Origin of the sequence: Companilactobacillus zhongbaensis (assembly GCF_003946515.1) — a bacterium.
GTDB lineage: Bacteria > Bacillota > Bacilli > Lactobacillales > Lactobacillaceae > Companilactobacillus > Companilactobacillus zhongbaensis.
Genome location: NZ_RHOM01000007.1, coordinates 1 through 57,671, shown reverse-complemented (window position 1 = coordinate 57,671; position 57,671 = coordinate 1). Strand labels below are relative to the sequence as shown.

Sequence of the window (57,671 nt, the reverse complement as noted above, 5' to 3'; positions counted from 1 at the left end):
AACCGTATTCTTATTGATGTCACGTAGCATCTCTGTTGAGATCTTACTTAATCTAGCTTCGGTATAACGCATGGCAGCTGGTGGATCACCATCCATCGACCCGTTATTACCGTGCATTTCGATCAAAGGTTCACGTAATTTCCAATCTTGTGACAGACGGACCATGGCTTCATAAATTGATGAGTCACCATGGGGGTGAAAATTACCCATGACGTTACCGACACCTTTTGCTGACTTTCTAAATCCTTTATCAAAGGTGTTTCCATCGAGAAACATTGAATATAAAATTCTTCGTTGAACCGGTTTCAGTCCATCGCGAATATCAGGAAGTGCTCTTTCCTGAATAATCGATTTAGAATATCTCTCAAAACGATCTCCCATGATCTTTTCTAATGGGATATCTTGGATTTTAGGAGAATTGTTTGCCAATATTTATCACCTATTCCTTGTTCAATAAATCATCAACAATTTGGCTATCCATGTGGTCGTTGTCATCGACTTTTTCCAAAATGTTGTCGCCTTCTTCAGTTCCGTTGAAGCGAACGTTTTTCTCGATCCACTCACGTCTTGGTTTAACTTTGTCACCCATTAACGTTGTGACGCGACGTTCGGCTAGAGCAGCATCATCGATGTTAACTCTGATCAAGATCCGATTTTCTGGATCCATAGTTGTCTTCCAAAGTTGGTCAGCATTCATTTCACCTAGACCCTTAAATCTTTGGAGGTCGTATCCTTTACCAGCTTCTTTGATCGATTCGGCTAACTCTTCTGGAGTCCAAGCGTAGCGATTATAGATCTTGCTACCACGTCCCTTTTGAACTCGATAAAGTGGTGGTAAAGCGATGTATACGTGACCTGCTTCAACTAGCGGTCTCATGTAGCGATAGAAGAAGGTCAATAACAAGATCTGAATATGAGAACCGTCATCATCGGCATCGGTCATAATAATAACCTTATCGTAATTACGATCTTCAAGTTTGAAGTCGGCACCAACACCTGCTCCGATAGTATAGATCATCGTATTGATCTCTTCATTTTTGTAAATGTCTTCTAGTTTGGCTTTTTGCGTGTTCAATACTTTACCACGCAATGGCAAGATAGCTTGGAATTTCCGGTCTCGTCCTTGTTTAGCGGAACCACCGGCAGAATCACCCTCGACTAGGAATAACTCATTCTTAGCGGAGTTTTTCGATTGAGCTGGCGTCAACTTACCTGACAATAAACCGTCATTTTTCTTGTTCTTTTTGCCATTTCGGCTCGACTCACGCGCTTTTCTGGCCGCATTACGTGCCTCACGCGCCTTGAGAGCCTTTTTCACCAATGTCTGGGCCTGTTCTCCATTTTCCATCAAATAAAAGCTCATCTGCTCGTATACTAGCTGATCTACAGCTGAACGGGCCTGGGGTGTTCCTAGCTTTCCTTTAGTTTGACCCTCAAATTGTAAGATCTCTTCAGGTATCCGAACCGAGATGATAGCTGATAGTCCTTCACGAACATCACTACCTTCAAGATTCTTACTATTTTCCTTGAGCAATCCGACCTTCTTTGCGTAGTCGTTGAAAGCTTTAGTCAAACCAGATTTCATCCCGGCTTCATGAGTACCACCATCAGCAGTCCGCACGTTGTTGACGAATGAGATGATATTTTCCGAATAACCGTCATTGTATTGACCAGAAAATTCAATCTCGATCCCTGAGTTTTCACCTTCAACGTAGAAAATACCACCTAAGGCGTCCTTACCTTCGTTTAAATATTTAACGAAAGATTGGATACCGTCTTCATAGTGGAATACTTCCTCACGGTCTTCTTCGCCGCGTTTATCGGTAATAGTAAATTTAACACCTTTAAGCAAAAAGGCGGACTCCCGTAATCTTTCTGCTAAAGTGTCAAAGTTGAATTTGGTCGTTTGGAAAATTGTTGGATCCGGCTTAAAGCTGATAGTTGTTCCACTATCTTCTTTAGTCTTTCCCGTCATCTTCAAAGTTCCTTTAGGATGACCACCGTTTTCGAAACGTTCTTCGTAAACTTTGTGGTCACGGACAACACGAACTGTCATCCATTCAGACAAGGCATTAACTACTGATGAACCAACACCGTGCAGTCCACCTGATGTCTTATAACTGTTCTCGGAGAACTTACCACCGGCATGCAAAACAGTCAGGATAACTTCAATAGTGGGTTTTCCTGAAGAGTGCATTCCTGTCGGCATCCCCCGACCATGATCGACAACCGTGATACTGTTGTCCTCATTGATTGATACATTAATCTCTTTACCATATCCTGAAAGAGCCTCGTCGACTGCGTTGTCGACAATTTCGTAAACTAGATGGTGTAAACCACGTGAATCGGTCGAACCGATGTACATACCTGGACGTTTACGTACGGCTTCTAAGCCTTCGAGGATCTGGATAGAAGAATCATCATAAGATGATTTAGGCATTTAAATCATTCCTTTTTAAATTAAGCTTAGTAACAGTGTTTAATTATAGCATGGAAATAAAAAAGTAAAACAAACATACGTTCTTTTTAAAAGTTAAATTTTGTTAAATTCCATTATTGTCTAAATAATTTTAAAAAAAACGGGTATGATGTACATTAGTAGTTTAAACTATTAGAAATAGATGTACACTTAAACAAATAAGAAATGAGAGTGATTTTATGTTAATTACCAAACTCGTTATCTGCATGATCCTAGCATACGTGATTGGTTCGTTTCCGACGGCGTACATCGTTGGTAAGGTTTTCTTTCACAAGAATATCTTTGATTACGGAAGCGGCAACGTCGGTACTACTAATGCTTATCGGGTCTTTGGTCCAATCGCAGGTACTGCAGTACTATTTGTTGACATCTTAAAGGGGACCTTAGGAGCTTTCTTACCGATTTTTGTCGGTATCGATCGTCCTTGGATGTTATTCGTTGGATTGTTCGCAGTGATCGGCCATGTTTTCTCGATCTTTTTGAAGTTTAGGGGTGGTAAAGCCGTTGCTACTAGTGCTGGGATCTTGCTAGCATATAGTCCCATTTTATTCATCGTTTGCTTCGCCTGCTTTGCTTTGATCGTTTACTTAACTAGCATGGTCAGCGTTGCAAGTTTGATAACTATCGTCGTTTTCACTGTGGCTTCTGGTTTTATGCACGACTGGATCTTAACTTCAGTCGCCTGCGTTGTCACTGTGATCATTTACGTCAAACACATCCCTAACATTAAACGTCTACTCAAGGGAAAAGAAAATCTTGTTGCTATCGGTTTAGCATATAAACGTCAACAGAAAAAACTTCAAGAAAAAGACGACCATTAAGGTCGTCTTTTTTTTATTGCTTATTTTGAATCAATATTACTTGATCGAAATACTGTAATAACCTTCGAATCTCTCATTCGGCTTTAATTGATTGATCCCATACTTACTAGTTAGTTGGTGATCAGTGTCGATCTCATCGGCAATGCCCCACCAAGGCTCAATACATACGAAATCACCTTTTTCGGGATATTGTGACCAAATACCAACAAACTTGGCATTTCCGGTATCCAATTTGATCTGGTGGTCAGTCTTTTCACTACTGATCTCGATCAAAGTTGGTTCCGTCAAACTATAAATGATTGCATCGTCGACAAAAGCCTCGTGAGTTAACGCAAAGTCTTGATTATCGACACGATGTTCTTGGCTTAGATCAATATTGCTATCCTTTAAAGATATCCGTGAATGAGTATCTTCCGGAGAAACCTTGATCTGATAATCTTCATAGTTAGTATTCTGAGCAAATGGTACCTTGAAACCAGGATGAGCACCGATCGAGAAGTATAAATCATTTTCTGAATCGGGATTATCAACGATATAACTGATCTGCAGCGAATCCTTCACTAATTGATAAATGATCTTCAATTGAAAACGGAATGGATAAATTTCTTGAGTCGATTCATCATCGACTAAGGTCAAAACTAGTTTATTATCATTTTGCGATTCCAAAGTAAATTCTTTATCACGAGCAAATCCGTGTTGATTCATTTGATATTTCTTATCTTGATAATAGTAATGATCGCCATTTAGGCGACCAACGATTGGAAATAATACAGGGGCATGGCGATTCCAAATATCAGGGTCGGCTTGCCAAATGTATTCCTCACTAGAATTATCTTGAATACTAATGATCTCAGCACCAGCTGATTTAACTTGAATTTTTAAAAAATCGTTTTGTACAGTGTATATTTCCATGACTTTCACCTCTATAGAATATAACGTGAAAGGTCTTTGTCGGAAACAATCTTGCCAACTTGTTCTTTGACGTATTCATGAGTAATTGTAATATCACCCATTTGCATATCTGGGCCTTCAAATAAAATATCACTTAAAATCTTTTCAAGAACTGTTGAAAGTCTTCTAGCACCAATATTTTGGTTAGTGTTATTTAAATCAAATGCCACTTTGGCGATTTCTTCAACTGCTTCTTTAGTGAATACTAAGTTGATGCCGTCTGCCTTAGTCAAAGCAACGTATTGCTTAGTCAAAGCATTATCGGGAACTGTCAAGATCTGAACGAAGTCGTCTTCTGTTAAGTCTTTTAGTTCAACTCTGATTGGGAAACGTCCTTGTAATTCGGCGATCAGATCACTAGGTTTACTTTCGGCGAAAGCACCTGAAGCAATAAATAACATGTGATCAGTTCTTACAGCACCGTATTTAGTATTAACTTGTGAACCTTCAACGATAGGCAAAATGTCACGTTGAACACCTTCACGAGAAACTTCACCAGAAGTACGTTTGTCACCAGGTGCGATTTTATCGAACTCATCGATGAAAATAATACCGTTATTTTCAGCACGGTCGATGGCACCTTGATAGATCTCGTCGTGGTCGACACGTTTTGATGATTCTTCACGGATCAAGACTTCACGAGCTTCTTTAACTGGTAAAGTTCTAGAGATCATCTTCTTAGGCATTAATTGATCCATCATGCCGCTCATATCAACACCCATTTGTTGCATTTGGTCGTTCATAGGAGCTTTTCTAGATTCTTGAACTTTGATAGTAACTTCTTTATCTTCCAAAAGTCCCTTATCAAGTTGTTCTTTAACTGACAAACGTTGGTCTCTAATGTCATCAGTTACGTCACGGCCCTCATCGGGATCTTCGTTTTCGGCTTGATCACCAGTTCTTAGCATGTCACCAAGATTTGATGAGTTGCCCATATTAGTCAACATTGACATGAAATCGTTCATGCCATTTTCTTGTTTAGTTTCTTTTTTGATAGCAGGCACTAAGAGCTTAACTAACTTCTTATCTACCTTACGTTTGACTTCAGGTCTGATTTCAGCAAACTTTTCGTCTTCTTCCATCGTTACTGATACATCCATCAAATCTCTAACCATTGATTCAACGTCACGACCAACGTAACCAACTTCAGTAAACTTAGTAGCTTCAACTTTAACAAAAGGTGCTTTAACTACCTTAGCTAAACGACGAGCAATTTCAGTTTTACCTACACCAGTAGGTCCGATCATCATTAAGTTCTTAGGTGTGATCTCTTTTTGCATCTTTTCGGGAACTTGCATTCTCCGGTAACGGTTATACAAAGCAATGGCCACAGAGCGTTTAGCATCGTCTTGTCCAATGATGTATTTATCTAGTGCTTGAACGATTTGTCTTGGAGTTAAATTTTCCATTTATGAATCTCCTCTAAAATTTGTCCGTAATGATATTAGTATTTGTGAAAATATCGATACCTGAAGCGATATTAACACCCTCTCGTGCAATTTCTTCAGCTGTCATATCAGTTGAGTGTCTTTGCATTGCTACCGCAGCAGCTTGAGCAAAGTTACCACCTGAACCGATGGAAATAACGTCTTCATCCGGTTCAATTACTTCACCACTACCAGAGATCAATAAGACTGTATCCTTATCTAAGGCGATCACCATAGCTTCGAGCTTTTGAAGTTGTGGATCTTTTCTCCAGTCTTGAGCTAATTCTACAGCAGCACGTTTCAAATTACCTGAATAAGCCTTTAATTTCTTTTCAAGCCAATCTTGTAAAGTGATCGCGTCAGCAACACCACCGGCAAAGCCGATGATTACTTGATCATCAAAAATTCTTCTGATCTTGTGAGCTGAACCTTTCATGATGAATTTCTCGCTAAGTGTGACTTGTCCGTCACCAGCAATAGCAGTTTTTCCATTGTGTTTTACAGCTAAAATAGTTGTCATTTATTATATCCTCTCTTATCTTGGAAAATATTTCTTGTAGTCTTTTTGCAAATGATCCATCGTTACATGCGTATAGATCTGGGTTGTCGATAAACTCGAGTGGCCGAGCATTTCTTGGACCGTTCTTAGGTCTGCCCCATTATCTAACAAATGGGTCGCAAAAGTATGGCGGATCATATGGGGATGAATGTCGGCAGTCAAACTAGTCTTTTTGATAATTTTATCTAAGATGTATTCGATGCCTCGACTCGTGATCTGTTTCCCTCGATTGTTCACAAACACGAAGTCGTGATGCTCTTGATATCTCCCCATCAGTTTCTGGCGTGATCCAGCAAGGTATTTCTTCAAGGCAGCTTGCGCATATTCGCCAAAGGGAACATAGCGATCCTTGTCACCCTTACCATGGATCAAGACGATGCCATTATTAAAATCTAACTGTGAAATCGTCAAATTGGCACATTCACTGACACGCATCCCTGTTGCATATAACAATTCTAACAAAGCTGAGTTTCTTAAGGAAAGAATGTCGTCACCTTGGACCGCTTCAAAAAGTTGATCCATTTCTTTTTCATAAAAAAATCTCGGCAATTTACGTCCTTTGCGCCGAAGTTGAACTAGCTCAAAAGGATTTTGCGATACGAAGTCATTTTTAACTAAAAAATTATAAAACGAACGCATTGATGACATTCTGCGTGCGATCGTATCATCGGCATAATTTTGCTCATCAACATAAGTCAAATAAGTTTCAACATCGAAACGGTCGACAACGGTAAAACCTTTAAATCCGCCGTTTTCATCCAAAGCCTTAACAAAATTGTTAATGTCCTCGAGATACGACTTCTTAGTCTCGTCAGAATAGTGACGGTTAACGACTAAGTAGTCCACGAATTTATCAACTAGATCTTGTTCGATCATTATTTTTGAACGGCTTCTTCATAGTCACCATTAGGACAAACGACTTGACGTCCACCTTTGACCTTCTTCTCAACTAAGTAATGTTGATCCTTAGGACAAGTTCTGTTGATTGGTTTATCCCATGAGACAAAGTCACATTCGGGATATCTTGAGCAACCGTAGAAGATCCGGTTTTTCTTGGATTTTCTTTCGATAACTTGACCTTTTTTACATTTAGGACAAGTTACGCCGATTTCTTTAACAATCGGTTTAGTATTACGACAATCTGGGAATCTTGAACAAGCGTAGAACTTACCGTAACGTCCTAATTTGATGACCATTGGTGCCCCACAAATATCACAGTCGATACCTGCTGGTTCATCTTTGATTTGGACTTTTTCGATCTTATCTTCAGCCGATTTCAGTTCTTTTTCAAATGGACGATAATAACGATCAACGACTTTGACCCAGTTTTCTTTACCTTCTTCAATGTGATCAAGTTCATCTTCAAGATTAGCCGTGAAGTCAACGTTGACGATATCTGGGAAATAGTCCTGGATCAAGTTATCAACGATACCACCGAGTTCAGTGGGTTCAAAACTCTTACCGTTCAATTTTACGTAATATCTTCGTTGGATCGTATCAATGGTTGGCGCATAAGTTGAAGGACGTCCAACACCATTTTCTTCCAAAGCCTTAACTAAAGAAGCTTCGGTATATCTTGCTGGTGGTTGAGTGAAATGTTGAGATGGGTCATTTGATTGAAGTTGGACTGTATCGCCTTCAGCTAAGTCAGGTAAGATGTTGTCCTTACTATTAGCTTCAGCAGTACTTTGGTATACCTTACGGTAACCTTCAAACTTCATCTTCGAACCATTAGCTCTAAACATTACGTTGTTTTGAGTAATATCAACTGACATAGTGTCGAAAACTGCTGGTGTCATTTGACTAGCAGCAAATCTTGACCAGATCAAGCTGTAAAGTCTGAATTGGTCACGAGACAAAATGTCTTTCAATGACTTAGGTGTCCGATAGATCGATGAAGGACGGATAGACTCATGGGCATCTTGTGCACCTTCTTGGTTCTTATCGTTACGCTTCTTGACTGCTGCGAATGGTTCACCATATTCTTCATGAATAAATTGCGATGCTTCATGGACGGCGACTTTAGAAATACGCTTCGAGTCAGTACGCATATAAGTGATCAAACCAACTGTTCCTTCTTTTTTACCAAGGTTGATTCCTTCGTAAAGTTGTTGGGCGATCATCATAGTCTTTCTAGTCTTGAAATTTAACTTCCGGTTAGCTTCTTGTTGAAGTGAACTAGTTGTGAAAGGTGCAGCTGGGAAGCGCTTGCGTTCTTTCTTAGTTACCTTTTCAACATCGAAGTCAGCTTTCTTATCGATCCGACTTAAGACGTCTTGCACAGCGTCATTGTTTTTAAGATCGACTTTCTTGTGGTTGATACCGTAAAAATTAGCTTTGAATTGTTTACGATTGTGTTTAAAAGTAGATTCGATCGTCCAGTATTCTTCTGGGACGAATTTCTTAATAGCATTTTCGCGTTCAATGACTAATTTCAAGGCGATCGATTGAACACGTCCAGCACTCAATCCCTTTTTGACCTTTGCCCAAAGAATTGGTGAGATCGAATAACCTACTAGTCGGTCAAGAACACGACGAGCTTGTTGAGCATCGACCAAATTCATATCGATACTACGAGGGCTCTTGAAAGCTTGTTTAACGGTGTCTTTGGTGATTTCGTTGAAGACAACTCGATTCTTTCCATCAACGTCTAATCCGAGTAAGTGTGAGACGTGCCATGCAATGGCTTCTCCTTCACGATCCGGATCGGCTGCCAGATAAACTCGCTTAGCCTTCTTGGCTTCTTTCTTAAGATCCTTGATTACGGGGCCTTTCCCACGAATTGAGATGTATTTAGGCTCATAATCGTGTTCAACGTCGACACCCATTTGACTCTTAGGTAAATCGCGCACGTGACCTAAACTAGCAACTACGTGGTAATTTCTACCTAGATATTTCTCAATGGTTTTTGCTTTAGATGGTGACTCTACGATCACCAGATTTTTTGATGATGGCACGTAGTGTGCTCCTTTCTACATAACGATAACTCAAATGAAAAACTGAACTTATATTAAATATCAATTTTTGTTTTGTCAATCAAATAATACAGTTAATTTGATAATAAAAAAAGCGTTCTCTAAATTTCAGTGAAATTTGTTAACGGTATTGCACCTTCTTTGATCAGCTGATTCGTCCCACTTGAATAAGTTGACATGATGGGACCAGGGATCGCATAAACATCCCTATTGGCATCTAATGCCATTTGGGCTGTAATCAAAGAGCCGCTTCTTTGTCTTGCTTCAGTAATGATGACCTTTTCTGACAATCCAGCAATAATTCGATTGCGCTGTGGGAAATGCCACGGTTGTGGGTGGTCGCCGGGAGGATACTCACTCAGCAAAAGTCCCGATGCTGCAATTTGTTCTTGCAAGGACCGATTTGCTGGTGGATAAAAATCTTCCAGACAATTTCCTAATACCGCTATCGTTTGACCGTGATTATCCAGGCAAGCTTGATGAGCCATCATATCAGCTCCTAAAGCGAGCCCGCTTAAAATAGTATATCTGTCTACAATTTGCGGAACAAGACCTCTAATGCAGTTATAGCTATATTTAGTCGCATTCCTAGAACCAACAATAGCCAAACATCGAGTTAAAAGCAAATTTTTATTTCCTTGATAAAACAACAAAGCGGGTGGATCGTAAATATTTCGCAGTTGGATCGGATAACAAGGATCCATGAATGAGAGCGCATTTACATTATTTAATTCTACACCTCTTATTAATAGTAGAAACTGGTTATATTTTTCTTTTCCTAAAGAATTCTGCAAATATCGACAACATTCTTGATAAAAATCGACCCGCTCAAGTGATATTTTAAGCATCTTTAAGAGGTCATGATTTGATACTAATCTAGTTAAACGACATTTGACTAAAAAATTTGTAATTTTATCCATAAAAAAACCACCTTCGTAAATAAATTACGCAAGTGGTTGATATAATTTCGAAATATTTTTGACAGGCGAAAAACTTTCGCGATGGATCGGTGTCTTGCCGCATTTCTCCAATGCTTCTAAGTGAGTCTTAGTGCCATAGCCATCATTATGCAAAAAGTCGAATTCAGGATATTTTCGATCATATTCTTCCATGAGTCGATCTCGAGCTACCTTCGCAATGATGCTAGCTGCACCAATGCTGAGTGACTTAGCATCCCCTTTGATCAATTTAGTTTGAGGGATGTTGACTGGTATAGTCATCGCATCAACTAAAATATGATCAGGAACTAAGTACATTTGATCAATGGCATCTTTCATGACCAACTCAGTAGCGTGATAAATATTTTCTTGGTCGATCAATCGCGGTGAACCAACGGCCACACTAATATCGATCGCTTGGGCACAAATTTGACGATACAATTCATTTCTCTTGGCGATCGACAATTTCTTCGAGTCATCGACTTCATAAAGCGTATTATCACTCGGTAAAGCAACCGCTGCAACAACAACTGGTCCAGCTAAAGGTCCACGACCAACTTCATCAACTCCGACAACGTATTGGCCATTTTGCCAAAAAGGTCGCTCGAGCGTTTGTTTTTTCTCAAAAGTAACTAATAACTCACGCTTTGCTTCTTGTCGTTTAGCATATTGGGCCAACAATCTTTGAACGCCTTTACGCTCATCAAGAGACAATTCATCTAACGTAGTTTGATCCACTGCTTGAGACAGTATTTCCTTAACTTCTTTGATGGTTTTATTCTTCATAAAATTCTCCGGGAACATCGAATGTCAAACGTCCAAATTTCAAATTACGAACGTCCATAATGACACGCCTTGCACCACGGTCATAATCTTCCTTAAATCCAAATTGTTTAGTTAAATGCATCAATAATTCAGCAGTCGTATGGTTGTATATGTCTGACTTTTCTAACTTGTAAAAATCAACGACCCGATCCAAGTAATTCGTCATCAAAAAGTTGAGCGCATAAATAGCAACATCATCAGGTGGATAAATTTTATCTTTAATAGCACCTGATAAAGCCAATTTCATGCCGACTTTAGGATCAGTGATCTTTGGCCACAAAATACCAGGCGTATCAAGGAGATCGATCCCATAGCTAGTTTTGAGCCAATTTTGGTTCTTAGTTACGCCAGGTTTATTACCTGTGACTGCAACATTTTTACCGACCATTTTGTTCAGAATGGTTGATTTACCAACGTTAGGGATCCCTACGCACATCGCCTTGATCTGGTAATTTTTTACGCCATTACGTTCGTATTTTTCGATCTTGTCAGATAATTCTGAACGGATCATGGTATTTAATTTCTCTAGACGATTATGCTTGGCATCAGATTCGATGGAAGCCGTTCCTTCTTGACGGAAGTTTAATTTCCAATCCTCTGTCAACTTAGGGTCTGCCAAATCAGCCTTGTTCAAAATAATAATGTGTTTCTTTTGATTGATAATTTGTTCCAATACAGGGTTTCTAGATGAATACGGTAATCGAGCATCCACTATTTCTAAAACTATGTCTACAACCTTTAAACGGTCTTGGACTTGGTTCTTCGCTTTGTTCATGTGACCGGGGTACCATTGTAACGCCATAATTATCACCTATTTTCTGTCAGTGTCTTGGTATTTTTCATAAATCTCATCAAATATTGTCATACTCGGCAAATAGCCGGCATTTAATTCAAGATACTCAGATAGTTTCTCATAATCAGTTTCTTGTTTTGGAAATGACTGATCGTGAAAAGCATTATTTGCAAATTGAGCATCTGGTTCAACGCTTTCCGCATTTCTCAATGTCATTAGAAATTCAAAAAAGCTTCTTCTCATTGTTTACCTCATTCCTTATTGATCGGTCGTCATCTTTTTGTTCATGACGTCAAACACGAGATTGTCATGTTTGAGATCGATCTTCTTAGCACGAATGCTATATCCCTCTTTAGTCGTGAATTTAGTGAACTTCAACAAGATCGTCTTGTCCTTACTATTCACATCGACCCATTTAGGAAACTTAAAGCTATTTTTAGCATAATTCATTACAAATTTTATTGGTAGTGATAACGCTCCAACTTTGATTTTTTTTGCTTTAAGCAAGACATCCCCATTAGTTTTGGCATAAGGCTTCATTTCAAGGTCGAAATGGATATCAGCTCCGAGGAACTTGACCTTACCAGATAATACGGCTTCGTCTTTCAATTTAAGTTGATATTGAGCCTTACCATTATTCAAGGTGTGCTTGAGGTAATAAGCTGACATTTCGTTAGCTTGTTTCTTGTTCATGTTAACGGTAAAAACTTTTTGATTCGGTGATTCGATCTTTGATGAAACTCGATAAGTTTCATTCGGTGCACTTAGGATCTTTGAGGTCAGCAAACCACCAAAAATCAAAATAACTCCGAGTAAAACTAAAAAGGCATACATCCAATAATTTTTCTTCTTCATATACTACTTATTGAGCCACTCTTTCTTGGTATTTTGCACTTGAGCAAAAATTTCATCTGTCATCATATCATAACCAGTTGCATTCGGATGGAAGTGATCTTGGTCTGATAAATAAGGATTAGTACCTGTCTTCTTCGACTTCTTTTCAACATATTTAGTCTGGTACAAATCGTTAATGTCAACGTAATAAGTATTATTGACCGACTTAGCTACTTCTTTGGAACCTTCGCCCCAGTCAATAAAAGCCTGCTTAGCGTTATCAACGTTGGATAAGTAAATGCTGAAAGGATTGTAGATCCCGACTAAATAAATTGGTGCCTCACTATTATAATGACGAATATCGGCTAATAATACGCCTAGACGACGGTCAAATGCAACTTGTTCTTTGGCAATATCTTTACTAGTAAGATCCATACCTTTTTTCTTGAGCAAGTGCATAAAGTCATTTCCACCTACCGTAACGGTAATAATATCGGCTTTAGGGAGCGATTTGTGCATCTTCTCATCAAAGGAGATCCGATCAATGATCTGACTACTAGTATCACCGGAAACACCATAGTTATCTGAGGTAGCCTTGACATCATAAGTCGAAGCCACTTTCTTAGTCAGACGTGTAACATATCCTCCACCGATCGACTTGGAATCACCGATCCCTTCTGTTAAAGAATCTCCTACTGCCACGATGTGGATCTTCGACTTCTTAGGAATGACTTTTTTCTTTTGACTCAATTTGTTAGTTTTTGGACTGTCTTTTTTTACTACTTGTTTTTGTTCAGCGGTAGTTGAACGATGATTAATGAAATAATAACCACCAGATCCACCGCCAACTAAAACAACTACTAATAAAACAATGATCCATAATTTCTTTTTCTTCATAAAAATCCATCTTTCAAAAAAAAGCTGATGTTAAACATCAGCTTTACTTGGTATAAAATTCGATTGCAAAAGCACCAGAACCAGCATGTGTTGCGATAACTGGACTAGTAACTCTAATCAAGAGTGGAACGTCCGGTACGATCTGCTTGAGATGTTCCTTGAGTTCGTTCACATAATCCATATTGTCAACATATGAGATCCCGATTGCTTGAATATCATCTTTTAATTCAGTGATTTCAGCGAGGACATTTTTCATGTATTTTTCAATTGTTTTACGTCCACGTCCACGCTTTGCGATGTCTAAACTGTTATTTTTTAATGTTAAAACGAGGTTGAGATTCAACAGTGTTGATAAAGTTCCAGCAAAGCGGCTCAATCTCCCACCACGTAAGATATTTTCAATGCTAGTTACGCCCATGTATAAATATGTATGGTCACGAACATTATTAATTGCCGTCTTAATTTCGTCAACAGATTTGCCTTCTTGCGCTAGCTTAGCTGCGGTAATAACTTGAAAAGCCAAAGCACGGTCGGTAAATTCTGTGTCGATTGCTTCAAAGTTACGGTCAGTCATATCACTGATCTGTCTAGCAGCGTTGATCGTTCCAGAAATAGCCTCAGTCATATTTAAAGAGAGAATGTCAGTATAATCTTCGGGAACTTCGTCGATTACTTTCATGAAAGTTCCAATCGAAGGTTGGGAAGTCTTAGGTAATTCCTTAGAAGAATCCATTTCTCTGACAAATTCCTCACGACTGATATCTTCCCCGTCGGTAAAAGTATTACCATCGATCTCAATCGTTAAAGGAACTACTCCGATATTGTACTTTTTAATTTCTTCATCCGTAATTTGAATAGATGAATCAGTGATGATTTTAACCTTGCTCATATTCTCCCTCTTTCATAGGGTTTTAATTGCTTAATTGTATAAATTATACCAGATTTATTAACAATGTATTAACATTAAGATAAAGTATTAATATGTACTTAAACAATCGGAAAGTTGGTATTCATTTTGAAAAATAATACTAAACAAAAAAACGATCCAACTCCAAAATTCTCACGGACTTACGAAATAATCAATGAAGTTTTCAGTGCCGTAACTCATGGGATCGGAATAGTTTTAGCGGTAATAGCAGCAATCTTTTTGTTGATCAAAGGTTTTAACACAGGTGATCCACTAACTATCACAGCTTTTTTCATTTATGCTTTCACGCTTTTTTTCTTATATTTAAGTTCAACTTTGTTCCACAGTTTGTACTTTACGAAAGCTAAAGGCGTCTTCCAAATATTTGATCACAGTTCGATTTTTTTGATGATCGCGGGGACCTACACTCCATACTGTTTGGTCGCATTGAAGAGCACTCCTTTTGCTATCACCTTGTTATCGGTCATTTGGGTCTTAGCCATCGGTGGTATTTTGTACAAGATCTTTAATGTTGGTCGTTACAAGTATTTTGAAACACTATTATACGTCCTCATGGGATGGGCGATCATCATAGCCATGAAACCCTTATATCAAGCCATTGGTGCGACCGGAACTTGGCTGTTGATTTTCGGTGGCATCGCCTTTACATTGGGGGCCGGTGTTTACTTGATCAAAAATTTGCGTTTTGTACACGTCATCTGGCACATCTTTGTCATGCTAGGTACAGCCTTGATGTTCTTCTCAGTTTACTTATACGTTGGTTGATCGTTCATAAGTTTCGAAGGTATACGGATAAATGTTTTTTTCATCCGTGGTACCTTCTTTTTTTTCGACTAATTTGAAATCAGCATAATTTAGTGGCGTCATTTTGGTGTCACCGGCGAAATCATGATGGATCTTAGTCACGTACAAAGTATCAACATCGTCTTTAAAAAGCTGAAAAATCGTGCTGCCGCCAATGACCATAATCTTATCATCTGGATCAACATGATTGAATAACTCATCTTTATGATTGATCAAGATCGCAGGTTTTTGGACTTGGTAGTTCTTGTCACGTGAAATCACGATATTTAACCGATTTGGCAACGGGCCATTAGGGAAACTTTCGTAAGTTTTGCGACCCATGACAATGACGTTCCCGGTCGTCAATTCTTTGAAGCGCTTCATATCGTTCGGCAAACTCCAAGGTAAATGGCCATCAACACCAATGTTGTGTGCTGAATCTTCTGCCCAAACAAATCCGATCATAAATAATCCTCTTTCTGGCTATTTAGACGGCAACTGGTGCCTTAATAGCGGGTAATGGTTGATAGTTTTCTACGACGATATCTTTCACGTCTAAGTCAAAAATACTTTTATCACTATTGATTACTAATTGTGGCGCTGCTTGTGGCTTTCTAGAAAGTTGTTCTTTGACCTGGTCTAAATGGTTCAAGTAAATGTGCGCATCACCAAAAGTATGAACAAACTCTCCTACTTCTAAACCAGTTTCACGGGCGATCAAATGCGTCAACAACGCATAACTAGCGATGTTGAATGGCACGCCTAAAAAGAGGTCAGCACTGCGTTGATACAACTGGCAAGAAAGCTTACCATCATTGACGTAAAATTGGAATAAAGTGTGGCATGGAGGCAAAGCCATCGTTGGCACATCTTCCGGGTTCCAAGCAGAAACGATCATTCGCCGCGAATCAGGCGTCGTCTTGATCATTTCGATCACGTCTTTGATTTGATCAATAATGCCACCATCTCGTTTTTGCCAATGACGCCATTGAGCACCATAGACAAATCCTAGATCACCGTATTTTTTTGCGAATTCATCATCATTTAGGATCGACTGGTCAAACTTCGACTTTTCTATTTTATATTGTTTAGCAAAGTCTTCATCTACTAAAGAGCGACGACCAAAGTCTGTCATATCTGGGCCTTGATAATCATTGCTTTCGATATATTTCTTAAAAGCCCATTCATCCCAAATATGATTCTTATGTTCTAATAAATATCTGATATTGGTATCACCGTGCAAAAACCAGAGCAATTCGCTCTTAATCAAGCCAAATGGAACTTTTTTCGTCGTCAATAGCGGAAATGACTTTTGTAAGTCAAATCTTGCTTGATAACCAAAAACACTAATGGTACCAGTACCTGTTCGATCGGACTTTTTATGACCGTGATCTAAGACGTATTGTAATAAATCTAAGTATTGCTGTTCGTTATTCATTGTTTTCTCCTATTCGAATTGACTCAAGTATTCCCAGCGTTCCATCATTTTGTCAGCTTCTTGGTTTGCTTCGTCTAGTTCACGTTGGTAGTCCATCAATTTCGTATAGTCGTTGCTATCGTTGTTCAACTGCGACTTAAGTTCAGAAATTTTATCATCGAGTTTCTCGATCTGTGGTTCTAACTTCTCGAGTTCTTTTTGTTCAGCATAAGTCAATTTCGTCTTTTCTTGTGGTTTCGACTCTTCGGCTTTTTTCTGCTCAGCAACTTTCTTCTCTTTGACTTGATGATGTTTTTCTTGTTCGAGCTGGTTCATCTTCTTGAGATAGCCAGAATATGAATCATAGCTTTCTTTGATGATCCCTTTCCCTTGGAAAATCAATAGCTTAGAAGCTACTTTATCGAGGAAATAACGATCGTGAGATACAGCTAAAACTGTTCCCTTGAATTCATCTAAATAATTTTCAAGGATCGTCAAAGTTTCGATATCCAAGTTGTTAGTAGGCTCATCCAAAAGTAAAACATTGGGTTGTTGGATCAAGATCGCAAGTAAGTACAGACGACGTTTTTCACCACCGGAAAGTTCTCGGATAAATGCACCTTGCATTTGGTGATCGAATTTGAACGTATCCAGCAATTGTGAGGCTGACATCCGCTCACCGTCAGTATTGCGAACATTTTGACCAATACCTTCCAAGTAACGAATGACCCGTTTATCAGGATCCATATCTTGTGTGTATTGCGTGTAGTAGCCTAATTTGACCGTTTGGCCTGTTTTGACTTCACCAGAATCAAGCTCCACTTTACCAGCTAAGACGTTCAAAAAAGTAGTCTTCCCTGAGCCATTTGCTCCAGTGATACCAATACGATCACCTTTAGACACTAAATAACTGAAGTCATCAATAATATCTTTATTTTCAAAATGCAACTTGGCATCTTCGATTGAAAAAACATCATTACCTAAACGTTGTTGAGCGATATCGATCGACATTTCCGACTGTTCTTGCGGTTTATTTTGCAAGTCGTCTTTTAAGTCCTTAAAACGATCAACACGAGCTTGTTGTCTCGTTCCACGAGCTTTAACACCCGCACGCATCCACTCTAATTCTTTCTTGTACAATTGTGTCTTATGTTGTTGAACAGCAGCCATCGTAGCTTCATTGGCTGCTTTTTGTTGAAGATATTTTTCGTAGTTACCAGAATATTCCGTCACATTTTGGTTTTCCAATTCAAAGATCCGATTGGCAACTTTATTCAAGAAATAACGATCATGGGTAACGAACATGACCGATCCCTTAAATTTGTTGAGATAGCCCTCTAACCAGTCGATAGCTTGATAGTCCGAATGATTCGTGGGCTCATCCAAAATCAACAGATCAGCGTCAGAGATCAAAGTCTGAGCCAAAGCAACACGACGTTGCTGACCACCAGAAAGGTCTTTGACTAACTTGTTTAATTCAGTAATCCCTAACTTGTTCAAAATAGCCTTCACGTCAGATTCCATTTGCCAAGCATCAGCAGCATTCATCTTCTCTTGCAATGCAAAAAAATCAGCCTGGATCTTATCATCATCGGGATGGTTGTTAAATTTTAACAGTGACTGTTCGTATTTACGGATCAACTTGAACAATTCATTTTCACCAGCAAAAACCGAATCAATGACCGACAAGTCTTCATCCAATTCTGGTTGCTGCGTCAAATAGTTGATCTTATAATCTTTGGGCTTTTCGATATCGATTGAATTGAGGTCTTCATTATGAACTAAGCCATCCAACAAAGTAGTCTTACCCACTCCGTTCAAGCCTAATAGTCCGATTCGATCATTTTCACTAATGGTAAAAGTAACGTCTTTAAAAAGCGTTCTTTCACCAAAATTTTTCGATGCATTAGAAACATTTAAAGTTTTCAAATAAACTCACCACGTATTTTCAAAGTTAGTTAATATTTTAGACGAAATTGACGATATATAAAAGGGAAATCTCTGCGGTTAAACAGTGTTAGTTGTTCTATTGAAGCGACGGAGACAGTGTTCAGCCACTCACATCAGAAAATCAAGGCAACAAAAAAGACCCTGATCGATCAGGGTCAATACAAATTGTGGACTATAGCTCATCCTTGTATACGTCGTAAACTGTCTTTTCTTTGTTAACAGTCAAGTATAACTTACCTGACTTCTTCGAAATAGCTGATGATTGATAAGCATTGTCCAAACCTTCAGCATCTTTTTGCTTGAATGGGAAGTAGATTTGCATTGGTTCTTTGCCTTCTTCATCGCCAAAAATGATGTCGACTTTTTCAAGGTCTTGATACTTGATGATACGATTGAACATACCATCAGCCATTGCACCTGTTGATACATCAGTGTCTTTGATGTAATCAGCTTCTGGCAAGATTTCTACTCTAAAACTCTTGCATGGGTGAATTTCTTCCATACGTCCACCGTTGATACGTCCAAAGCTTGTTGTAACACGAGAAATCCAAACGTCACTCATTTCACCGTGATTTACTGTCCAAGTATCATCATTTCTGAAATAAAACTTCAATTCCTTAAATACGTGTTTCATAATACCACCCTTTCGAAATACCATTTCTACACTCATATAATAACACGTGTGTTACATTTTTAACAAATATCTTTTTAGTTCTTCAAAAGAATTTTCGACTGACCTTGTAACGACGGCTTTCTCAAGCATAGTCATGTATTGGCCAATTTGTGGTCCGGGCTTGATCGATAAAACATCGATTACATCTTTACCTGTAATTTTCATATCATGTGAACTTTTTATCGGAATTTCTGAAACCGTTTTCTCTACTTCTTGGTTATTTATTTTAATTCCAAACAACTCACAAAGCGCTTCAACACGGGATAAATTATCAACATTATTTAAATAAATTGACCAGATGTCGAATTTCTCCGATTGAAAATCGAGCAACATTCTTTCAGTTGCCAAACAGTCTTCGCGAATCTTATTAGAAACCTTCCATTGTCGCATGAAATGATTGAACTCTTCATCTTCTATTCCCAAGACAAAACCTAGTGCGGTCCAAACCATCGTCTCATCAACAAACAACACGTCAGGTGTGTTCAGTAAGTTCTGAAGGTTAGCGGTTTGTCCGTTAAATCCTGGACAATGTTGCGATAAACCTAAATCACAAAAATTTTGGAGGCCCTTCTTCCAAGATTTCCCAAAAAGCATTTTGACGAACTCTTCGTGAATCCGCTCGATCGCGATTTTTTCTAATAAAGGAGCATTATCTTTGATCGCTTGTTTAGTCTTTTCTTCAATCTTAAAATCGAGCTGTGCTTGGAATCTAACTGCCCGCATCATCCGTAAGGCATCCTCATGGAAACGTTCTTCAGCCACACCAACAGCCTTGATCAGCTTATTTTCCAGATCCGTTAACCCATCAAATTTATCGACGACATTACCATTGTGATCGACAGCTAAAGCATTGATCGTGAAGTCACGCCTCTTCAGGTCATCAGTCAGGGAACGAACAAAAGTTACCTTGTCGGGTCGACGGTAATCTTGATAGCCGGACTCTGTCCGAAATGTAGTGATCTCATATGAATGGTCATCAACTAACACCGTGACCGTGCCATGCTTGATACCAGTATCGATCGTATGAGTAAAAATCGACTTAATCTCTTCCGGATAAGCACTAGTCGCAATATCAACGTCGTGGATCGGCAATCCTAAAATGTGATCTCGGACACTGCCGCCGACGAAATAAGCTTGAAACCCGGCGGCTTCAATACTTTTTAAAATTGGTAGTGCTTGTTGAAAATCTTCTGGAAGTTGTTTAAGTTGCATTTAATTACCCCATTTGGTCTAAAAGATCTTGCATATCCTCATCATCAGGATTTTTACGCAAGTATAATTGGAGAGCTGCTTTTAAAGCGTCTTGGTCGCCAGCGCTTCTTAAAATATCGATCATATCGTTCAAAAAGTCGAGATTATCTTTGTATTCATCAAAGACTAAACCAATATTTTCTTGAGCCTTGGCGATGTCATCTGTTTCGTAATAAGACTTAGCCAAGTTCCAAATAAGTTTTGGATTGTGGTTGAGATCTGCATTTTCCAATAAATCAAGGTTGTTTTTATACTGGCCGTGAGTAACGTAAAAATCACTCAGACGAATGATCAAGGTCAAAGGATGCTCGACCGTTTCGATACCTTTTTCGATGATCTTGATAGCTTCAGTTGGATCTTCAGCAATCCCTGAATCAAAAGCTGTCTCATAAAGTTTTTCATCTAATTCATTCAAGTTCAACCCTAATTGTGCATATTTGAAAGCTTGTTGGTTATCCTTAATATTCAAATAATCATCGGCTAAAACAACGTATGCAGTTGGATAATCACGATTAGTTTCCAGCAACTTCTCCAAAGTTGTAATAGATTTATTATAGTTCTTAACTTGATTATATAAAAATCCGAGTTGATATTGTGCATCTTCGTTGAGCTCAATAGCATTTAAGTCTTCAAACTCACTAATGGCTTCTTCGTATTTGCCCATTCCTGCTAATGAACTAGCTTTCCTGAGTTTTAAGGAGATCCCGGAGTAATCTTCGATTCCATCATCTAACAAAAAATTATAAAAGACGATGGCTTTGCTGAATTTATTCTCATCAAAGTACAATTCGGCAATGGCAAAGCGAAAGACATCTTCTTCAGGAAAGGTCCTAACGCCCTCTAAGAGCTTTTGTTCACTTACTTCATACATTCCTTGCGATTGATAAATATCAGCTGAGACTAATAAATTTTCAGCATATGAAGGAGAACTAGGGGTTATTTGTGAGATATAGTTCAAAGCTTTATCGCTATCACCATCTGAAACCGCAATTTCTGCGAGTCGTGACAAGATTTGGCCTTCATCAGGATATAACTCTAATAAGTGTTCATAAACTACTTTCGCTTGAACGGAAAGTCCACGACTCAGCAAAGTTTCGGCTAACGAAAACTTCGTTTGGTCATCGTCTTGTTGTAACGATTCGTTTATCAAGTGATCTACATTTGAAAAATCACCCGCGTCAATTGTTTCAATAACTTCTTCTGCTTTACTCAAATTCTTTCCTCCAAGCATAATTTTTTCGATAAAAAAAGCGGTCAACCGACCGCCCCCAAGAAATAACTATTATTTAACTGAGTCCTTCAAAGCTTTACCAGGTTTGAATGCAGGTACTTTGCTTGCAGGAATCTTGATTTCTTCACCAGTTTGTGGGTTACGTCCTTTACGTGCAGCACGTTGACGTACTTCGAAGTTACCAAAGCCGATCAATTGAACTTTGTTTCCTTCTGATAAGTTTTCTTGAATTGATTCAAAGACAGCATCTACTGCTGAAGTTGCATCTTTCTTTGTCAATCCTGTTTTGCTAGCAACACTATCGATAAGTTCTGCTTTGTTTGCCATATTTGATAACCTCCGGAGATAAAAAAATTTTTTTAGAAAATATGAACAATTGACGTGTGTGTTCATCATTCCAATTACAAAAATACCATAGCGACGGGCATTGGGCAAGCCTTTACCCTCTGAAAGTCTATAATTTATAGTTTTTTACAAGAATTTTGATGAAAAAACGACTATTTGGCCAAAAAAACTGCTATTTCCGCTTTCTTGGCAATATCTTGATAGGTGTACCTTCAAAATCAAATGTCTCACGCAATTGATTCTTCAAGAATCTTTCGTATGAAAAATGTAATAGCTCATTGTCATTTACAAAAACGACAAATGTTGGTGGTTGGATTGCTACTTGCGTCATGTAGTAAATACGCAATCTCTTACCATTAACAACTGGTGTTGGTGCAATCGATGTTGCTCGCAACAATAAGTCGTTAAGCATAGCCGATTGGATCCGACGATGACGGTTGTCATAAACCTTAGTTACTAATTCAGGGATCTTCTCGAGTCTTTGTCCCTTCACAGCTGATGTAAAGAGGATCGGTGCATAAGATAAATATTGGAACTCAGTTCTGATCTGCGTTTCAAAATCATGCATCGTGTGATTATCTTTTTTCAAAGTATCCCATTTGTTTACGACGATGATTACACCTTTACCGGCATTGTGAGCATATCCAGCGACACGTTTGTCTTGTTCTCTAATACCTTCTTCGGCATTCAAAACTACACAAACTACGTCTGATTTATCGATGGCACTCAAAGCACGAAGTACAGAATATTTTTCTGTATTTTCGTAAACTTTGCCTCGTTTTCTAATTCCGGCCGTATCGATCATGGTAAATTCTTTGTCGAGGCGCTCATCAAAATACTTCGTATCAATAGCATCACGAGTAGTACCTTCCATATTTGAAACGATTACTCGATCATCGCCTAAAATAGCATTGACTAGCGACGATTTACCGACGTTAGGACGACCGATAAAGCTAAACTTGATCGAGTCATCTTCCTCGTGTTTTTCGTCGTTAGGAAAGGCCTTAACGATTTCATCGAGCAGATCACCTAAACCAGTACCTTGAGAACCGGAAACTGGATTAGGATCTCCAAATCCTAATGAATAAAAGTCATAGATGTTTTCACGTTGCTCGGGATTATCGGCCTTGTTGACAGCTAAAATAACCGGTTTTTTAGTCCGATAAAGGATCTTAGCAACGTCTTCATCTTCTTTAGTAACACTATTTTGACCGTTAACGATAAAAACAATTACATCGGCTTCATCGATAGCGATCTCTGCTTGATTTTTGATTTGAACCGTCATCGGTTCATCTGACATATCGATACCACCAGTATCGATCAGACGAAATTCCTTGCCGAGCCAACTAGCACGAGCATAGATCCGATCACGGGTAACACCTGGTGTATCTTCAACGATCGATAAACGTTCGTTGATAATTCTGTTAAAAATCGTAGATTTCCCGACATTAGGTCTACCTACGAGTGCAACTACTGGCACTGCCATGAGCATGCCTCCTTATTTGTTTGCTTGAACAATTTCTAAAACTTTAGCGACTACTTCTTCAATTGTCATGTTTGATGTATCAACTTCGATAGCGTCGTCAGCTTTTCGAAGGGGCGAAATTTCTCGGTGTGAATCTTTATAATCACGAGCTGCGATCTCATCTTCTAAAGTCTTTAAAGAAGTGTTGATCCCTCGTTCGATGTTTTCTTTGTATCGTCTTTGTGCACGAACTTCGACACTGGCGATCAAGAAAATTTTAACATCAGCGTTAGGAAGAACGGTCGTTCCAATATCACGTCCATCCATAACGATGTCAGTATCACTTGCTAATTGGCGTTGCATGTCAACGAGCTTTTCACGCACTTCCTTTATAGCAGATACTTGTGAAACATTATTAGTTATTTCTTCACTTCTGATCTCATCCGAGACATTTTGATCATCTAATAAAACATCCTGACCTTCATCTTTATTAATGAATTTGATCGAATGTTCATCCATCAATTGTACAATACTAGACATATCACCATAATCTATTTGGTTATCTTTTGCAAGTAAAGTGACTGTTCGATACATTGCTCCAGTATCACAATACACGAAATTTAGTCGTTTGGCGATCAATTTTGCGATCGTACTCTTACCAGCTGAGGCTGGTCCATCAATTGCTATTTGCATTTATTTACCCCACTTAAAAAAATAAAAAAGACAGGAATACACCTGTCTTTTATTTTACATTATTTTGTCCGTAATTGTGTACCTGGAGACAAAGTTGATACTCCTGGATTCAATCCTTTTAATGCTTCAATCGACATTCCACTATTTACAGCGGCACGATACCAGCCTTCACCTTGTTTAACAGTGTAAGATGATGAACCTTGAGAAGCAGTTTGTCCCGTAGTTGAACCAGCTTGTGATGTTGTAGATGAAGCTGATTGGTCTGTTTGGGCTGTGTTAGCTGATGAAGAAGCGTTAGTATCTTGTGATTGAGTTGCTGACTCATTCGCGTTAGCAGCTTCATCAGTTTGATTTACAGTACCAGAATTGTCTGATTCAGACTTCTTCTTGTCACTGTTAGACTTCTTCTTCGTTGATGATTTCTTTTTAGAATCTGAAGATTTCTTATCAGATGATGACTTTGAATTTGATTTCTTAGCAGTGTCTTTATCTTGTTGTTCAACTGATTGTTCAGTTTGACCACTACCAAGGTTACTTGAATCGTCATCACCCTTGAAGAAATACATCGTTGCTGGAATAAACATCAAAGCAATCAAGATGATTACTAAAATGGCAACTAATGTATGATTACCTCGTTGTTTACTCTTGCTGACGGCACGTGAAACATGACCTGATTCATCCTCGTCAGAATCAAAGGTGTTTTCCCATGGTTTCTCTTCAGCGTCACGAGCACTATCTTCACGGCTCTTTGCTTCAGCAGCATTATTGTCGTGCATTGCTGATGCCATACCGGCTCCGGCGGTAGCTCCAGTAGCAACTCCAGCGGCCATGTTCTTTTCATCATTTTGCTTGCTAGCCTGCAAGTGATCGACATTTTCAGCAGCGGGTGCTGGTCGATTTGGTTGGCTTGGCTCAGAAGTTGGGACATTGTTGACAAAGTCGGAACTTGTGCCAACATCTTTACCCACAACACTATCAGAGTTTGCAGGTATTGATTCATTTTCTGAAGGTGCTAAGTTGTACTTTCTTAAATCTTCCGGACTAACTGAACCTTTACGGCTCAAACCTTCCGTTGATGCGGGGATTTTTGAACCAGAAGTATTCTTATTATTATTCTCGGGCATTAAAATCCAACCTCCTAATTTCTATCCTTTTAAGGATAGCATATTAAGTTAAATTTTTTCTTAAAAGATTTATAAATACACCTTAATTTAATGTTTGAAATTAAAATGTCCGTCGATCCGTGGATAAATGATCAATACCCCTACACAAGTCAAGAGCGACTTAATAATATTAAATGGCACTACTCCAGTAGCAACATATTTTGGTAGACTCATGCCCAGTTGCATACCGCTAACATTCATGTACAAAGGCATGACGATGAATAAATTCAACAATGACATAACTACTGTCATCACGATCACACCGGATACCACTGCCATAACTTTCTTACCTTTGTTCCAATAATATGTAAATGGCAAGACTAAACTGACAGCTCCAACAAAGTTGGCAAAGTTTCCGATCAAACCAGCTGCCCCAGATCCGGTGATGATCCAGTGACAAACTGATTTAACGAAAGCGATGGCGACTCCCCCAACTGGTCCAAAGATCAGTGAGCCGATTACCGTAACGATATCGCTCAGATCAACTTTCAAAAATGGTAGCCAGATCAATACTGGAAATTCAAAAAACATGATGATCACAGCTAAAGCCGAAAGGATCGAAACTCCTATCAATGTATGAAATTTATAAGTACTGCTTCCCATAAAATCAACCTCTCCCGTTGATTCCCGAAGAAAAAAGGCCCATTTTGGGCGTACCAAAACAGACCTTCTCTGTTTTCTTCCATCTAGACTCTAACTATCGGTTTAGGAATTTCACCTAATCAACCAGTAAAACTGGGTAGCGGACTGTACCGCCGGTCGGGAATTACACCCTGCCCTGAAAACCAACTATTTAATTTATATTTTCACTATAGCAAACTATTTGCGTTCCTTCAATAGTGCGACCTCTTGACGAGTTAAATCACGATATTTTCCTGATACTAATCCGTCTAGAGTAAGGAAACCATACTTTTCACGTGACAATTTAGTAACCGCATGACCAACAGCTTGGAACATATTTTTGACTTGATGATTGTGACCTTCGTGAATAGTTAAACGAACTAACGAAGTTTTCTTCTTAGCGTCTTTCGAAAGCACTTTAGCTTTAGCTGGGGCTGAAGTATAATCCTTAAACTTAATACCTTTTTCCAGCTTCTTGATTTCTTCAGTAGTCAAGACACCTTCGATCTTAGCCACATAAGTCTTATCAACGTGATAACGGGGATGCATCAATTGATTGGCAAACTCCCCATCATTAGTCAACAAGATCAAGCCAGAAGTATCGTAATCAAGACGACCAATAGGATAAACCCGCTCTTCAACGTCTTCTTTCAAAAAGTCAGTAATAACCTTACGATCCTTATCATCCTTAACCGCAGAAATAACCCCACGAGGCTTATACATCAAAATATAACGCTTCTTCTCCGAACGAAGAGGCATACCATTGACCTCGATCTTGTCAGAATGATCCACCTTAACGCCCATTTCCCTAACGATCTTACCGTTAACCGAAACTTCGCCATCAGCAATCATCTGTTCCGACTTACGCCGAGAAGCAACCCCAGCATCAGCCATAGCCTTTTGCAACCGAACCTTATTTGAATTCATCAAAAAATCTCCTTAATAAAACTAACCAATTTAAAAACACATTTAACCGAGAAAAATTCCATCTCGGAACTAATTTAATCTCGTTCCTTATTGTATAGATAGACAACCGGAAGTGCAACAAAATACAGAGAGAGCGGAGGCACACGGGCAGCTGCTGAGGATTAACGCGGGTGATCGAACAAGGTGCGGCGAAGCCGTGCCTCGACCACCTGTGTTAACCGGAGGCCGCTGTGTGCCGGAGCTCGTTTTCTCATCCTTGAGGATAGAAATAAACAGCTCAATCAAATCCATAGCAAGTTTATCGAATAAAAATGGCTAACACCATTACGTACATACTAAAAAGTACAGCATCCACCTGTGTTAACCGAAGACCACTATCCCCTGGGGCTCGTTTCAGCATCCTTGAGGATAAAAATAAACAACTCAATAAAATCTGCAACAAGTTTAGCGAATAAAAATGGCTAACACTATTAAATAACCACGTATGAGATCCATCAACAATTTTCAAACCAACAAAAAAAGCGTCCCACCAAAAGGCAGAAAAACGCTAAGCATCCCCCATTGAAACATCATCAAACAAATCAATATTGCCCTCTGGTGTTTCAAAATCTTCAATTTTAGGCAGTTCATTAATATCCTTGATCCCAAAATAATCATAAAAATAATCAGTAACCACATACAAATTGGGATGTCCAGGAACATCTTTTTTTCCAGCTTCTTTGATCAACTTACGTGCAATCAAGGTATTAACACTACCAGAACTTTGCACACCACGAATATCATCGATCTCGATCCGAGTGATCGGCTGTTTATAAGCAACGATCGATAACACTTCCAATGCAGCTTGAGAAAGTTTCGTCCCCAATCCTGACTTAAAGTAACGTGTCAAAACGTCAGCATATTCGCTCTTAGTAACTAATTTAAAAATCTTATTAAACTTGGCTAGTTGCAAACCTGAAGTTTCATCTGCTTGTAACTTAATTTCTAATTGTTCAATATTTTGTCTGACGGCTGATTTTTCGATCCCTAATAATGATGAAAGGTCAGCTTCTGTGATCCCCTGATCACCTGCCACAAATAATAAGGCCATAATTTCTGCTTGATACAATCTTAATTCCTCAATTCAATGAAAAGTTCACTTTGAAAATCTGCTTGGTGAGCCAAGACTTCTTGGTTACGAACCATTTCTAAAATCGCCATAAAGTCGGTCACCACTTCTTCGATCCCGTGACCGACCTTCAATAATGACTTAAAAGTAATAATTTTATGTTTTTTCAACTTAGACATGATAGTAGCCTGAGCCATTTCGATCGATATTTCTTCATCCTCGATCATTTCCGTCTTCGGCCCATGTTTAATTTGATTTTGCAAAATTTCTGAATAAACACTGGCTAAATCAGATAAAGCAATTGATCCCGGCAAGAGAAATTGCTCAAGCTGAGTGCTAGGCACACTTGGTTCTTTGTCAAAAGAACGTGCTCTTTGTTTTTCTTTATCACTAAAATACTCAGAAACTCGTTTAAAAGTTTGATAAGTCAACAATTGTGAAACTAACTGGTCCCGAGGATCTTCTTCAAAAACATCTTCTTCGATCTCATCGGGAGCCTTGGGCAAGAGCATTTTGCTCTTGATTGACATCAACGTTGAAGCCATGACTAAATAATCGCCAGCAATATCCAACTGCAAAACTTTCATGTTATTCAAATAATCCAAATATTGTTGAGTAATATCAGCTATCGGTATGTCATAAATATCGATCTTTGACTCTTTGATCAAATGCAACAATAAATCGATTGGTCCTTGAAAATCAGTCAGGACTAATTTAAGTTTTTCCATTAATTCTCTTCCACTTCGTCATGCTCGCTTTCGGTCCACTTGCGCAAATCAGCAACTAAATCAAAACTTCCTAAGATAGTATACTCCGGAAATTTCCGAGCGATATCATCAAAGATCTTAAAACGATTAGTTTGCGAACGATATGATGGTGAAAGCGAAATATATTCAATAAAAACTGTTTTTTTAGAAAAAGACAAGGCTACTACACCGGAAAAATCTTCCACGTTACTCTTCCACAAATAAAGCTGACGACTTTCATCTTCGTCGTACAGCCGCAATTCGTTTTCCAAGTTAGACATGTCTTTTAAATCGGAGATGTAAGAAAGAAAACCCATCGTGATCTTCTGATTTTCTTCCTTATTATATTTAGTTAACATAACTACCTCCTATGCTCGAGGATGAGCTTGTTCATAAACTTGTTTCATTCTAGTTTGATTAATGTGGGTATAAATTTGCGTCGTGGAAATGTCTGAATGCCCCAGCAATTCTTGGACGACCCGTAAATCGGCACCGTTAGCAAGTAAATTAGTCGCAAAAGAATGGCGCAATGTATGGGGCGTAACATCCTTTTTGATTCCCACTTGAGCGATATACTTTTTGATCATACGCCAAATGGACTGCCGTGTCAGTTGTTGACCGCGGAAATTCAAAAAGACGAAAGACTTTTGACCATACTTAGTCACCAAATTATTGCGCGTTTCATCAAAGTATTTATTGAGCCATTCGATAGCTGTTTTACCTATCGGCAATAATCTTTCCTTGTCACCCTTACCCAATGTCTTGATCAATCCTAAATCTAAATGCAGATCATCCATCGACAAATTAATCAACTCACTGACCCGCAATCCGGTCGCATACATCACTTCAAAAATAGCTCGGTCTCTAACACCCAAAGGCTTTGAAATATCAGGTGATTCGATCAAAGACACTACTTCATCCATTGATAAAACCACCGGCAAATGTTGAGCTTTTTTAGGGGCGTCCAATTGCGACATTGGATTGGTCTCAATATTACCGATCAATTCCATCCACTGATAAAATTTCTTCAACGTTGAAAAAATCCTGATCTCCGATGTTTTAGACTTACCAGCTTCATCTTGTGAAGCAAAAAAATTGGTAATTTGAAAATGATCTTCAGGATACTTTTTCATATCTTGGTCTTCTAAGCAATGACTAAATTCTAATAAATCTTGTCGATAGGACAAAATCGTATTTTGAGATAAACCGCGGTCAAGTCTCAAATATCGAGAATAATCATTAATAATATCTTTCATGTACTGGCAATCTACTTTAACCTTGTCGCTCACTCAAAACACTCCTAGCTCTACTTCAAATATGTGAAGCCATCCTTTTGTTCTATTTTGCCTTGTTTCATTAAGTTACCTAAAGCGCGCTTAAAACTACCTTTACTAATACCGAAGTATTCCTTGATATCTTCTGGAGCACTCTTGTCGGTATAAGGGATCTTCTTATCACGAGCATGTTCCAAAACCGCCATGATCATTTCGGCATCAGGTGTGATCTCTTCAAAAGCTCTTGGACGCATCGACAAGTTCAATCGTCTATGACTAGAACCAATAACTCTCGCAGTCAATTCTTGTCCAATGCGCAAAGGACCATCTTGTTCATTAGAATGAATGAAACCAATGTAATAACCATCCGTCATAACAAAAGTTCCAGAATTCCGAATGGCAATAACATGGCACTTCTCATCACGGTTCTTCTCTTTATCACTAGCACTACGAGCCAGCTGCATATAAAGATTAAGATCAGCCAACTTCCCCCAAAGGCGACCCTTATGATCAACAGAAAGTTCAACCATAACCTTGTCACCCTTCTTAGGCCATTCAGAATGTTCCAAAGGAAGATCATCCAAAGAAACAACAATATCCTTATCCTTCAAACCGGAATCAACAAAAACCCCCAAGTCAGTCCGAACATCGACAACTTCAGCATAATCCCAAATACCCTTCATAACCTTAGGCATAATAGAAGTAATCTTATTCTTGCGGCCCTGAGTTTCATAAACAAACCCAGCCAATTCATCCCCAATTTCAGGGATCTCATCCAGTTCAGAAAGATCCATAGCAAAAGTAATACCCTCGATCTGAACAAAAGCTTCATCTTTATTTAAGTCTGTAACCGTACCAGAAAGCACGTTACCATACATATCTGCCGTTTCCATAATTCACCAGTTTTCTTTAATTTGCTATTCCATTCTACCAATAAAATGCGGCAATTTCACAATTTAACGTAATTGTTAAAAGATATTAATATTATAAAACGATAAATCCAAAAATATAACCTCCACAAATATCTAAGAACAGGAACCACCGCGATTTTCACAGCGACGAAGGAGCAAGTGAAAGAGCAATAAAAGAGTAAGAGAAGAGTATGTAAAATGGAATACCTAAAAATAGCAACCAATTAAAAGAACAAAAATAAATCAACCAGATAAAACGAGAAATCAAAATCGTAGGAACGAACAAAAACTAAATCTCTCAAAAAAACACACAAAACCAAACCACTGTAAAAATAAGTACCGTATCCCCACCAACAAAAGGTTATTCCACCAACCTAGGTTCTGGGGGGTGGAGGGAATTCGACCGTCAGCCATGAAATTTCACTTGGCAATTTATTGCCTAGTGAAAGACCCAGCTTTGAACCAATCGAGTGGTCTCCTCGATTGGTTCAAAGTGGCGTCCATGGCGTTCCACGGTCGCAATTCCCGGAACCCCCCAGAACCGGGAACAACCATCAAAAAAAACAACCCAGAACAAATTCTGGGTTGTCTCAATAAGGGATAATACTTAGTTTTTAACAGCATCCATCGACAGGAAATCAGGATTAGGAGTTACGCCAAATGACTTAGCGAGATCTCTCAAATCATCGTCAGTGATACTTTGTTCAATGTTGCCGCCTTGACTCTTAATAGTTGTGTAGATCTGGCAAGCTTTTTCGACAGTTTCGATCAAGCCATAAACTTCATCCATGCTATCACCACAGGCGAAGATTCCGTGATGTGGCCACATAACTACACGATATTCACTCATTTTATCGGCTGTTGCTTGACCGATATCATTTGTTCCTGGAGTCATGTAAGGGATGATACCAACACCTTCTGGGAAGACTACAAGTGATTCAGCTTGCATCTTCCACAATAAACGACTGATCGATGCTTCATCGAGTTCATGTGTAAATGATAAGGCAATCAAATTAGTTGGGTGGCAGTGCATTACAACACGTTGATTAGAATCGATCTTTTGTCTTTGAATGTGTGTCATCAAGTGTGATGGGAATTCACTAGTTGGTTGTCCACCATCATTGAAGCCCCAAAGTAGATCTACTGAATTACCTTCATCAGTGATCCGTACTAATCCAGCATCACGTTCTGGATAATTGTGAACGTTCTTGAAATAACGTCCAGTTCCTGTTACTAAATAATATTGTCCAGCTAGAGGGGATGCATCAAAATCGATTGGAATATTTCTAATAGTCTTACCTAAGTCATCGAATTGATCTACTTCTTCTTGAGTTAAACGAAGACTGACATTTCCTCCGTTTCTCTCGTCCCATCCGTGTTTGTACAACTCGTTTGTTGTTTCAGACATCTTTTCAACAAATTTTGAATCAATAAATTTCATAATATAATAGCTTCCCTTCTAAACTTTCCCAATTATTTTTTAGCATAAATTATTTTTAGTCTGTTACTAAGTTTGTATCACGTTTGAATTGAACATCTTTTTCATATTGGTGAATATTGTTCAACCAGTCTGTTCCAACGGGTACGTTATTTTGGAGACAGAATTCATCCCAAACGGCACCGAATGGATATGACTTAAGTTCTTCAGTTTCAGCCAATCTTGTTGTGAAGTCGAAGTTTAATTCTGCTTTCTTCAATTGATCGATTGGTTCAAGCATGGCTTGCAAGATAGCCTTTTGTGTAGCACGAGCTCCAACGACCCAAGCTGCAACACGGTTGATAGTAGCATCGAAGAAGTCAAGTCCGATGTTGGTCTTGCTTAATTCGTTATCACGAACTAATGAACGAGCAATACGTACTAATGCTTCATCAAAGATAACTACGTGGTCAGAATCCCAACGTACAGGACGTGATACGTGTAGCATCAAGCCTTTACCAAATGGTAAGAAGGCTGAGAACTTATCAGAAACATCTTCTGTTGGGTGCCAGTGTCCAGCGTCAATTGTCCATAACTTGTTTCTGCTGATGGCGTAGTTGTTGTAGAACAAGTGTGAACCAACTGTGTATGATTCGATTCCTGTACCAAACAACTTACCTTCAAAGGCTTCGATAGTATTCTTTTCATCGTATTTCTTTTCGATGATTTGATCCAATGAGTCGATCAAGCGTTCACGAGGAGTAGCTTTGTCGATAGGATTATCCTTGAAGCCATCTGGGATCCAGAAGTTGTTAACTGATTGTTGACCTAATTCTTTACCAAAGTAGTTGGCAATTTCACGACTGATCTTACCATGTTGGATCCAGAAATCACGGACACCTTTGTCAGGACTAGCTAATGTAAAGTTGTCTTTGACCATTGGATGTGAGAAGAATGTTCCGTTCATATCCAAGCCAACGCCTTCTTTTTTAGCCCAGTCTACCCAGTAACTGAAGTCTGATGGTTCTAGTTCGTCTAGATCCTTCTTCTTATCAGTTACGGCGTAAATAGCGTGTAATTGAACTTTGTGATCACCAGGAATCAATGATAATGCTTCACTCAAGTCACCTGATAATTCATCTGGTGTTCTTGCGATTCCTGGATAGTTACCACTAACACCAATACCACCTGTTAATTCTTGGTTAGGGAATAAGAATCCATGAATATCATCGCCTTGCCAGCAATGAACTGAAAGTTTAACTTTCTTCAAGTCTTTCAATACTTTATCTGTGTCGACACCAAGTTCGGCATAACGTTCTTTGGCAACTTGATAAGCCTTTTCAACATTTTCTGATTTTGTCATTTGTAACTCTCCTCCATTTTTAATCTAAGTGAAATACTTCGTCTAAATCGACTGTAACGGGACTTTTATCAGGGTTTGTATCCATCAAAGGCTCCATGTATGCCCACCATTTCTTGGCAGCATCGGTTTTTGCGATATCGTTATATTTTTCGATGTTATCTACTTCCAAATATGCGAACAACTCACCATTTTCTTTGTTCAAAAAAATCGAATAGTTGTGTGCGCCAGCTTCTTTCAAGGCTTTTCTCATTTCTGGGAAAAGATTGTTGTGGCGCTTGGCATATTCTTCATATGCATCTTTGTGTAAATACATGATTTGACCTAATCTTTTCATTTGACCGTTTCCCTTTCACCATTATTAAGAAATTCTTGATAGCGTTTTAATACATCGCCATATTTATTGGTTTCTGGATGGAATGTTTTTAATCCAAACGAATCTCTGATCAACTTACGACCTTCAGCAATATTATTGACATCGTTCATCGTGATCATTTGAACGATCAAGTTACCGATGGCAGTAGCTTCACTAGGTCCAGCATAAACATCAATGTCAGCTAATGTAGCAGTCAATTGATTCATCAATTTAACATTTGATCCACCACCGACAATGTTTAATGCTTCTAACTTGCAGTCTAAAATCTTATTAAGTTCTTGGATCTCATTGGCATAGTACAAAGCTAAGTTGGAATAAATTGCCATGGCTAATTCACCAGTAGTTTCGGGAACTTTTTGTCCAGATTGACGACAATAAGTTTGAATCTCGTCGACCATGCTGTCAGGATTAGTAAATCTGTCATCATTAACATTGATAAATTGTTGGAAAGGTGTGACCTCTCCAGCTAATTTTGCTAAATCAGCGAAACTATATTCGTCGTTTAATTCATGCTTGAGACATTGAACCATCCAAAGCCCCATGATGTTCTTCAAGAAACGATAAGTTCCGTATGCACCCCATTCATTGGTGTAATTGCCTTTAAAGGCTAATTCTCCGTTTTCAGGGACATTTAATTCTGTTCCCAGTAATGACCAAGTTCCTGAACTTAGGAAGGCCCAGTTCTCACCTTCACCTGGAGTCCCGAGAACAGCAGATGCTGTATCGTGAGTAGCAACGGTAATTACTTGTGTTTCTGGAAGATCATAAAGTGTATGCCACTTGTGACGGATATTTCCTAAGATAGTTCCTGATTCGACCAAACGTGGGAATTGATCTTGTGAGACATTGACCTTATTCAATAAGTTCTTATCGAACAATCCTTCACGTAAGTTCAACATTTGAGTTGTGGAAGCATTGGTTACTTCAGTCACAGCATTGCCTGTTAAAACATAACCAATGTAATCAGGAATCATCATGATCTTGTCAGTTTTTTCAAGATCATCTTTACTTTCTTCATACAATTGATACAACGTGTTGAAGTTTAAAAATTGGATACCAGTTTTCTTGTAGATATAACTCTTTGGTAGATCAGAAGTTAATTCTTGCATGGCATTCTTAGTTCTAGCATCACGATAGCTAATTGGATTTTGAATCTTTTCACCATCCATACCAACTAGAACATAATCAACTGCCCAAGTATCGATCCCTAAAGTTACGTCGTCATAACCAGCATGTTTGATTTTTTCCAATCCTTTGAAGATTTCATCGAGGATGGAATCAATGGCCCATCTATCGTGACCATTTTCCTTGGAAAAACCATTTTTGAATCGATGCATTTCTTGAAGTTCTAATTTGTGATCCTTAATGGTACCTAACATTAAACGTCCACTAGAAGCACCAATGTCGACAGCTACATATGCTTTTGCCATTGATTAGACCCTCTTTTCCTGTGTTGAACTACTCATTGATGAAGTAGTTGTTGTTTTTTCGACTGATTCCTTGCCATATCTTTCTTCGGTGATCTCATCCAATGACTTGCCACGTGTTTGTGGAGTCCAAATTGTACCGATGACTAATGAAACTAAGAGTAATCCGATCATGAACATTCCGGCTGTCTTGAAACCCATTGTCGAAAGAATGGTTGGGAAGATAATTGACCAAACACCGGCTGAAGCACGAACAAGGAAGAACATAACACCTTGTGATCCAGCACGATATTTAGTTGGGAACAACTCGGTAGCCCATAATGCGTACCAAGCTTGTGCACCGATCCCGGCTGAAACACCCCAAAGGATTACGAAGAACCAAAGACTTGACCAACCCATTCCGGTAAATGTCAAGATGATCCATGAGGCAGCACCCATTGCGGCACCAACGAAATAAAAGATTCTGTGATTTGCTTTGTCACCGTATTTGGCGAAACCAAAGTATGTTGCTAAGGCTGTGAAGATCCAAAGAATAGCTTGCAACAAGTTAGCTTGCATATTTGTTAAGCCACCTGCTGTTTCGTATACGTAAGGCATAAAGAAGCCCATTGCTCCGGCAACCAAGTTCCAGAACATGTAAACACCAACTAAGAACAAGAGTGATTTGACACTGACTTTGCTTGAGAACAAGTCTTTGTAAGGATGTGGTTTTTCACCAGTAAGTTTCTCCTTAGCTTTTTGCTCTTCCCACTCTTCTGATTCGTGAAGCTTTCTTTGTAAGCTCCAAGCGATAAATGCAATGACAAACAAAATTCCAAATAAGATTCTGTTACCTAACAAACCAAGTGGCGAAAGGACAACACCTAAAATAAAGATAATGGCAGGTCCCATCGACCAAGCAAACTGTGAAATACCGATATTTTTGGCCCGGTCATTACTTCCAGAAGTTTCTGAAATGTATGTCCAAGAAGCTGGAACACCAGCACCAACGGCAACACCAGTTACGGTAAATCCTAATAGCAACATTGGGAAATTCATTGAGAACATGACGATCAATGCTCCCAACATGTAAACTAACATGTCATATGTATAAATGATCTTACGTCCATATTTGTCTGATAGATGACCACCAAACAAAGCACCGATAGCAGCACCGAATGCGTTAGCACTCAAAGCTCCTAAGAGACCGACTTGAAAACTGCTGAGACCTAATTCGCTAGTCCAAAGTGTTAATCCACTGGCACCAGCAACGATACAGCCAGAATCCAAGAAATTAGTCAATGAAACTGTAAACGTTGATTTCAATGACCCTTTTTTTGAATCACTCATAAGTACACCCCTAATTTCTTATTTTTGAAGAAAGCGCTATCACCAAATTGCAAATCTAATATAACCGCTTTCACCGGAGTGGTACAATGTCAGTTGAACAGTTTTTGAGTAACAAATTTACAGGAGGAATGTTCATGGATTCACGAATCATCGGACGTTTGAAGCAACACGAATTAATTGAAAATGAGCAATTAAAAACAGGTCACCATATCGATGACCTGCCTAACAAAGCTATTAGTAAAGGAAAATCGACCAAAAGAGTTAAGGTCTTAAACAATTATTTCTTTCGTAATCGTGAAGTCTATATCAGTAAGCATGACCGCTTTGCCGACTATCCAGAACACTCGCACCAGTTCTTAGAGATGAACTACATGCTCAGTGGCAGCTGTGACCAAGTCGTTAATGGAAAACCAGTTCATATGAACAAAGGTGACCTTTTGCTGATCGATGTTGGCTGTACTCATTCAATCAAAAAGCTAAACGAAAATGACCTATTGATAAATTTATTGTTTCGAGATCAGTCGATCAATATCAATTTATTGGACAATATGCGCCGGTCAAATTCAGTCTTATATGAATTCTTAATTAATCGTGTCTCAGGTGAAGGTAACACTTTACCATATATCCTTTTCCCGAATAATATCGATCATGATATTAAAAACACGATGGAAGATATTATCAATGAGTACTACTCTAAGCGAGAATTCTCGGATTCTATCATCCAATCTTATTTATCGATACTACTAACCAAATTAGTTCGCCATTATCACGTTCCTATCAATAAAAAGGATTCCAAGCAGTTATTGATGATCCAAATATTAAAAGACATTTCCACCGATTTTCGAACGATAAACTTAGAAACTTTGGCCAAGAAATACGGCTACAACAAAAACTACCTCAGTAACTTCATCAAAAAGGTATCCGGCAAGTCATTCAGTACCCTAGTCATGAATCAACGTTTGATCAAGGCTCACACATTGATCACTACTACATCAATGCCAATTTCTGAAATTATTTACGAAATCGGCATGAAAAATAAAACTAGTTTTTATAAAAAATATAAATCCTACTACTTAATGATGCCTGGTGATGAAAGAAAATAGCGAAAATGGGTTTGCATTTTCTGAATAAACGTGAAATAATTAACAGCTGAAGAAAGCGATACCATATTAATTTTAATTTGAGGTGGAATTTTATTATGAAAATCAAAGCAGCAGTTGTTGACAAAGTTAACGATCCATTCGTTATCAAAGATGACGTTGAATTAGCAGATATCCAAGACGACGGTTTACAAGTTAAACTAGTTGCCTCAGGTATTTGCCATTCTGATGAAGCTTTAAGAAAAGGTGACGCAGCCTTCAGTTTCCCTGTTATCTTAGGACATGAAGGTTCAGGTATTGTTGAAAAAGTTGGTAAGAACGTTAAAAACTTCGAACCTGGCGACCACATTATCATGTCATTTTACTCATGTGGTGAATGTGATAACTGTCTAAAAGGTAAACCAACACAATGTCGTAATTATGCAGCATCAAACTTGAGTGGTACACGTCCCGATGGATCAGATCACTTTACAGAAAATGGCCATCACGTTAGTGACATGTTCAACCAATCATCATTTACTACACATACAGTAATCAACCAAAGAAATGCTGTTAAAGTTCCTAAAGATCTTGATCTTAGAAAACTCGGACCTCTTGGCTGTGGATACGTTACAGGTAGTGGTACAGTCTTCAATACCCTTCAACCAAAACCAGGTGACACAATTGCCGTCTTCGGTACTGGTGCCGTTGGACTTGCAGCTATGATGGCTGGTAAGATCTCAGGATGTGTTAACGTTATCGCCGTTGATATCGTTGAATCACGTCTTGAATTAGCTAAGAAGTTAGGTGCTACTGACGTTGTTAATAGTTCAAAGGAAGATGCCGTTGAAGCTATCAAGAAAATCACTGGTGGCTTAGGTGTTGATTGGGCTGTTGATACAACAGGTGTTTCAAAAGTTATGATGGACTCGATCACTGCCCTAACACAGGGTGGTACTTCAGCTACTATTGCTGTTACACCACACAACATCGATTTGAGTACTTGGAACGACCTTTGTGTCGACGATAAAAAAGTCGTTGGTGTTAACATGGGTGACTCAATTCCTCAAATTGATATCCCTCGTTTGATCAAGTTCTATCAAATGGGTATGTTCCCATTCGATTTGACTGAGAAATTCTTTGATTTTGATGATATCAATGAGGCTGATGCTGAATCTGTTAGTGGTAAGACTATCAAGCCTGTTTTGATCATTGACAAAGACTATGAACCAGGCAAATAATTTTTCGTTTTTAATTTTTAGAATACATCGATAGTTTTATATATATTTGACTCCAATCTGTTATGGATTGGAGTTTTTTATTATGGTGGCAAAAATTGATTAAATGATCCCCTCTTTTTTATTATTTAATAGCTATCAAAAAACCTGATTGCTGTTTTTTTCTCTTTCGTTCTATCGCATTTTTCGTCAGATGTGATTATTTTTCTATGAACCAATACGGTTGTATTTGCATTTATTTTTGGATCTTACATCATTTGCAAATTAATATTTTAGATATGATTTTAATTTCTTTCTTACAATTTACTAAATTTCATTTTCATACTTTCATCGTACAAAAATAAGCCGCTAAACTTAATTAGCGACTTGTTTTTCGTATTGATGTTTTAGTTGTCTATTACTTCTTTTTCTTCTAATCTCTTCTTCAAAACGTCTCTGATTCCACTGACTTGTTTGTCACCATCTCTTTGCGATAGCCGATAACCTACGAAGTATGGAGATACGACGTATCTTGGAACTACTTTGCAGATTATTTTTGAATATTCTTTGTAGAAGAAAATGTTGTAGGAGTCGAACTTTCCTCCGTAAAAATCTTCTAATACATATTGAACTGTCGTCTGAACCATGTCTGCTAATTTGTCGATGTTTTTTGCATCGGTAATTATGATGTTAAATTCTACAAATCCCATGATCGGTTTTTTGGAGATATTTAATTCAATTTTACTGTCCTTGTATACTTCCATACCTGTGAAGTTTTCTGCCTCTACGTGTTTGTATCCGTGACTTTTTCTAGTCCAATGATCTGGAAGTGTGGATGTCTTAGGCTTCCTCCCGAAAGCGGACCGACATTTTTGTACATTAGAACACTGGTATATTTCCCGCATTTTAACATTTTGTTCCAGCATTCATAAATATACTCGAAAACTTCACGATTCTTAGCTTGGTTATATGTGGCAATGTCACCGTTGTGGTCGCTTGATTCTATTAAGACAGTTTGGTAAGTGTCTTTTAAAGTTCTAAATTTATTATCTAGCCAGATCATGTCTTTTCGTTGATCGATGATATTCACTAGATTATCGGTATCACAAAAAGGACAGTAGCCATCGGAGTGCTTAATGTTTTCTGGCTTACCTTTTGCTTGTTCGATTTCAAATACTAATACGTCTTTGTTTGACAAAATTACACCTCAAATTGTTGGCAATGCAATATCCATTACCCTCTTCTCTCAAAAAATGATAACTCAAATTGTATTGAAATGCGAAAACAATTTTCTAAAAAAGCATAAAAAAAAGAGGCTCGTCAGCCTCTTTTTGTAATGATCAATTATTTTGTATTAAAGTGAGCGTGAAGCACCCTTGTATACAACACCACGTCTTGAATCAACTGTGATTGTTTCGTTGTCTGAGATTGCCTTTGTAGCGTCAGTTGCGCCAACAACTACAGGTAGACCCATTGCGATACCAACTACAGCTGCGTGTGAAGTTAGACCACCGTTTTCAACAACTACGGCACTAGCTTTTTCAAGAGCTGGTAAGTAATCTTTGTCTGTTGTTTCTGTTACAAGAATGTCGCCTTCTTCAACCTTCTTGTTAGCTTCGTTTGCTGAGTGAGCAATTACGGCTTTACCGATAACTGATTCTTCACCAACACCTTGGCCTTTAACTAGTTGTGAACCGATCAATTGAACCTTCATAACGTTTGTGGCACCACTTTCACCAACTGGAACACCAGCAACGATAAGGATCAATTCGCCTTCTTTAGCAAATCCTAGTTCTTGAGCTTTGTTTGCTGCTAATTCGAACATTTCATCAGTACTTTGTGGTTTTTCAGTAACGATAGGATCTACACCCCAGTTAACTGTCAATCCACGTTGTGTCTTTTCGTCAAATGTGATAGCTAAGATATCAGCACTTGGACGGTATTTTGAGATCATACGTGCAGTATAACCTGAAGCAGTTGCTGTAACGATTGTGCCGATGTTTAATTCTTCAGCAGTTCTAACAACTGATTCACCGATTGATTCTGTAACGTTTGAACCTTTGTATTCTTCGAAACGTTGGATAGCTAATTGGTTCTTTTCATCCAATTGTTTTTCTGTACGTTCGTCAATGTTTGCCATTGCTGCAACAGCTTCAACTGGGTAGTCACCGTTAGCACTTTCACCAGAAAGCATAGTTGCATCTGTACCATCAAGAACAGAGTTAGCAACGTCAGTAACTTCGGCACGTGTAGGACGTGGGTTTTCTTGCATTGAGTCAAGCATTTGTGTAGCAGTGATAACTGGCTTACCTAAAGCGTTACACTTCTTGATCAAGTCTTTTTGTACGAATGGTACGTTTTCAAATGGAATTTCAACACCCATGTCACCACGAGCAATCATCAAACCATCTGAAACTTGCATGATTGAATCAATGTTGTCGATACCTTCTTGTGATTCGATCTTAGGGAAGATTTGAACATATTCACAATGTTTTTCTTCAAGAATTTCACGAATGTCAAGAACGTCTTGGGCTTTACGTACGAATGAAGCTGAAATAAAGTTGATTCCGTTGTCACAACCAAAACGAATATCTGAAGCATCTTTTTCTGTGATACCTGGTAGGCGGATTTCAACACCAGGTGCATTAACACCCTTTCTTGAACCGATCTTACCTTCGTTTTGAACAACTGTAACTAATTCACGGTGTTCGTCATCTTTTTCTGTGATCTTCAAGTCAACAAGACCATCATCGATCAATACGTGACCACCAACATGTGTATCATCGTATAGTCCTGGGTAAGTAACAGCGATCTTTTCAGGGTTACCTGTAAGTGTATCATCCATTGAAATACGGATAACGTCACCGATCTTAGCTTCGAACTTGCCGCCTTCTTGAGGTGTTGTACGGATTTCAGCACCCTTAGTATCTAAAACGATACCAACAGTCTTACCAGTGATTTTTTCTGCTTCATGAACCATCTTCATACGTGAAAGGTGTTCTTCGTGATCACCATGTGAGAAGTTGAAACGGAAAATGTTTGCGCCAGCTTCGATCAATTTTGTGATTGTTTCAACATCGTTACTAGCAGGTCCAAGTGTACTTACAATTTTTGTTCTTTTCATTAGAATCCTCTTTCCAATTATTATTAGATGAAATATTTAGTTATTTTATCTACTTAATGACTTGTTCAAATCATATAAATCAAGATCAGGTTTGTGCTTACCGTCGAATAAATCAAGCATGTTATGGTAAGTCAATTGGTTATTTTCGATACCAATAGCAACGCCACCCTTGCCTTCTTCCAGCAAGTCAACAGCAAATGCTCCCATCTTACTTGCTAAGACACGATCTCTGGCAGTTGGTGAACCACCACGTTGAACGTGACCTAACACAGTTGCACGGGCTTGGAAATCACCATATTGGTTAAGCTTGTCCATGAACTCATCAGCATGCATAACACCTTCAGCTAAAACTACTAGCATGTGTTTCTTGCCTTTTTCACGGCCACGCTTAATTCTATCAGCGATTTCAGAAACGTCAAATTCTCTTTCAGGAACGACGATCTCTTCTGCACCACCAGCAACACCGGCCCAAAGTGCGATATCTCCTGCACCACGACCCATTACTTCAATAACGAAAGTTCTTTCGTGAGAAGTAGCTGTATCTCTGATCTTATCGATCGATTCGATAACTGTTGAAACAGCTGTATCGAATCCGATAGTAAAGTCTGTATATGGAATATCATTATCGATAGTTCCAGGTAAACCAACTGCATTATAACCGTGCTCAGTTAAACGCAAGGCGCCATGGTAAGAACCGTCTCCACCGATAACAACTAACGCATCAATTCCGAATTTCTTAAGTTGTTCGATACCCTTAAGTTGACCTTCTTCTTGGGCGAATTCTGGATATCTTGCTGAATACAAGAATGTTCCACCACGTTGAATACGATCAGATACGTCTGAAGCAGTTAATGGAAAAATATCTCCAGCAACTAATCCAGCGTATCCATAATTGATACCAAACACTTCTAAGCCCTTATCAAGAGCTCTACGTGTGACTGCTCTAATAGCAGCGTTCATGCCAGGGGCGTCTCCACCACTGGTCAATATACCAATACGCTTCATTTATTCACACTCCAAATTTATTTGATTCTAAAACAAAACCTTATAAAATATAACATTTTTTTCACATTCTTTGTAGCGTTGAAAACGTTTTAAACAAAAATTAGTTACCTTTTTTAAGAAAAACGTTCTTTTGCCCCAAAAATTTGATCAATTTTGCCTGGATTTCATCATTAAAATTAATCCAGCGATTATTTTTTAATAAAACCGCTTGTTTTTTTGTTTCCCGATAAACGATCACCGGAACATTTCCCCGAGAAGTCTCGATCAAATTATACAGATCAGTTAATTTTTGAGGACTATCTAATTGTCGAGGAACTTTCAAATATAAAACTTCATCGGGAAGTTTCCGCAAGTACTGTTTCGGGTCATTGACTTTATCTGCGATCACTTCGAGATCACCACGCCTGCCTTCGTTTGGTGTCCCGATGATCACTTTGATCTGGTTCATCAGATCATCATCCTTGATCTGATTGAATAGCTTCGGAAAAATCGTGATCGAAACTGAACCAGTCTCGTCTTCTAAAGTCGCAAAAGCCATTTGTTGACCTTTTTTAGTGCGAATGACCCGCATGTTCTTGATCAACCCGATCATGTAGAGCGAACGTCCCATATTGTTTTCCAATTGGTTGAGTTTGACCGTGTTGACATTGAGTAATTTTTGCCGGACTTTTTCAACTGGGTGACCAGAAACGTAAATCCCCAAAAATTCTTTTTCCTGATTTAATTTCTCAGTCAAAGTAAAGTCGTCGACTTCATGTTTCTTCGGTTCCAGCGTATCAAACAGAGAAATGCTATTCCCTGCTAACTTAATACTATCGACTAAGTCGCGAACGTCAAGTAGCGTTTCCTTGCGATTTCGATTAAATTGATCGAAGGCACCAGTAAAGACTAGCGGCTCAATGTAATCTGCTTTAACAAATCGCGTATCGATCCGCTGCAAAAAATTCAAAATACTGCTAAATTGCCCTTTTTGACTCCGTTCATTGACGATCGACTGCGAAAAATCACGACGCATCCCTTTAATACTGAGGAAACCAAATCGGATGCCTTTTTCGTCAACTTGAAATTCATAACCACTCAAATTGATGTCAACATTCATGATCTTGATCTGACGATCTTTAGCCGCCTGAATATAATTAGAAGTCTTAGTCTCATTGTTTAAGTTCGAATTCATCAAACAAGTAAAGAAGACACTTGGAAAATGCACTTTAATATATGCCAACCAAAAAGCTATCATCGAATAAGCAACCGAGTGAGATTTATTGAAACCATAATTACCAAAAGTTTCTATATAATCGTAAACATTTTCGGCGGATTGCCGATCATGTCCTAGTCGAACAGCACCTTCAACAAATTTTTGATGATTTTCGTTCATCAATTTCTCATTCTTTTTACTAATGGCTCGACGGAGTAAATCGGCATCTGCCAAAGAAAAACCTGCCATCTTGGATGAAGCTTGCATTACTTGCTCTTGATAAACTAAAACACCATAAGTCGGCTTCAAAATATCTTCCAAGGATGAATCAGGATACTCAACTGGCTCTTCGCCATGCTTTCGCTTGATAAACACATCAATGTTTTGCATTGGTCCCGGTCGATACAAAGCATTCGTTGCCACGATATCATTGAAAGCGGTGGGTTTTAATCGTCTCAAAACGCTTTTGATACCGTCAGATTCAAACTGGAACACACCATCGGTATCGGCACGTTGAAACAGCTGCAAGGTCTTAGGGTCATCCAATGGAATCTGTTCCGGATGAAAATTTTTACCCGTCATTTCTGAGATCATTTGGATCGATTTATCGAGGATCGTTAAATTCTTTAATCCTAAAAAGTCCATCTTCAATAGTCCCAGATTTTCGACATTGTTTTTCGTTTGCTGCGTTAAATTGATCCCATCGTCTTCCAGCTGAACTGCAACAATCTCTGTCATCGGCTTTTTACTAAGAACAATTCCAGCGGCGTGAGTCGAATAATGCCGTGGGATACCCTCAATCTGCTTGGCAATATCAAAGATGACCTGATTTTCCTTTGATTCGCTAACTAGTTGGCGTAAGGTCTCCGACTCATTGAAGGAATCGGACAAGGTCACATTTAACTGCTTAGGGATGGCATTTGACCACTTGGACATTTGGAAAGTTGACTGCCCAAAAGTTCGAGCGATGTCTCTTAAGGCCATCTTGGCACCCAAAGTTCCAAAAGTAATGATCTGAGCCATATGATCGGCACCGTATTTGTCATGCATGTAATGCACCATTTCATCCCTGCGGTCATCTGGCAAGTCCAAATCGATATCTGGCATATTTACCCGTTGTGGGTTCAAAAAGCGCTCAAACAGCAAATCATACTTGATTGGGTCCACTTGAGTGATGCCTAGAGTATATGAAACTAAAGAACCAGCCGCTGACCCTCTTCCGGGTCCAGTCTTGATGTCAACATCGTGAGCATGCTTGATCACGTCCCAAACAATCAAGAAGTAATCAGAAAAGCCCATTTCTTCGATCACACCTAATTCGTAGGCTAGTCTTTTTGAATACTCTACAGGAACTTGTCCATGCATTCGTTTCAAAAGGCCCTTGGTAGCTAACTGTTTCAAAAAACTAGCTGAAGAAACATGTTCAGGTGTCTGGAACTCTGGTAGTTCAGTGGCTTTAAACTCAATTTTCACATTGCAACGTTGAGCTATTTCATCAGCGTTTTGGATCGGTTGGTCTAAGTTATAATTGTCAAACTCTGACTCGACCTCTTCTGGTGGACGCAAATACATTTGACCATTTTGCTGCCTTTGCTCCAGCTCGATTTTTTCACCAGTACGGATATGATTCAAAACTTGATAAGACAAAACATCATCCGGTACCAAATAGCGCACATCGTTGACCGAAACTAGCGGTGTCTGCGTACTTTGACCAATATCACGGATCCTTTTAACATAGGCGATTTGTTCAGAAAACAAATTTATCCCTAAATATATTGATCCGTCATCAATAAGGTGGCGGATATTTTGCAAAAAGCCGATTCCTAAATCTTGTTGCAAGATCTCGGCATCCTCACCAGGAGTAATAACAAACAAGTCATGGAGAAACGGGGCGATAACTTCAAACTTGATTGGATCATCACTGGACATGATTAATGAAGAAATCTTGATCAAATGATGATAACCAACGTCGGTCTTGGCTAGTAAGATCAATGGATAAACTTCAGTCTCATCCATCAATCCTAAAGTATGGACCGTCAGTCCGATGATCGGCTTGATCCCTACTTTTTGACAAGCCGTATAAAAATCGATCGAACCATATAAATTATTATTATCAGTCAAAGCTAGCGATGAATAACCTAGTTCTTTAGCACGTTTGACCAGACTAGTAAGTTTAATGGGACTTTGCAGTAAACTATAACTGCTCATAACTTGTAATTGTGTTTGCAATATAAAGCCCCCTTCAGTTAAAATTATAACAAAATTAATCCAAAGTTTATTGGGCAAAGTCTTAATTTATGCTAAACTATCATAGAAAGCGAGATGGACAAAATGAGATATGTAGCAGTTATTTTTTGGGCAATCGTCTTAGGTCAAGTTGCCGGTTTCATTGGAGGAGCATTAAACCAACAAACATACAACTTCCAAATGACATTGATTGTTTCGATCATATTTGCCGTAATATTTACAATCATTCCACTTATGTTAAAAGATAATAGTAAAGATAGTCAAAAAAAGGACGCTTAAAGAGTAATTTCTTTAGGTGCCTTTTTTATTTCCGTATGAAAAAATCCAGTAACTCGATTGAGTTGCTGGATTTTTTAGTTGAATCGCGTTACGGGTGATAGCGGCCTCCGGTCATCACTGCTGTTCGAGGCACGACTCCGTCGCACCCTGTTCGAACACCTGTGTTGATCCTCAGCAGCTGATCATCTCCCTCCACGCTCTTTTTTAATTAATCTTTGGTGATGTAAACGTAAAATGCATCGCTCGACAAATTGAGATCAAACATGATCCCATTTGATTTGATTGGTGTCAGGTTGGTCTTATTGCCATCCTTAGCGTCTTTTAGCTGCTTTTGGAGGTGTTGCATGACCTTCTTGCCATCGGCACCCGTTAGCTCGGAAATTGAGTACAGAGAACTAGCGAACTGCTTGATCCCTGATTTAGTCTTGAACGACTTGAGAGAATCTTGCATGGCTATCCCTATCAAAGAAGAATTTTGGACATTGAAATGCAAGATCGTATTGCTACTCTTCTTATAATTAAAAATACCATTTTGGGCAACTAAAGGAATTTGATCCGTTGGTTGTCCTGCTAAAAGTGTTGAATAATTATACATCTGAGCAAATTCAGTGTAATTCGCGATTGGCTGAGCCTTTTTAACTGTTACGATTTTCGTTTCCGTACTCTTGCCATCACTAGCAACGATCTTGATGTCTTGGTTCTTATCCGATGCTGGTACTGAAAAAGCAAATTCATGACTATGCATCGTAACATTGTGTTTTTCGCCATTCAATGTGTAGACCAACTTGGTCGCTTTGGTAGCCTTCCCCTTGATAACAGCTACGAGGCCACTAGCCTGATATTGGTCTTTTGTGGTAGTTAATGACAAATTTGAGCAGCCACTTAACACCATGAAGAAAATTGGAATCAGTAAAATCAGAAAGTATTTTATCTTTTTCATAGTAATTCCCCATTTATTTATACAAAAAAAGTCAAGCCATATAGACTCGACTTTTATTAATTAAGCTTGTGCGTCATTTTTTGTGTCGACAACTTTGTTGCCTTTGTACATACCTGATGGTGATACGTGGTGACTCAAACGATATTCACCTGATGCTACGTCAAATTGCATGTTAGGAACATTCAACTTGATATGTCCACGTCTTTGACGCTTCTTTTGTTTTGATGTTTTTCTTGCTGGTACTGCCATATTTAAAAAGCTCCTTTATTTTTATATTACTTAATCAAATCTAACGTTTAATATAATACTATCATAATACCGTTACGGCAAGCAAAAATCTAATTTTGTTTGTTTTTTGTTTGATTATCTTTCAAGGCATCCGCTATTTGGTTATCATTTGAAATCTTAACATTAGATAATTCTTTCTTAGCTGACCGAGTCAACTTTTGATCATCCTTTTTCTTGGAACCAGTATTTGCTAACAAGACTGTTATTACTGCTCCTAAGAGTAAAGTCACGATGATCAGTAAGATCAACGGTAGTTTAACACGTGTGAATCCAAAACTTACTGTTACTGGATCGATGTTTAAAATTGCAAATATGATCACGACCAATGCAATGATCAGACCTATAACAAATCTCCATTGTCTTTTTTTATCCATAATTAAAATCCCCTATTTTCGATTTCCTAGCGTCCCTGCTAAATAGTCTCCCACACTTGGTGCCATTTTGTAAAGAACACTGGCTAATTCCATGTAACGTGGACGATTGATCTCTCGTTTCTTCTTATTAAAAGTTGAAACGATGTCACTCGCAAGTTTCTCCGGATCAATAATGAACCGTTTCACTGAATTGATATAACTACCAGTGTGGTCAGCAATATCAAAAAAGTTAGTTGCTACGGGTCCTGGATTAACCGTTGTGACAAAAATATTGAATGGCTTCAATTCCAAGCGAAGGCCATCAGAAAAGCCAATCACGGCTGCCTTTGTAGCTGAATAAGCCGCCGATTTAGGTGTGGTGATCTTGCCTGCCATCGAACCAATATTAAAAATATGACCAGAGCCGTTATCGATCATTTTGCTTGCAACCAATCGTGTCATCAGCATCAAACCTAGAACATTGACTCTAAACATCTTTTCGACTGTCGAAAAATCAGTTTCTAAATAATTAGAAAAATCACCGAATCCAGCAGCATTGACTAAAACGTCGACTTTTTCGAAGTTGTCGTAGATGGTTTCTACGCCTTGTTCGATTGCTTTCGGATCACTCATATCAATCGACAAGTAAAAATGATTCGAATACTCACTGCCGACAGCGATACAAGCTTGTTTAACTTCGGCTAGCTTCTCGGTATTACGTGCCACTAAGATCAAGTTAGCTCCAGCAGAAGCGGCTTGAATTGCAACGTCTTTACCAATACCAGAAGATGCTCCAGTGACTAAAACAGTTTGCTCTAACAAATTAACCATGACGAACCCTCTTTTCTCAATTTAATGAAATGGTACTTCGTAAATATCAAAGTCATTTACTACTCGACTATTATCGAAAATCTTGCGTGCTTCATTTTGCAAAGCCAAAGCAGCCTTACCAGTGTAGCGAGCAGAAATATGCGTCAATAATAAACCTTTGGCATCGCATTTCTTGGCCACACGGGCAGCTTGAGCAGCCGTGGAGTGGAAATAATTGTAAGCCATTTTCTTATCTTCATCGGAAAAAGTCGATTCGTGAACTATCACATCGGCATGATCAGCCAATTTGTCGATCTCCGGTGTGTATCTAGTGTCAGAAATGACTGCGACTGTTTTACCAGGCTTATCAGGTCCGATAAAATCGGCTCCATTCAACTTAGTTCCATCTTCTAAAGTTACTTCTTGCCCTGCCTTGAGCTTACCATAAATCGGTCCATTCGGAATGTGGTACTGCTTTAATTTATCGACCAAAAGTTCACCAGTCTTCGGCTTTTCAACGATTCGATAACCAAAGCAAGTTATTCGATGTTCTAATTTTCCGGCATAAACCGAAAAAGTCTTGTCGTTGAAGATCTCGCCACCGTTTTTCATTTCGATGTACTTGATCTTATAACCTAGCTTAGTCCCGGTCACGGCGAGTGAAGTTTCCACGAACTTTTTGATGCCAACTGGTCCATATAATTCTAATGGTGCTTCGCCACCTTGATTAGCACGACTAGACAATAACCCAGGCAATCCAAAAATATGATCGCCGTGTAAATGAGTTATAAAAATCTTTGTGATCTTTCTTGGCCTGATAGTCGTTTGTAAAATTTGGTGTTGTGTGGCTTCACCAACATCAAATAGCCAAACTTCATTTCTTTCATCGAGCAATTTCAATGCGGTACTCGATACGTTTCTTCCTTTTGAAGGAACACCAGCACCTGTTCCTAAAAATTCTAATTCCATACAAAAATCCTATCTATTATTTATCTAAGTCGGCCAAAATCTCTTTCACCACAAAGGAGGAATAATACATCGAACCATCTGGATTAGGATGAACTTGATCATCGTAGAACCAATCTGGATGTCCCTTTGCATAACCATTCCAATCAATGACTGAAAGGTTCTTATACTTCTTCTGCGACTTCTTCAAGAGTTCGTTAACTGGTTTTTCCCAAGGCTTTGTAGGCACAAAGACGTTGATCCAGAACACATGACGTTTAGGTCCAACTAACTTCATAACTTGAGCCACTTGTTCATCGTTGAATGGTCCATTAGTACCTAGACCAACCATGACATTAGGAGCTAAGACACCTTGATCTTTATAACCTTGTAAAATATCAACACTCTCAGACAGTTGACGGCTGACTTCAGCATTAATAACTACATTTTTATCGCTAAATAATTGGTTGAAATTATTTAGTCCATCGGCCATAACAGAATCACCGACACCTGTTAATTGCAAATCTTTCAATCTTTGCAGGTCAAATTGAGAAAGTCCGTATTTTTCGAACTCTTCATTGACAGGCTTAGTCTTAGCTAACTTCTTATACTTAGCCTTTTGTTCGGCAGTCATGGAGCCATTGCTACCTTTATCTTTATTTTCTTTCAGATGTTCGATAGCTTTTTTGTTGCGCTTTTCGTTGTTCTTCGTATTCTTATTGATCTTCTGGGCAAGCTTACTGTTGTTAGCTTCTGGTTTTGGTGCTGAAGTAGCCTTAACTACTCCGTAACCACCAGTAGCCACGATCAAAGCAATCACGATGGCCAACACTCTACTAATTGCAGTAGATGACTTGAAGAAATTCTTCACATCTTGCCAACTAGCCTTAGCGAGTGGTCTTTCAACGAAACGGTATGAAAATTCTGTGATCAAGAAAATCAAGATCACTTCGATCACTGGGTAAAGTACCGGATGATCGGCAATGTTCTTGAATTTCGATTCAAAAAAGATCATTACTGGAAATTGATACAAGTAAAGTCCATAACTTCTAGCTCCAATATAATGGAACAATTTGTTCGACAAAACTTTATCCCAAATAGCACTTGGATGTGCTACGACAGCGATAAAGATACATGTCACAACTGAAAAAATGAACATTCCGCCACGATACAAGAAAGCAGAAGAATCTTTCACAGTGAAGATCATGAAGACCATCAAGGCAAACGACAATAGTCCGATAATATTCAAGACCCACTTGTCACTCTTCATGACCCCGACTTTCAGTTTCTCAGCTGGCCACACAATAGCTAGACCACAGCCAAGAAGGATCGAGAACAATCTAGTATCTGTTCCGTAATAAACACGACTTGGGTCGACACCTGGTTGATACAAAATAGCCATCCAAATGGCAGAAATGACCGAAACGATCATTGCAAACCAGAAGATCCGACTCTTTTTCATCCCTAACTTGATGAACAACAGCAATAATAAAGGCCAAACAATGTAAAATTGACCTTCGATCGACAATGTCCATAAATGAGTAAATGGTGATTCATTATTAGCAAATCTTTCAAAATAAGATTGACCATTAAAAATTTGCCACCAGTTGTAGACGTTCAATACGTTCGTCACAAAGATCTGATCTAAGTGGTATAGCAAATTCTTCAGGAACAAAACAATGTATGCCCCAGAAGCTAGCAAGACGAACAGCAAGCCCGGGTACAAGCGTCGGATCCGTTTTATATAAAAGTTGCTCAACGAAAATTTCTCACCAGCATCTACTTGGTTAAAGAAATGATCAGTGATCAAATATCCCGAAATTAAGAAAAAGATAGGTACACCCAAGTACCCACCAGAAAAGACAGTTGGGTTCAAATGGTACATAATTACGCCAATAACACCTAATGTACGTAGCCCATCAAATCCACCAATGAACCTTCTTTTTGGTGATTTATTCATAATATAATTACCCCTAAATAACTAAATAAACTCGAACGTGAAATCAAGTATTGTGACAGAATCACCAGTTTGTGCACCGGCATCGATCAATGCTTCTTCAATACCCATACCCTTGAGTTTTCTAGCAAATCTCATAATTCCATCTTGATGATCTAAATTACTGATTTGAAGTAGACGTTCAACTTCATCACCGGTAACTTCAAAGTCGTGTTCACCTGTACGATGAACTTTGAACTTGTCAGCCTTAGGTTGGTAATTGTACTCAACTGTTTCATCACTTTGAACGTCAAAGTGGATCGGTTCAGTCTTCGACAATACCTCACTAGTGTGATCAAGTAATGCTTTAACACCAGTATGTTGAATACTGGAAATAGCAAAAATATCAGTACCTTCCGGTAGTTTTTGCTCAAATTCAGCTAATCGTTCGTCGGCCCCAGGAATATCCAACTTAGTTGGAACAATAATTTCTGGACGACTTAAGATGTTTTCATCGTAAGTACCTAGTTCATTACGAATTGCTAAATAGTCTGTATATGGGTCACGGCCATTTTCTGGATCCATGTCCACTAAGTGCAAAATAACACGTGTTCTTTCAACGTGACGTAAAAATTGGATTCCTAGTCCAACTCCGTTAGAAGCTCCTTCGATCAAACCAGGTAAGTCAGCAATAACAAAGTCATTTCCGTTATCTAATTTAACCATCCCTAAATTAGGGTTTAACGTTGTGAAGTGATAAGCAGCGATTTTAGGTTTAGCGGAAGTTGCTACTGATAATAAGGTAGATTTTCCAACTGAAGGAAAACCAACTAATCCAACATCAGCAATCAATCTTAACTCTAAACGGATCATCTTTTCTTGACCAGGTTCACCATTTTCGGCGATTTCCGGTGCTCTATTCTTGGAATTGGCAAAGTGGATGTTTCCACGTCCACCCTTTCCACCTTTAGCAACGACTAATTCTTGTTTATTATCGACCAAGTCCCCGATCAATTGACCAGTTTCTTCATCAAATACGGCTGTACCAGTTGGTACTGCGATATAAACAGGATCAGCTTTGCGTCCGTACATTCCTTTGATCTGACCATTTTGGCCTGGATCAGCTTTAAAGATACGTTTGTATCTAAAGTCCATTAAAGTATTCATGCCTTCATCAGCACGTAAAATGATGTCACCACCGCGGCCTCCATCGCCACCAGCAGGTCCACCAAGGGGAACATATTTCTCATGTCGAAAAGCGACTGAACCGTCGCCACCTTTACCTGAACGAACGGTAATTTTTACATTATCAACAAACATCTGATCCCTCCTTTCTACCTATTGTTATTAATTTGATTATCATTTTTAAATTCTAGCACAAAAACACTATTCATAATACTTCAAAACACAAAAGCCTGTCCACCATTTTAGTAAAGTCGTGAAAGCATTTGAAACTTTTTGAACGTTTTTGAAAGATTATGATTGATTTTGAATGAATTTGATGTATTATTATTGCAGGAGGTGTGTGTAAGTGCTTACCGAAGAAAGACATCAAATTATTCTTCAACAATTACAACTTCACAACATCGTGAAGCTTCAAGATCTGATCCCCCTTACTGGAGCATCAGAGTCGACCTTGCGAAGAGACTTGCAAGACTTAGAAGAATGCCATAAGTTATTACGGATTTACGGCGGAGCTCAAAGCATTGTTTCTTTGCACGATGAACCAGCTCAATCGCAAAAGATCTCAACTCATCCAGATGAAAAAGCTCAGATTGGACGTTTTGCTGGCGAACTAGTTCAAAGTAATGAAATTATTTTTCTCGATGCCGGAACTACCGTGCAAGCCCTTATCCCATACCTGGCAAAGGCGTCTAATTTATTAGTCGTCACCAACAGTGTCGATAATGCCTCGACATTAGCTGATTATCAAGTTGAAACTTTTGTACCAGGAGGTCGCCTCAAGGCTAGCACAAAAGCGTTGGTTGGATCTAACATGACCAAAGCCTTAGCCAACTACCACTTCGATAAAGCTTTTATCGGAACGAATGGTTTTTCTATTAAAGCTGGCTATACGACCCCCGATCCAGAAGAATCAGCGACTAAAGAAATTGCTTTGCAAAATTCGCATGAACAGTTCATTTTAGCTGATAGCTCCAAATGTGGCCAAGTAAGTTTCAGCCGCTTTGCTAATTTGAGTGAAGCTACCTTGATCACCAACGAATTGCCAAGCAAGACTTTAGACAAAATCAAACAATATACCAAAGTTTTGGAGGCCAAATAATTGATCTACACTATCACAGCTAACCCATCGATCGATTACGTTTTACAATTAGACGCAATGACCGTTGGCGAAGTAAACCGAACTACTAGCGATGTTAAATTGCCTGGTGGAAAAGGTGTCAACGTATCACGGATTTTGAATGAATTAGCATTAGATTCGACTGCTCTAGGTTTCGTCGGTGGAGCTACCGGAGAAATGTTTGAAAATCTCTTGCAGCAACACCAATTAAACACCAATTTTACTAAGGTTTCCGACGACACCCGGATCAACGTTAAGATCAACGCCGTCAAGCAAAATGAAGAGACTGAAATCAACGGAACCGGTCCTAAGATCACCGCCGATGAAAAAGCTGAATTCATTAAATTACTCAAAAAAGTAGGTAACGGCGATGTTGTCATCATGTCCGGTAGTTTACCTAAAAATATCGAAACTACTTTTTATCTAGACATCGCCAAAATGATCCAAGCTCAAGGGGCCGATTTCGTGATCGACACAACGGGCCAAGCTTTACTTGACACACTGCCACTTCACCCCTTAGTCGTGAAACCTAATAACCACGAGTTAGCCGAATTGTTCGATACCACTTTTAAAAACGAACAAGACATCGTTGATAATGCTAGAAAGTTACTCGACCAAGGTGCCAAACACGTATTAGTGTCCATGGCTGGTGACGGAGCTTTACTAGTTACTAAGGACAAAGTATTCAAGGCTAATGCACCTAAAGGAACAGTCATTAATTCAGTTGGTGCTGGTGATTCCATGATTGCTGGTTTTGTAGGGACATTTATGAAAACTAACGACCCGATCGAAAGCTTTCATATTGGAGCAGCTTGTGGATCAGCTACCGCCTTTAGCCAAGACATTGCTGTTAAATCAAAAATTGACGAAGTTTACCAAGCTATTAATATTAGCCAAGTTAATTAGGAGGAGAAATCTATGGATCTGAAGGAATTACTTCTAAAAGATGCTATGATCATGGATTTAAAAGCTACTACCAAAGAAGAAGCTATAGATGAAATGGTCAGTAAATATTATGACATTGGAGTCATTGATGACAAAGAATTATACAAGAGCGACATCTTAAAACGTGAAGCTCAAACAAGTACCGGTATTGGTGATGGTATCGCTATGCCCCACGCCCGTGACAAGGCAGTTAAAAGAGCGACTGTGTTATTTGCCAAGAGTAAAGATGGTATCGATTATCAATCTCTTGATGGCCAACCTACTTTCTTATTCTTCATGATTGCTGCTCCTGACGGGGCTGACAACTTGCATCTCCAAGCTTTAGCTGCTTTATCATCGTTGTTGATCAACCCTGACTTAGTCGCTAACTTGAAAAAAGCTACTTCTGCTGATGAAGTTCAAAAACTATTTAGCGATGCAATGGATGCCAAAGAAGCTAATGAAAAAGAAGAAGAGGAAAAAGAAAAGGCTAAACAAGAAGCAGCTGCAAAAGCTGCTGCCGAGACAGCCAATTCAGCTGACAAGAAGCCTTTCGTTGTTGCCGTTACTGCTTGTCCAACCGGAATCGCCCACACATACATGGCTGAAGCTGCTTTAAAAGAGCATGCTGAAAAGCTTGGTGTTGACATTAAAGTTGAGACTAACGGTTCTGAAGGTGTTAAACATTTACTAACAGCTGACGATATCAAACGTGCTGACGGTGTTATCATCGCTGCCGACAAGAAAGTCGACATGCCAAGATTTGACGGAAAACATTTAGTTAACCGTCCCGTAACAGATGGAATTAATAAATCTGATGAATTGATAAACTTAGCCGTTGAACAAAAAGCTCCAATCTTCCACTCTGAAGGTGGCGCAGCTGAAGCTGAAGAATCAACTGAAAAGAAATCGCTCTGGTCAAAAATTTACGCTGACTTAATGAATGGTATTTCTAACATGCTTCCATTCGTTGTCGGTGGTGGTATTTTAATGGCGCTTTCGTTCTTACTTGAGCCAGCTGTCGGTTCTAATTCACAGTGGTTCTTATTCTTTAACCACGTCGGTAATTATGCATTTAGTTTCTTGATCCCCGTTTTAGCAGCGTACATTGCTGAATCTATTGGTGATCGTCCTGCTCTTCTACCTGGTTTCGTTGGTGGTTACATGGCTTCTCAAGCTAGTGCATCCATCGTTGCTTCAAAGAGTCCGGCCGGATTTATCGGTGGTCTTCTAGCTGGTTTCATTGCTGGTTGGATCGTTGTCGGTCTTAAAAAATTACTTAAGAACTTACCTAAGTCACTTGATGGACTTAAACCTATCTTGCTTTACCCAGTACTAGGACTACTAGCAACTGGTGCCATCATGTACTTCGCAGTCGACCCAGTTTTCGCAATTGTTAACCATGCTATCACGAACTTCCTAGAATCAATGGGAACTGGTAATGCCGTTATCCTTGGTGCCTTATTAGCTGGTATGATGTCAGTCGATATGGGTGGTCCTTTCAACAAGGCTGCTTATACCTTCGCCATTGGTACATTTACAGCTACACAAGATGGTGCTTTAATGGCCGCTGTTATGGTTGGTGGTATGATCCCACCTCTAGCAATCGCCATTGCTACAACTTTCTGGAAGAACAAATTTACTGAACAAGAAAGACAAGCTGGTCTTTCTAACTACGTTCTCGGAATTTCCTTCATCACCGAAGGTGCAATTCCATTTGCTGCCGCTGATCCACTTCACGTTATCGTTTCAAGTGTTATCGGTTCAGCAATTGGTGGTGGATTATCACAATTGTGGCACGTTAACGTTCCTGCCCCACACGGTGGTATCTTCGTAACATTGCTTGCAAATCACCCACTACTTTATGTCTTAGCAGTCTTGATCGGTGCCGTCATTGCCGGTGTCATCTACGGACTTTGGAAACCTGCCAAAGAAACTGCTACGGAAAATAAATAATATTGTTTAAAAAAAGCCAACTACTCTGATTGCGATAATCCCTTTATGGTTGTCAGATGAAATAATATAAATTCATCTGATATTCATGAAGGGATTTTTTTATGTCTAGAAGTAAATATACAGTCCAAGAGAAGCTGGATCTGGTGTTGGAGTTTAAAGAAACCCAACCCATCTTCA

The 57,671-nt window shown here is 38.9% G+C and carries 56 protein-coding genes and 1 riboswitch (1 of these 57 running past the window's edge); of the genes, 8 read left to right on the top strand and 48 right to left on the bottom strand.

Going from position 1 to position 57,671, the window contains the following annotated elements; translation table 11 throughout:
• Nucleotides 1–429, bottom strand: partial view of a DNA topoisomerase IV subunit A gene (gene parC / locus EKM69_RS04780; protein ID WP_125708665.1) — the beginning only. Its footprint begins 2,022 nt before the window's first position; the window shows 429 of its 2,451 coding nt (coding positions 1–429); it begins with the start codon at nucleotides 427–429; its stop codon lies beyond the left edge, outside the window.
• Between the two features lie 10 nt (nucleotides 430–439).
• Nucleotides 440–2,440 carry a DNA topoisomerase IV subunit B gene (gene parE / locus EKM69_RS04775; RefSeq protein ID WP_125708663.1) on the bottom strand — a complete coding sequence of 667 codons (2,001 nt, stop codon included), beginning with the start codon at nucleotides 2,438–2,440 and terminating at the stop codon, nucleotides 440–442.
• 218 nt (nucleotides 2,441–2,658) lie between these two features.
• On the opposite strand from parE, the gene plsY reads away from it, so the two are divergent.
• Complete coding sequence (gene plsY, locus EKM69_RS04770; protein ID WP_125708661.1) at nucleotides 2,659–3,300, top strand: glycerol-3-phosphate 1-O-acyltransferase PlsY; 642 nt, start codon at nucleotides 2,659–2,661, stop codon at nucleotides 3,298–3,300.
• Nucleotides 3,301–3,336: 36 nt separating this feature from the next.
• On the opposite strand, the gene EKM69_RS04765 is transcribed toward plsY, so the two are convergent.
• The 12 genes from EKM69_RS04765 to EKM69_RS04710 all read right to left on the bottom strand — a co-directional run bounded on the left by EKM69_RS04765 (nucleotide 3,337) and on the right by EKM69_RS04710 (nucleotide 14,388).
• Nucleotides 3,337–4,212: an aldose 1-epimerase family protein gene (locus EKM69_RS04765; protein WP_125708659.1), complete on the bottom strand. Its 876-nt coding sequence runs from the start codon at nucleotides 4,210–4,212 to the stop codon at nucleotides 3,337–3,339.
• 11 nt (nucleotides 4,213–4,223) lie between these two features.
• Nucleotides 4,224–5,660 carry an ATP-dependent protease ATPase subunit HslU gene (gene hslU, locus EKM69_RS04760; protein WP_125708657.1) on the bottom strand — a complete coding sequence of 479 codons (1,437 nt, stop codon included), beginning with the start codon at nucleotides 5,658–5,660 and terminating at the stop codon, nucleotides 4,224–4,226.
• Nucleotides 5,661–5,673: 13 nt separating this feature from the next.
• The gene (gene hslV / locus EKM69_RS04755; RefSeq protein WP_125708655.1) at nucleotides 5,674–6,198 is read right to left on the bottom strand and encodes an HslVU peptidase proteolytic subunit; all 525 of its coding nucleotides are present in this window, start codon (nucleotides 6,196–6,198) and stop codon (nucleotides 5,674–5,676) included.
• 15 nt (nucleotides 6,199–6,213) lie between these two features.
• Nucleotides 6,214–7,113, bottom strand: coding sequence for a tyrosine recombinase XerC (xerC, locus tag EKM69_RS04750; RefSeq protein ID WP_125708653.1), 900 nt, complete (start codon nucleotides 7,111–7,113; stop codon nucleotides 6,214–6,216).
• Entirely contained in the window at nucleotides 7,113–9,194 is a 2,082-nt protein-coding gene (gene topA / locus EKM69_RS04745; RefSeq protein ID WP_125708651.1) for a type I DNA topoisomerase, read from the bottom strand. Before topA ends, xerC begins: the two co-directional genes overlap by 1 nt.
• A 119-nt stretch (nucleotides 9,195–9,313) precedes the next feature.
• Nucleotides 9,314–10,132, bottom strand: a complete 819-nt coding sequence (gene dprA, locus EKM69_RS04740) for a DNA-processing protein DprA (RefSeq protein ID WP_125708649.1) — start codon at nucleotides 10,130–10,132, stop codon at nucleotides 9,314–9,316.
• A gap of 24 nt (nucleotides 10,133–10,156) precedes the next feature.
• Nucleotides 10,157–10,936 (bottom strand): ribonuclease HII, encoded by a 780-nt coding sequence (locus EKM69_RS04735; RefSeq protein WP_125708647.1) that lies wholly within the window; start codon nucleotides 10,934–10,936, stop codon nucleotides 10,157–10,159.
• Entirely contained in the window at nucleotides 10,926–11,777 is an 852-nt protein-coding gene (ylqF, locus tag EKM69_RS04730) for a ribosome biogenesis GTPase YlqF (protein ID WP_125708645.1), read from the bottom strand. Before ylqF ends, EKM69_RS04735 begins: the two co-directional genes overlap by 11 nt.
• 9 nt (nucleotides 11,778–11,786) lie before the next feature.
• Nucleotides 11,787–12,011: a YozE family protein gene (locus tag EKM69_RS04725; RefSeq protein WP_125708643.1), complete on the bottom strand. Its 225-nt coding sequence runs from the start codon at nucleotides 12,009–12,011 to the stop codon at nucleotides 11,787–11,789.
• A gap of 15 nt (nucleotides 12,012–12,026) precedes the next feature.
• Nucleotides 12,027–12,623 carry a YpmS family protein gene (locus EKM69_RS04720; RefSeq protein ID WP_125708641.1) on the bottom strand — a complete coding sequence of 199 codons (597 nt, stop codon included), beginning with the start codon at nucleotides 12,621–12,623 and terminating at the stop codon, nucleotides 12,027–12,029.
• Nucleotides 12,624–12,626: 3 nt separating this feature from the next.
• Nucleotides 12,627–13,499 carry a DUF459 domain-containing protein gene (locus EKM69_RS04715; protein WP_125708639.1) on the bottom strand — a complete coding sequence of 291 codons (873 nt, stop codon included), beginning with the start codon at nucleotides 13,497–13,499 and terminating at the stop codon, nucleotides 12,627–12,629.
• Nucleotides 13,500–13,542: 43 nt separating this feature from the next.
• Nucleotides 13,543–14,388: a DegV family protein gene (locus tag EKM69_RS04710; protein ID WP_125708637.1), complete on the bottom strand. Its 846-nt coding sequence runs from the start codon at nucleotides 14,386–14,388 to the stop codon at nucleotides 13,543–13,545.
• A gap of 126 nt (nucleotides 14,389–14,514) precedes the next feature.
• On the opposite strand from EKM69_RS04710, the gene trhA reads away from it, so the two are divergent.
• The gene (gene trhA, locus EKM69_RS04705; RefSeq protein ID WP_404825398.1) at nucleotides 14,515–15,192 is read left to right on the top strand and encodes a PAQR family membrane homeostasis protein TrhA; all 678 of its coding nucleotides are present in this window, start codon (nucleotides 14,515–14,517) and stop codon (nucleotides 15,190–15,192) included.
• Here the strand turns inward: trhA and EKM69_RS04700 are convergent.
• The 22 genes from EKM69_RS04700 to EKM69_RS04595 all read right to left on the bottom strand — a co-directional run bounded on the left by EKM69_RS04700 (nucleotide 15,178) and on the right by EKM69_RS04595 (nucleotide 36,894).
• Nucleotides 15,178–15,675 (bottom strand): dihydrofolate reductase, encoded by a 498-nt coding sequence (locus EKM69_RS04700; RefSeq protein ID WP_125708635.1) that lies wholly within the window; start codon nucleotides 15,673–15,675, stop codon nucleotides 15,178–15,180. The two genes, trhA and EKM69_RS04700, sit on opposite strands and share 15 nt — an antisense overlap.
• 22 nt (nucleotides 15,676–15,697) lie before the next feature.
• Nucleotides 15,698–16,648, bottom strand: coding sequence for a thymidylate synthase (locus tag EKM69_RS04695; protein ID WP_125708633.1), 951 nt, complete (start codon nucleotides 16,646–16,648; stop codon nucleotides 15,698–15,700).
• Between the two features lie 9 nt (nucleotides 16,649–16,657).
• Complete coding sequence (abc-f, locus tag EKM69_RS04690; RefSeq protein ID WP_125708631.1) at nucleotides 16,658–18,556, bottom strand: ribosomal protection-like ABC-F family protein; 1,899 nt, start codon at nucleotides 18,554–18,556, stop codon at nucleotides 16,658–16,660.
• Nucleotides 18,557–18,749: 193 nt separating this feature from the next.
• Complete coding sequence (locus tag EKM69_RS04685; protein WP_125708771.1) at nucleotides 18,750–19,214, bottom strand: hypothetical protein; 465 nt, start codon at nucleotides 19,212–19,214, stop codon at nucleotides 18,750–18,752.
• Nucleotides 19,215–19,262: 48 nt separating this feature from the next.
• Nucleotides 19,263–20,462, bottom strand: coding sequence for a CCA tRNA nucleotidyltransferase (locus EKM69_RS04680; protein ID WP_125708628.1), 1,200 nt, complete (start codon nucleotides 20,460–20,462; stop codon nucleotides 19,263–19,265).
• 4 nt (nucleotides 20,463–20,466) lie between these two features.
• Nucleotides 20,467–21,714: a tetratricopeptide repeat protein gene (locus tag EKM69_RS04675; protein ID WP_125708626.1), complete on the bottom strand. Its 1,248-nt coding sequence runs from the start codon at nucleotides 21,712–21,714 to the stop codon at nucleotides 20,467–20,469.
• 69 nt (nucleotides 21,715–21,783) lie between these two features.
• A complete protein-coding gene (locus EKM69_RS04670) occupies nucleotides 21,784–22,059 on the bottom strand; it encodes an HU family DNA-binding protein (RefSeq protein WP_010623460.1) in 276 nt (91 codons plus the stop codon).
• Between the two features lie 190 nt (nucleotides 22,060–22,249).
• Entirely contained in the window at nucleotides 22,250–23,563 is a 1,314-nt protein-coding gene (gene der, locus EKM69_RS04665; RefSeq protein ID WP_125708624.1) for a ribosome biogenesis GTPase Der, read from the bottom strand.
• Between the two features lie 12 nt (nucleotides 23,564–23,575).
• A complete protein-coding gene (gene cmk, locus EKM69_RS04660) occupies nucleotides 23,576–24,235 on the bottom strand; it encodes a (d)CMP kinase (protein WP_125708622.1) in 660 nt (219 codons plus the stop codon).
• A 59-nt stretch (nucleotides 24,236–24,294) separates the two neighbouring features.
• Nucleotides 24,295–25,359 (bottom strand): LysM peptidoglycan-binding domain-containing protein, encoded by a 1,065-nt coding sequence (locus EKM69_RS04655; protein WP_125708620.1) that lies wholly within the window; start codon nucleotides 25,357–25,359, stop codon nucleotides 24,295–24,297.
• An 87-nt stretch (nucleotides 25,360–25,446) separates the two neighbouring features.
• On the bottom strand, nucleotides 25,447–26,001 hold the full coding sequence (locus EKM69_RS04650; RefSeq protein WP_125708618.1) for an ECF transporter S component: 555 nt from the start codon (nucleotides 25,999–26,001) through the stop codon (nucleotides 25,447–25,449).
• A 67-nt stretch (nucleotides 26,002–26,068) separates the two neighbouring features.
• Nucleotides 26,069–26,188: riboswitch (FMN riboswitch) on the bottom strand.
• A 29-nt stretch (nucleotides 26,189–26,217) separates the two neighbouring features.
• Nucleotides 26,218–26,946, bottom strand: a complete 729-nt coding sequence (locus tag EKM69_RS04645) for a pseudouridine synthase (RefSeq protein WP_125708616.1) — start codon at nucleotides 26,944–26,946, stop codon at nucleotides 26,218–26,220.
• 547 nt (nucleotides 26,947–27,493) lie between these two features.
• Nucleotides 27,494–28,036 (bottom strand): SMC-Scp complex subunit ScpB, encoded by a 543-nt coding sequence (scpB, locus tag EKM69_RS04640; RefSeq protein WP_125708614.1) that lies wholly within the window; start codon nucleotides 28,034–28,036, stop codon nucleotides 27,494–27,496.
• Between the two features lie 20 nt (nucleotides 28,037–28,056).
• Complete coding sequence (locus EKM69_RS04635) at nucleotides 28,057–28,782, bottom strand: segregation and condensation protein A (protein WP_125708612.1); 726 nt, start codon at nucleotides 28,780–28,782, stop codon at nucleotides 28,057–28,059.
• The gene (locus EKM69_RS04630) at nucleotides 28,782–29,159 is read right to left on the bottom strand and encodes a RibT protein (RefSeq protein WP_125708610.1); all 378 of its coding nucleotides are present in this window, start codon (nucleotides 29,157–29,159) and stop codon (nucleotides 28,782–28,784) included. Before EKM69_RS04630 ends, EKM69_RS04635 begins: the two co-directional genes overlap by 1 nt.
• Nucleotides 29,160–29,168: 9 nt before the next feature.
• Entirely contained in the window at nucleotides 29,169–30,056 is an 888-nt protein-coding gene (gene xerD, locus EKM69_RS04625; RefSeq protein ID WP_125708769.1) for a site-specific tyrosine recombinase XerD, read from the bottom strand.
• A gap of 50 nt (nucleotides 30,057–30,106) precedes the next feature.
• Nucleotides 30,107–30,967: a CvfB family protein gene (locus tag EKM69_RS04620; RefSeq protein ID WP_125708608.1), complete on the bottom strand. Its 861-nt coding sequence runs from the start codon at nucleotides 30,965–30,967 to the stop codon at nucleotides 30,107–30,109.
• 625 nt (nucleotides 30,968–31,592) lie between these two features.
• Complete coding sequence (gene rhaD / locus EKM69_RS04615; protein WP_125708606.1) at nucleotides 31,593–32,426, bottom strand: rhamnulose-1-phosphate aldolase; 834 nt, start codon at nucleotides 32,424–32,426, stop codon at nucleotides 31,593–31,595.
• Between the two features lie 55 nt (nucleotides 32,427–32,481).
• Complete coding sequence (locus tag EKM69_RS04610) at nucleotides 32,482–33,765, bottom strand: L-rhamnose isomerase (protein ID WP_125708604.1); 1,284 nt, start codon at nucleotides 33,763–33,765, stop codon at nucleotides 32,482–32,484.
• Nucleotides 33,766–33,784: 19 nt separating this feature from the next.
• Nucleotides 33,785–34,099 (bottom strand): L-rhamnose mutarotase, encoded by a 315-nt coding sequence (rhaM, locus tag EKM69_RS04605; RefSeq protein ID WP_125708602.1) that lies wholly within the window; start codon nucleotides 34,097–34,099, stop codon nucleotides 33,785–33,787.
• Complete coding sequence (gene rhaB, locus EKM69_RS04600) at nucleotides 34,096–35,568, bottom strand: rhamnulokinase (RefSeq protein WP_125708600.1); 1,473 nt, start codon at nucleotides 35,566–35,568, stop codon at nucleotides 34,096–34,098. Before rhaB ends, rhaM begins: the two co-directional genes overlap by 4 nt.
• Before the next feature lie 3 nt (nucleotides 35,569–35,571).
• On the bottom strand, nucleotides 35,572–36,894 hold the full coding sequence (locus EKM69_RS04595; RefSeq protein ID WP_125708598.1) for an MFS transporter: 1,323 nt from the start codon (nucleotides 36,892–36,894) through the stop codon (nucleotides 35,572–35,574).
• A gap of 134 nt (nucleotides 36,895–37,028) precedes the next feature.
• On the opposite strand from EKM69_RS04595, the gene EKM69_RS04590 reads away from it, so the two are divergent.
• Nucleotides 37,029–37,997 (top strand): AraC family transcriptional regulator, encoded by a 969-nt coding sequence (locus tag EKM69_RS04590; protein WP_125708596.1) that lies wholly within the window; start codon nucleotides 37,029–37,031, stop codon nucleotides 37,995–37,997.
• A gap of 95 nt (nucleotides 37,998–38,092) precedes the next feature.
• Complete coding sequence (locus tag EKM69_RS04585; protein ID WP_125708594.1) at nucleotides 38,093–39,214, top strand: NAD(P)-dependent alcohol dehydrogenase; 1,122 nt, start codon at nucleotides 38,093–38,095, stop codon at nucleotides 39,212–39,214.
• Nucleotides 39,215–39,597: 383 nt separating this feature from the next.
• On the opposite strand, the gene EKM69_RS12675 is transcribed toward EKM69_RS04585, so the two are convergent.
• From EKM69_RS12675 to dnaE, 5 genes are all read right to left on the bottom strand, one after another.
• Nucleotides 39,598–39,954 carry a DUF4931 family protein gene (locus tag EKM69_RS12675; RefSeq protein ID WP_404825397.1) on the bottom strand — a complete coding sequence of 119 codons (357 nt, stop codon included), beginning with the start codon at nucleotides 39,952–39,954 and terminating at the stop codon, nucleotides 39,598–39,600.
• 20 nt (nucleotides 39,955–39,974) lie between these two features.
• Entirely contained in the window at nucleotides 39,975–40,388 is a 414-nt protein-coding gene (locus tag EKM69_RS12670) for a DUF4931 domain-containing protein (protein WP_404825396.1), read from the bottom strand.
• Nucleotides 40,389–40,544: 156 nt separating this feature from the next.
• Nucleotides 40,545–42,314, bottom strand: a complete 1,770-nt coding sequence (pyk, locus tag EKM69_RS04575) for a pyruvate kinase (RefSeq protein ID WP_125708592.1) — start codon at nucleotides 42,312–42,314, stop codon at nucleotides 40,545–40,547.
• A gap of 45 nt (nucleotides 42,315–42,359) precedes the next feature.
• The gene (pfkA, locus tag EKM69_RS04570) at nucleotides 42,360–43,319 is read right to left on the bottom strand and encodes a 6-phosphofructokinase (RefSeq protein WP_125708590.1); all 960 of its coding nucleotides are present in this window, start codon (nucleotides 43,317–43,319) and stop codon (nucleotides 42,360–42,362) included.
• Nucleotides 43,320–43,419: 100 nt separating this feature from the next.
• Nucleotides 43,420–46,743: a DNA polymerase III subunit alpha gene (gene dnaE, locus EKM69_RS04565; RefSeq protein ID WP_125708588.1), complete on the bottom strand. Its 3,324-nt coding sequence runs from the start codon at nucleotides 46,741–46,743 to the stop codon at nucleotides 43,420–43,422.
• A 102-nt stretch (nucleotides 46,744–46,845) separates the two neighbouring features.
• Between dnaE and EKM69_RS04560 the strand changes: the two genes are divergently transcribed.
• Nucleotides 46,846–47,040, top strand: coding sequence for a YjzD family protein (locus EKM69_RS04560; protein WP_125708586.1), 195 nt, complete (start codon nucleotides 46,846–46,848; stop codon nucleotides 47,038–47,040).
• A 208-nt stretch (nucleotides 47,041–47,248) separates the two neighbouring features.
• On the opposite strand, the gene EKM69_RS04555 is transcribed toward EKM69_RS04560, so the two are convergent.
• From EKM69_RS04555 to obgE, 7 genes are all read right to left on the bottom strand, one after another.
• Nucleotides 47,249–47,980 carry a hypothetical protein gene (locus EKM69_RS04555; protein WP_125708584.1) on the bottom strand — a complete coding sequence of 244 codons (732 nt, stop codon included), beginning with the start codon at nucleotides 47,978–47,980 and terminating at the stop codon, nucleotides 47,249–47,251.
• 60 nt (nucleotides 47,981–48,040) lie between these two features.
• Nucleotides 48,041–48,229, bottom strand: a complete 189-nt coding sequence (rpmF, locus tag EKM69_RS04550) for a 50S ribosomal protein L32 (protein WP_125708582.1) — start codon at nucleotides 48,227–48,229, stop codon at nucleotides 48,041–48,043.
• 89 nt (nucleotides 48,230–48,318) lie between these two features.
• Complete coding sequence (locus EKM69_RS04545; RefSeq protein WP_164505847.1) at nucleotides 48,319–48,642, bottom strand: lipopolysaccharide assembly protein LapA domain-containing protein; 324 nt, start codon at nucleotides 48,640–48,642, stop codon at nucleotides 48,319–48,321.
• A gap of 12 nt (nucleotides 48,643–48,654) precedes the next feature.
• Nucleotides 48,655–49,452 carry an SDR family NAD(P)-dependent oxidoreductase gene (locus EKM69_RS04540; RefSeq protein WP_125708578.1) on the bottom strand — a complete coding sequence of 266 codons (798 nt, stop codon included), beginning with the start codon at nucleotides 49,450–49,452 and terminating at the stop codon, nucleotides 48,655–48,657.
• Nucleotides 49,453–49,473: 21 nt separating this feature from the next.
• Entirely contained in the window at nucleotides 49,474–50,400 is a 927-nt protein-coding gene (rnz, locus tag EKM69_RS04535; protein WP_125708576.1) for a ribonuclease Z, read from the bottom strand.
• A gap of 16 nt (nucleotides 50,401–50,416) precedes the next feature.
• A complete protein-coding gene (locus EKM69_RS04530) occupies nucleotides 50,417–52,336 on the bottom strand; it encodes an acyltransferase family protein (protein ID WP_125708574.1) in 1,920 nt (639 codons plus the stop codon).
• Between the two features lie 21 nt (nucleotides 52,337–52,357).
• Entirely contained in the window at nucleotides 52,358–53,632 is a 1,275-nt protein-coding gene (gene obgE, locus EKM69_RS04525; protein ID WP_125708571.1) for a GTPase ObgE, read from the bottom strand.
• Nucleotides 53,633–53,843: 211 nt separating this feature from the next.
• On the opposite strand from obgE, the gene EKM69_RS04520 reads away from it, so the two are divergent.
• From EKM69_RS04520 to EKM69_RS04510, 3 genes are read left to right on the top strand one after another with little or no spacing between them, the layout of a single operon-like run.
• The gene (locus EKM69_RS04520; RefSeq protein ID WP_125708569.1) at nucleotides 53,844–54,596 is read left to right on the top strand and encodes a DeoR/GlpR family DNA-binding transcription regulator; all 753 of its coding nucleotides are present in this window, start codon (nucleotides 53,844–53,846) and stop codon (nucleotides 54,594–54,596) included.
• On the top strand, nucleotides 54,597–55,520 hold the full coding sequence (gene pfkB / locus EKM69_RS04515) for a 1-phosphofructokinase (RefSeq protein WP_125708567.1): 924 nt from the start codon (nucleotides 54,597–54,599) through the stop codon (nucleotides 55,518–55,520).
• Between the two features lie 12 nt (nucleotides 55,521–55,532).
• Nucleotides 55,533–57,494 carry a PTS fructose transporter subunit IIABC gene (locus EKM69_RS04510; protein ID WP_125708565.1) on the top strand — a complete coding sequence of 654 codons (1,962 nt, stop codon included), beginning with the start codon at nucleotides 55,533–55,535 and terminating at the stop codon, nucleotides 57,492–57,494.
• The last annotated feature ends 177 nt before the right edge of the window (nucleotides 57,495–57,671 follow it).

Excerpts from the sequence above, each read along its gene's own strand:
- EKM69_RS04650 (WP_125708618.1), bottom strand. The coding sequence starts at position 26,001 with ATGGGAAGCAGTACTTATAAATTTCATACATTGATAGGAGTTTCGATC.
- EKM69_RS04655 (WP_125708620.1), bottom strand. The coding sequence starts at position 25,359 with ATGCCCGAGAATAATAATAAGAATACTTCTGGTTCAAAAATCCCCGCA.
- EKM69_RS04645 (WP_125708616.1), bottom strand. The coding sequence starts at position 26,946 with ATGAATTCAAATAAGGTTCGGTTGCAAAAGGCTATGGCTGATGCTGGG.
- plsY (WP_125708661.1), top strand. The coding sequence starts at position 2,659 with ATGTTAATTACCAAACTCGTTATCTGCATGATCCTAGCATACGTGATT.
- EKM69_RS04540 (WP_125708578.1), bottom strand. The coding sequence starts at position 49,452 with ATGGTTAATTTGTTAGAGCAAACTGTTTTAGTCACTGGAGCATCTTCT.
- EKM69_RS04715 (WP_125708639.1), bottom strand. The coding sequence starts at position 13,499 with ATGAAGAAAAAGAAATTATGGATCATTGTTTTATTAGTAGTTGTTTTA.
- scpB (WP_125708614.1), bottom strand. The coding sequence starts at position 28,036 with ATGGCCTTATTATTTGTGGCAGGTGATCAGGGGATCACAGAAGCTGAC.
- EKM69_RS04680 (WP_125708628.1), bottom strand. The coding sequence starts at position 20,462 with ATGCAACTTAAACAACTTCCAGAAGATTTTCAACAAGCACTACCAATT.
- EKM69_RS04510 (WP_125708565.1), top strand. The coding sequence starts at position 55,533 with ATGGATCTGAAGGAATTACTTCTAAAAGATGCTATGATCATGGATTTA.
- EKM69_RS04725 (WP_125708643.1), bottom strand. The coding sequence starts at position 12,011 with ATGAGAAGAAGCTTTTTTGAATTTCTAATGACATTGAGAAATGCGGAA.
- EKM69_RS04620 (WP_125708608.1), bottom strand. The coding sequence starts at position 30,967 with ATGGAAACGGCAGATATGTATGGTAACGTGCTTTCTGGTACGGTTACA.
- EKM69_RS04555 (WP_125708584.1), bottom strand. The coding sequence starts at position 47,980 with ATGAAAAAGATAAAATACTTTCTGATTTTACTGATTCCAATTTTCTTC.
- EKM69_RS04635 (WP_125708612.1), bottom strand. The coding sequence starts at position 28,782 with ATGGAAAAACTTAAATTAGTCCTGACTGATTTTCAAGGACCAATCGAT.
- EKM69_RS04630 (WP_125708610.1), bottom strand. The coding sequence starts at position 29,159 with ATGTTAACTAAATATAATAAGGAAGAAAATCAGAAGATCACGATGGGT.
- EKM69_RS04545 (WP_164505847.1), bottom strand. The coding sequence starts at position 48,642 with ATGGATAAAAAAAGACAATGGAGATTTGTTATAGGTCTGATCATTGCA.
- der (WP_125708624.1), bottom strand. The coding sequence starts at position 23,563 with ATGGCAGTGCCAGTAGTTGCACTCGTAGGTAGACCTAATGTCGGGAAA.
- obgE (WP_125708571.1), bottom strand. The coding sequence starts at position 53,632 with ATGTTTGTTGATAATGTAAAAATTACCGTTCGTTCAGGTAAAGGTGGC.
- EKM69_RS04530 (WP_125708574.1), bottom strand. The coding sequence starts at position 52,336 with ATGAATAAATCACCAAAAAGAAGGTTCATTGGTGGATTTGATGGGCTA.
- xerD (WP_125708769.1), bottom strand. The coding sequence starts at position 30,056 with ATGAAAGATATTATTAATGATTATTCTCGATATTTGAGACTTGACCGC.
- EKM69_RS12675 (WP_404825397.1), bottom strand. The coding sequence starts at position 39,954 with ATGGAAGTATACAAGGACAGTAAAATTGAATTAAATATCTCCAAAAAA.
- EKM69_RS04735 (WP_125708647.1), bottom strand. The coding sequence starts at position 10,936 with ATGAAGAATAAAACCATCAAAGAAGTTAAGGAAATACTGTCTCAAGCA.
- parE (WP_125708663.1), bottom strand. The coding sequence starts at position 2,440 with ATGCCTAAATCATCTTATGATGATTCTTCTATCCAGATCCTCGAAGGC.
- rpmF (WP_125708582.1), bottom strand. The coding sequence starts at position 48,229 with ATGGCAGTACCAGCAAGAAAAACATCAAAACAAAAGAAGCGTCAAAGA.
- EKM69_RS04765 (WP_125708659.1), bottom strand. The coding sequence starts at position 4,212 with ATGGAAATATACACTGTACAAAACGATTTTTTAAAAATTCAAGTTAAA.
- ylqF (WP_125708645.1), bottom strand. The coding sequence starts at position 11,777 with ATGGCGTTACAATGGTACCCCGGTCACATGAACAAAGCGAAGAACCAA.
- dprA (WP_125708649.1), bottom strand. The coding sequence starts at position 10,132 with ATGGATAAAATTACAAATTTTTTAGTCAAATGTCGTTTAACTAGATTA.
- EKM69_RS04560 (WP_125708586.1), top strand. The coding sequence starts at position 46,846 with ATGAGATATGTAGCAGTTATTTTTTGGGCAATCGTCTTAGGTCAAGTT.
- rhaD (WP_125708606.1), bottom strand. The coding sequence starts at position 32,426 with ATGAAATTTATTGATTCAAAATTTGTTGAAAAGATGTCTGAAACAACA.
- hslV (WP_125708655.1), bottom strand. The coding sequence starts at position 6,198 with ATGACAACTATTTTAGCTGTAAAACACAATGGAAAAACTGCTATTGCT.
- EKM69_RS04610 (WP_125708604.1), bottom strand. The coding sequence starts at position 33,765 with ATGACAAAATCAGAAAATGTTGAAAAGGCTTATCAAGTTGCCAAAGAA.
- xerC (WP_125708653.1), bottom strand. The coding sequence starts at position 7,113 with ATGATCGAACAAGATCTAGTTGATAAATTCGTGGACTACTTAGTCGTT.
- EKM69_RS04595 (WP_125708598.1), bottom strand. The coding sequence starts at position 36,894 with ATGAGTGATTCAAAAAAAGGGTCATTGAAATCAACGTTTACAGTTTCA.
- pyk (WP_125708592.1), bottom strand. The coding sequence starts at position 42,314 with ATGAAAAGAACAAAAATTGTAAGTACACTTGGACCTGCTAGTAACGAT.
- cmk (WP_125708622.1), bottom strand. The coding sequence starts at position 24,235 with ATGCAAATAGCAATTGATGGACCAGCCTCAGCTGGTAAGAGTACGATC.
- rnz (WP_125708576.1), bottom strand. The coding sequence starts at position 50,400 with ATGGAATTAGAATTTTTAGGAACAGGTGCTGGTGTTCCTTCAAAAGGA.
- EKM69_RS04720 (WP_125708641.1), bottom strand. The coding sequence starts at position 12,623 with ATGAAGAAGAAAAATTATTGGATGTATGCCTTTTTAGTTTTACTCGGA.
- EKM69_RS04590 (WP_125708596.1), top strand. The coding sequence starts at position 37,029 with ATGGATTCACGAATCATCGGACGTTTGAAGCAACACGAATTAATTGAA.
- EKM69_RS04670 (WP_010623460.1), bottom strand. The coding sequence starts at position 22,059 with ATGGCAAACAAAGCAGAACTTATCGATAGTGTTGCTAGCAAAACAGGA.
- EKM69_RS04585 (WP_125708594.1), top strand. The coding sequence starts at position 38,093 with ATGAAAATCAAAGCAGCAGTTGTTGACAAAGTTAACGATCCATTCGTT.
- hslU (WP_125708657.1), bottom strand. The coding sequence starts at position 5,660 with ATGGAAAATTTAACTCCAAGACAAATCGTTCAAGCACTAGATAAATAC.
- rhaM (WP_125708602.1), bottom strand. The coding sequence starts at position 34,099 with ATGAAAAGATTAGGTCAAATCATGTATTTACACAAAGATGCATATGAA.
- EKM69_RS04700 (WP_125708635.1), bottom strand. The coding sequence starts at position 15,675 with ATGATCGGATTTGTTTGGGCAGAAGATTCAGCACACAACATTGGTGTT.
- EKM69_RS04695 (WP_125708633.1), bottom strand. The coding sequence starts at position 16,648 with ATGAATAACGAACAGCAATACTTAGATTTATTACAATACGTCTTAGAT.
- rhaB (WP_125708600.1), bottom strand. The coding sequence starts at position 35,568 with ATGGCAAAAGCATATGTAGCTGTCGACATTGGTGCTTCTAGTGGACGT.
- pfkA (WP_125708590.1), bottom strand. The coding sequence starts at position 43,319 with ATGAAGCGTATTGGTATATTGACCAGTGGTGGAGACGCCCCTGGCATG.
- EKM69_RS04710 (WP_125708637.1), bottom strand. The coding sequence starts at position 14,388 with ATGAGCAAGGTTAAAATCATCACTGATTCATCTATTCAAATTACGGAT.